The 57,671-nt window shown below is 68.5% G+C and carries 41 protein-coding genes, 1 tRNA gene, 1 pseudogene and 1 riboswitch (1 of these 44 running past the window's edge); of the genes and pseudogenes, 25 read left to right on the plus strand and 18 right to left on the minus strand.

Going from position 1 to position 57,671, the window contains the following annotated elements:
• Positions 1–199: 199 nt before the first annotated feature.
• The 4 genes from F9C41_RS18095 (at position 200) to F9C41_RS18110 (ending at position 10,480) form a co-directional block, all read left to right on the plus strand.
• The gene (locus tag F9C41_RS18095; RefSeq protein WP_407924705.1) at positions 200–7,249 is read left to right on the plus strand and encodes an RHS repeat-associated core domain-containing protein; all 7,050 of its coding nucleotides are present in this window, start codon (positions 200–202) and stop codon (positions 7,247–7,249) included.
• Complete coding sequence (locus F9C41_RS18100) at positions 7,239–7,499, plus strand: DUF6959 family protein (RefSeq protein WP_155388014.1); 261 nt, start codon at positions 7,239–7,241, stop codon at positions 7,497–7,499. Before F9C41_RS18095 ends, F9C41_RS18100 begins: the two co-directional genes overlap by 11 nt.
• Before the next feature lie 237 nt (positions 7,500–7,736).
• Positions 7,737–9,332, plus strand: coding sequence for a phytoene desaturase family protein (locus F9C41_RS18105; protein ID WP_230689714.1), 1,596 nt, complete (start codon positions 7,737–7,739; stop codon positions 9,330–9,332).
• Complete coding sequence (locus F9C41_RS18110) at positions 9,329–10,480, plus strand: aromatic ring-hydroxylating oxygenase subunit alpha (RefSeq protein ID WP_155388016.1); 1,152 nt, start codon at positions 9,329–9,331, stop codon at positions 10,478–10,480. The genes F9C41_RS18105 and F9C41_RS18110 overlap by 4 nt, the downstream gene beginning before the upstream one ends.
• Here the strand turns inward: F9C41_RS18110 and F9C41_RS18115 are convergent.
• Positions 10,469–11,086: a hypothetical protein gene (locus F9C41_RS18115; RefSeq protein ID WP_155388017.1), complete on the minus strand. Its 618-nt coding sequence runs from the start codon at positions 11,084–11,086 to the stop codon at positions 10,469–10,471. The genes F9C41_RS18110 and F9C41_RS18115 overlap by 12 nt on opposite strands.
• A gap of 311 nt (positions 11,087–11,397) precedes the next feature.
• A riboswitch (ZMP/ZTP riboswitch) is annotated at positions 11,398–11,474 on the plus strand.
• 24 nt (positions 11,475–11,498) lie between these two features.
• Between F9C41_RS18115 and F9C41_RS18120 the strand changes: the two genes are divergently transcribed.
• Entirely contained in the window at positions 11,499–12,368 is an 870-nt protein-coding gene (locus tag F9C41_RS18120) for a metallophosphoesterase family protein (RefSeq protein WP_230689715.1), read from the plus strand.
• A 179-nt stretch (positions 12,369–12,547) separates the two neighbouring features.
• Here the strand turns inward: F9C41_RS18120 and F9C41_RS18125 are convergent, their stop codons facing one another.
• From F9C41_RS18125 to F9C41_RS40720, 3 genes are all read right to left on the minus strand, one after another.
• The gene (locus F9C41_RS18125; RefSeq protein WP_155388271.1) at positions 12,548–13,099 is read right to left on the minus strand and encodes a P-loop nucleotide/nucleoside kinase family protein; all 552 of its coding nucleotides are present in this window, start codon (positions 13,097–13,099) and stop codon (positions 12,548–12,550) included.
• Between the two features lie 91 nt (positions 13,100–13,190).
• Positions 13,191–13,724: a histidine phosphatase family protein gene (locus F9C41_RS18130; protein ID WP_155388019.1), complete on the minus strand. Its 534-nt coding sequence runs from the start codon at positions 13,722–13,724 to the stop codon at positions 13,191–13,193.
• Positions 13,725–13,807: 83 nt separating this feature from the next.
• Complete coding sequence (locus tag F9C41_RS40720) at positions 13,808–13,963, minus strand: hypothetical protein (RefSeq protein WP_196279848.1); 156 nt, start codon at positions 13,961–13,963, stop codon at positions 13,808–13,810.
• Between the two features lie 105 nt (positions 13,964–14,068).
• On the opposite strand from F9C41_RS40720, the gene F9C41_RS18135 reads away from it, so the two are divergent.
• On the plus strand, positions 14,069–15,043 hold the full coding sequence (locus F9C41_RS18135; protein WP_155388020.1) for a hypothetical protein: 975 nt from the start codon (positions 14,069–14,071) through the stop codon (positions 15,041–15,043).
• Between the two features lie 14 nt (positions 15,044–15,057).
• Here the strand turns inward: F9C41_RS18135 and F9C41_RS18140 are convergent, their stop codons facing one another.
• The gene (locus tag F9C41_RS18140) at positions 15,058–15,795 is read right to left on the minus strand and encodes a DUF11 domain-containing protein (protein ID WP_155388021.1); all 738 of its coding nucleotides are present in this window, start codon (positions 15,793–15,795) and stop codon (positions 15,058–15,060) included.
• A gap of 8 nt (positions 15,796–15,803) precedes the next feature.
• Positions 15,804–16,148 (minus strand): hypothetical protein, encoded by a 345-nt coding sequence (locus tag F9C41_RS18145; RefSeq protein ID WP_155388022.1) that lies wholly within the window; start codon positions 16,146–16,148, stop codon positions 15,804–15,806.
• A 141-nt stretch (positions 16,149–16,289) separates the two neighbouring features.
• Between F9C41_RS18145 and F9C41_RS18150 the strand changes: the two genes are divergently transcribed.
• Entirely contained in the window at positions 16,290–20,639 is a 4,350-nt protein-coding gene (locus F9C41_RS18150; RefSeq protein ID WP_155388023.1) for a LamG-like jellyroll fold domain-containing protein, read from the plus strand.
• A 154-nt stretch (positions 20,640–20,793) separates the two neighbouring features.
• Here the strand turns inward: F9C41_RS18150 and F9C41_RS18155 are convergent, their stop codons facing one another.
• On the minus strand, positions 20,794–21,279 hold the full coding sequence (locus F9C41_RS18155) for a VOC family protein (protein ID WP_196279828.1): 486 nt from the start codon (positions 21,277–21,279) through the stop codon (positions 20,794–20,796).
• 177 nt (positions 21,280–21,456) lie between these two features.
• Here F9C41_RS18155 and F9C41_RS18160 point away from each other — a divergent pair, with 177 nt between their 5' ends.
• Complete coding sequence (locus F9C41_RS18160; protein WP_155388024.1) at positions 21,457–22,452, plus strand: hypothetical protein; 996 nt, start codon at positions 21,457–21,459, stop codon at positions 22,450–22,452.
• A 63-nt stretch (positions 22,453–22,515) separates the two neighbouring features.
• Here F9C41_RS18160 and F9C41_RS18165 read toward each other — a convergent pair whose 3' ends face one another.
• The 3 genes from F9C41_RS18165 to F9C41_RS18175 all read right to left on the minus strand — a co-directional run bounded on the left by F9C41_RS18165 (position 22,516) and on the right by F9C41_RS18175 (position 25,199).
• Complete coding sequence (locus F9C41_RS18165) at positions 22,516–23,217, minus strand: DUF4386 domain-containing protein (protein WP_155388025.1); 702 nt, start codon at positions 23,215–23,217, stop codon at positions 22,516–22,518.
• A 192-nt stretch (positions 23,218–23,409) separates the two neighbouring features.
• The gene (locus F9C41_RS18170; protein ID WP_155388026.1) at positions 23,410–24,678 is read right to left on the minus strand and encodes an outer membrane protein assembly factor BamB family protein; all 1,269 of its coding nucleotides are present in this window, start codon (positions 24,676–24,678) and stop codon (positions 23,410–23,412) included.
• Positions 24,675–25,199: a SigE family RNA polymerase sigma factor gene (locus tag F9C41_RS18175; RefSeq protein ID WP_155388027.1), complete on the minus strand. Its 525-nt coding sequence runs from the start codon at positions 25,197–25,199 to the stop codon at positions 24,675–24,677. Before F9C41_RS18175 ends, F9C41_RS18170 begins: the two co-directional genes overlap by 4 nt.
• A gap of 165 nt (positions 25,200–25,364) precedes the next feature.
• On the opposite strand from F9C41_RS18175, the gene F9C41_RS18180 reads away from it, so the two are divergent.
• A complete protein-coding gene (locus tag F9C41_RS18180; protein WP_230689716.1) occupies positions 25,365–28,370 on the plus strand; it encodes a glycoside hydrolase family 2 TIM barrel-domain containing protein in 3,006 nt (1,001 codons plus the stop codon).
• Between the two features lie 93 nt (positions 28,371–28,463).
• Here F9C41_RS18180 and F9C41_RS18185 read toward each other — a convergent pair whose 3' ends face one another.
• Positions 28,464–29,024, minus strand: coding sequence for a P-loop nucleotide/nucleoside kinase family protein (locus F9C41_RS18185; RefSeq protein ID WP_155388029.1), 561 nt, complete (start codon positions 29,022–29,024; stop codon positions 28,464–28,466).
• A gap of 137 nt (positions 29,025–29,161) precedes the next feature.
• Between F9C41_RS18185 and F9C41_RS18190 the strand changes: the two genes are divergently transcribed.
• Positions 29,162–29,245, plus strand: a tRNA-Leu gene (locus F9C41_RS18190).
• Positions 29,246–29,247: 2 nt separating this feature from the next.
• On the opposite strand, the gene F9C41_RS18195 is transcribed toward F9C41_RS18190, so the two are convergent.
• Positions 29,248–30,726: a recombinase family protein gene (locus F9C41_RS18195; RefSeq protein ID WP_230689717.1), complete on the minus strand. Its 1,479-nt coding sequence runs from the start codon at positions 30,724–30,726 to the stop codon at positions 29,248–29,250.
• A gap of 354 nt (positions 30,727–31,080) precedes the next feature.
• Here F9C41_RS18195 and F9C41_RS18200 point away from each other — a divergent pair, with 354 nt between their 5' ends.
• The 4 genes and pseudogenes from F9C41_RS18200 to F9C41_RS18210 all read left to right on the plus strand — a co-directional run bounded on the left by F9C41_RS18200 (position 31,081) and on the right by F9C41_RS18210 (position 34,613).
• Positions 31,081–32,655, plus strand: coding sequence for a restriction endonuclease (locus F9C41_RS18200; protein WP_155388030.1), 1,575 nt, complete (start codon positions 31,081–31,083; stop codon positions 32,653–32,655).
• Between the two features lie 182 nt (positions 32,656–32,837).
• Positions 32,838–32,921, plus strand: a pseudogene (locus tag F9C41_RS41815) (DUF2716 domain-containing protein); the annotation flags it as partial.
• Positions 32,922–32,992: 71 nt separating this feature from the next.
• Entirely contained in the window at positions 32,993–33,268 is a 276-nt protein-coding gene (locus F9C41_RS41820; protein WP_269058947.1) for a DUF2716 domain-containing protein, read from the plus strand.
• 436 nt (positions 33,269–33,704) lie between these two features.
• Positions 33,705–34,613 carry a WD40 repeat domain-containing protein gene (locus F9C41_RS18210; protein ID WP_155388031.1) on the plus strand — a complete coding sequence of 303 codons (909 nt, stop codon included), beginning with the start codon at positions 33,705–33,707 and terminating at the stop codon, positions 34,611–34,613.
• A gap of 720 nt (positions 34,614–35,333) precedes the next feature.
• Here F9C41_RS18210 and F9C41_RS18215 read toward each other — a convergent pair.
• On the minus strand, positions 35,334–35,933 hold the full coding sequence (locus F9C41_RS18215; RefSeq protein ID WP_230689718.1) for a ferredoxin: 600 nt from the start codon (positions 35,931–35,933) through the stop codon (positions 35,334–35,336).
• 122 nt (positions 35,934–36,055) lie between these two features.
• Positions 36,056–37,108, minus strand: a complete 1,053-nt coding sequence (locus F9C41_RS18220) for a hypothetical protein (protein ID WP_155388032.1) — start codon at positions 37,106–37,108, stop codon at positions 36,056–36,058.
• A 403-nt stretch (positions 37,109–37,511) separates the two neighbouring features.
• Between F9C41_RS18220 and F9C41_RS18225 the strand changes: the two genes are divergently transcribed.
• Genes F9C41_RS18225 through F9C41_RS18245 form a run of 5 tightly spaced genes read left to right on the plus strand, consistent with a single transcriptional unit; the run spans position 37,512 to position 40,331 of the window.
• A complete protein-coding gene (locus F9C41_RS18225; RefSeq protein ID WP_155388033.1) occupies positions 37,512–38,165 on the plus strand; it encodes a DUF7003 family protein in 654 nt (217 codons plus the stop codon).
• Positions 38,162–38,548, plus strand: a complete 387-nt coding sequence (locus tag F9C41_RS18230; RefSeq protein WP_155388034.1) for a hypothetical protein — start codon at positions 38,162–38,164, stop codon at positions 38,546–38,548. The genes F9C41_RS18225 and F9C41_RS18230 overlap by 4 nt, the downstream gene beginning before the upstream one ends.
• Before the next feature lie 7 nt (positions 38,549–38,555).
• On the plus strand, positions 38,556–39,092 hold the full coding sequence (locus F9C41_RS18235) for a hypothetical protein (RefSeq protein ID WP_155388035.1): 537 nt from the start codon (positions 38,556–38,558) through the stop codon (positions 39,090–39,092).
• A complete protein-coding gene (locus F9C41_RS18240) occupies positions 39,089–39,778 on the plus strand; it encodes a hypothetical protein (protein ID WP_155388036.1) in 690 nt (229 codons plus the stop codon). Before F9C41_RS18235 ends, F9C41_RS18240 begins: the two co-directional genes overlap by 4 nt.
• Entirely contained in the window at positions 39,771–40,331 is a 561-nt protein-coding gene (locus tag F9C41_RS18245; RefSeq protein ID WP_230689719.1) for a hypothetical protein, read from the plus strand. Before F9C41_RS18240 ends, F9C41_RS18245 begins: the two co-directional genes overlap by 8 nt.
• A gap of 496 nt (positions 40,332–40,827) precedes the next feature.
• On the opposite strand, the gene F9C41_RS18250 is transcribed toward F9C41_RS18245, so the two are convergent.
• The gene (locus tag F9C41_RS18250) at positions 40,828–46,590 is read right to left on the minus strand and encodes a ThuA domain-containing protein (protein WP_155388275.1); all 5,763 of its coding nucleotides are present in this window, start codon (positions 46,588–46,590) and stop codon (positions 40,828–40,830) included.
• A 950-nt stretch (positions 46,591–47,540) separates the two neighbouring features.
• Here F9C41_RS18250 and F9C41_RS18255 point away from each other — a divergent pair.
• A complete protein-coding gene (locus tag F9C41_RS18255) occupies positions 47,541–47,864 on the plus strand; it encodes a PadR family transcriptional regulator (RefSeq protein WP_230689721.1) in 324 nt (107 codons plus the stop codon).
• Positions 47,861–48,703: a hypothetical protein gene (locus F9C41_RS18260; protein WP_155388037.1), complete on the plus strand. Its 843-nt coding sequence runs from the start codon at positions 47,861–47,863 to the stop codon at positions 48,701–48,703. The genes F9C41_RS18255 and F9C41_RS18260 overlap by 4 nt, the downstream gene beginning before the upstream one ends.
• 412 nt (positions 48,704–49,115) lie before the next feature.
• Here F9C41_RS18260 and F9C41_RS18265 read toward each other — a convergent pair whose 3' ends face one another.
• Positions 49,116–49,991 carry a fumarylacetoacetate hydrolase family protein gene (locus F9C41_RS18265; RefSeq protein WP_155388038.1) on the minus strand — a complete coding sequence of 292 codons (876 nt, stop codon included), beginning with the start codon at positions 49,989–49,991 and terminating at the stop codon, positions 49,116–49,118.
• A 301-nt stretch (positions 49,992–50,292) separates the two neighbouring features.
• On the opposite strand from F9C41_RS18265, the gene F9C41_RS41335 reads away from it, so the two are divergent.
• From F9C41_RS41335 to F9C41_RS18290, 4 genes are all read left to right on the plus strand, one after another.
• Positions 50,293–50,697, plus strand: coding sequence for a hypothetical protein (locus F9C41_RS41335; protein ID WP_230689722.1), 405 nt, complete (start codon positions 50,293–50,295; stop codon positions 50,695–50,697).
• Positions 50,698–50,896: 199 nt separating this feature from the next.
• Positions 50,897–51,715, plus strand: coding sequence for an enoyl-CoA hydratase/isomerase family protein (locus F9C41_RS18280; protein WP_230689723.1), 819 nt, complete (start codon positions 50,897–50,899; stop codon positions 51,713–51,715).
• A gap of 158 nt (positions 51,716–51,873) precedes the next feature.
• Complete coding sequence (locus tag F9C41_RS18285; RefSeq protein ID WP_155388040.1) at positions 51,874–54,702, plus strand: helix-turn-helix transcriptional regulator; 2,829 nt, start codon at positions 51,874–51,876, stop codon at positions 54,700–54,702.
• Positions 54,703–54,882: 180 nt separating this feature from the next.
• Positions 54,883–56,190 (plus strand): hypothetical protein, encoded by a 1,308-nt coding sequence (locus F9C41_RS18290; protein ID WP_155388041.1) that lies wholly within the window; start codon positions 54,883–54,885, stop codon positions 56,188–56,190.
• A gap of 95 nt (positions 56,191–56,285) precedes the next feature.
• Here F9C41_RS18290 and F9C41_RS18295 read toward each other — a convergent pair whose 3' ends face one another.
• Positions 56,286–57,620, minus strand: a complete 1,335-nt coding sequence (locus F9C41_RS18295) for an ABC transporter permease (RefSeq protein ID WP_155388042.1) — start codon at positions 57,618–57,620, stop codon at positions 56,286–56,288.
• Positions 57,617–57,671, minus strand: partial view of an ABC transporter ATP-binding protein gene (locus F9C41_RS18300; RefSeq protein WP_155388043.1) — the 3' end only. Its footprint extends 662 nt past the window's final position; 55 of the gene's 717 nt are visible here — the last part of the coding sequence; its start codon lies off the right edge, out of view — the gene reads right to left on this strand; it ends in the stop codon at positions 57,617–57,619. The genes F9C41_RS18295 and F9C41_RS18300 overlap by 4 nt, the downstream gene beginning before the upstream one ends.

Below are 57,671 nucleotides of genomic sequence, written 5' to 3' on the forward strand. Positions count from 1 at the left end.
GCCCCGCCCACGACCGGCCGTGCCCCCCCCCCTCACCGCCCCCGGGGGTGCCGGGGACCACGGGTCCCCGGCACCGCCGCTTTGCCGGCCGCGTCGACGCAGCCGCGTGCCGGTGCACGTATCAACTGACACTCCACACGGGGAGGAGCTGTCCGTGCATACATGGACAGGCAGTATGCGGCGTGCGCGCCGTTTGATCGTGGGTTCGGAGGAAAGCCGGTGGTCACCCGTCGCGGTGATCGCCACGGCTTTGACGGTCTCTCTGCTGACCGCCGCACCGGCGTACGCGAAGCCGTCGGCGCCGCCGCAGGCGCCGCAGGCGGTCAAGCTCGACAAGGACGGCGGGCCGGTCACCGGCAAGGCCTGGACCCAGCAGCGGGTCAAGGACACCGCCCTGCCCAAGCCGGTGTGGCCCACGCCCGGCAAGGGGCGGGTGGACCTGCCCGCCGCCGGTGCCCGCACGGCCGCCGACGACCGCGGCGTGAAAGCCGGTGACCTGCCGGTCTGGGTGCGGCGCGGCAAGGACAAGTCCGGCGAGCGGCTGACCGGCGTCGAGGTGCAGGTTGTGGACCGCGCGGGGCTGCCCGAGGCGCTGCGCGACGGCATGGTGCTGCGCGTCAAGGCCGCCGCGGGCGCCGCGTCGGGCGCGGCGAGCGTGTCGGTCGACTACAGCGCGTTCCGGTACGCCGCCGGCGGTGACTGGGCGTCGCGGCTGCGGCTGTGGCAGGTGCCGGACTGCGCGCTGACCACGCCGCAGAGCCCGGCGTGCCGGCCGGTGCAGTTGCGCACCGACAACGACGTCGCCGCCGGTGTGGCCACCGCCGAGGTGACCGCCTCGGTCGCGCCGACTTCCGGTTCCGGGGTGACCAGGGGCCAGCTGGCCGGCGATGTTCCGATGAGCGCCGGTGCAGGGATGATGGTGGCCCTGGCCGCCGGTGCGTCCGGCGACGGCGACTACGGCGCGACCGGCCTGGCCCCGTCGTCGACGTGGTCGTCGGGCAGTTCGTCGGGTGAGTTCACCTGGAACTACCCGCTGCGTATGCCGCCGGGCGGCAGCCCCGCCCCGAGCGTGGCGCTGTCGTACTCCTCCTCGGCGGTCGACGGCCGCTCGGATGTCACGAACAACCAGCCGTCCTGGATCGGCGAGGGTTTCGAGTACGGCGCCGGCTACATCGAGCGCCGCTACGTGCCCTGCGCCGAGGACAAGAAGAACAGCCCGAATAACTCCGTGTCGACCGGTGACCAGTGCTGGCGTTCGGAGAACGCCACGATGTCGCTCAACGGCCGCGGCGGTGAGCTGATCTTCCAGACCGGCAAGGGCTGGCATGTGCGCGGCGAGGACGGCTCGAAGATCGAGAAGCTGACCGGCGCGTCCAACGGCGACGCGGGCGATCCGGCCTACGGCGACGTCGGCGAGTACTGGAAGGTCACCACGACCGACGGCACGCAGTACTTCTTCGGTCTGGACGACCTGCCCGGGCAGTCGACGGCCACGAACTCGGTGCTGACCGTGCCGGTGTACGGCAACCACACCGGTGAGCCGTGCCGCAAGTCGACCTACGCCGGGTCGGACTGTGTGCAGGCGTGGCGGTGGAACCTCGACTACGTCGTGGACGTGCGCGGCAACACGATGTCGTACTGGTACGGCAAGGAGACCAACAAGTACGCCCGCAACAACACCCCGTCGGATCCGGTGACCTACGACCGGGCCGGTTACCTCAAGCGCATCGACTACGGCACCTACGACCGCACGCTGGCCGTGCACGGGGTGACCGAGCGCAGCGTCACGCCGTACGCCCAGGTGGTCTTCGAGACCGACATGCGGTGCTTCAGCAACTGCGGCACCGAGTCGGCCCCGGTCAAGGCCTCCTGGAAGGACACGCCCTGGGACCAGGAGTGCAAGGGGTCGACCTGCACCACGCAGTACTCCCCGACGTTCTGGACCACCAAGCGCCTCAAGTCGGTGCTGACGAAGGTCTGGGACACGACGGTCACCCCGGCGAAGTGGCAGGACGTGGAGTCCTGGACGCTGACCCACACGTTCACCCCGACCGCGGACTCCACCCACACCGGCCTGTGGCTCGACAAGATCGACCACAGTGGGCTGGTGGGCACGCCGGTGGCGATGCCGCCGGTCACGTTCGAGGCGGTGTCGCTGCCCAACCGGGTGCTCACCGACCACACCTCGACCGACAACTGGCTGCGTGTCAACAGCGTCGTCACCGAGTCCGGTGCCCGGATCAAGGTCGATTACTCGCTGCCGGAGTGCACCGCGGCGATCGTGGCCACGCTGCAGCCGCACAACAACAACCGGCGCTGCTACCCGACGCTGGTGCCCGACCCCGACGACCCGAGCGGTGACTCGCTCATCCCCGAGTGGTGGCACAAGTACCGCGTCGACCACGTCGTCGAGAACGACATCCAGCTCGTCGACGGTCACCAGTCGGTGCCCAAGCACACGTGGTACGAGTACGTCGGCGACCCGGCGTGGCACTACGCCGACGACGACGGGCTGAGCAAGCCCGACCGTAAGACGTGGGCGCAGTGGCGCGGCTATGGCGAGGTCCGCACGCGGCTGGGCAGCGACCCGGCGACGCAGACCCTCGCGGTGACCAAGTTCCTGCGGGGCATGCACGGCGACCGGCTGGCGCCGTCCGGTGGCACCCGTACCGTGGTGTCGACCGCGGCGGTCGGCCCGAACGTCAACGACGAGGACCAGTTCGCGGGCCAGGTGCGTGAGCAGGTCGTGTATAACGGCACGCTGGACAAGCCGGTCAACCGGACGGTCAACGTGCCGTGGCGCTCGGACCCGACGGCGTCGCGGACCATCAACGGCGACGTGGCCGAGGCCCGTTACGTGAACACCACGACGACCTACTCGTCGACGGCGCTGGGCGTCAACGGGGCCCGCGGCTGGCGCACCTCCAGCGGCACCCGGGACCTGGACCACACCTACGGCATGGTGAACTGGGCACAGGACGACGGCGACATCGCCGTCAGCGGCGACGAGAAGTGCACCACCTACACCTACAACCGCAATACCGACAAGAACATCGTCGGGACCATCAAGAAGACCACGGTCAAGGCGCTGCCCTGCGCCACGCCGGTGACCACTGCCGACCAGATGGTCTCCGATCAGCGGCTGTACTACGACGGTGGGAACACCACCGGCAGCGTCCCGAAGTACGGCGCGGTGACCAAGGTCGAGCAGCTGCAGGACTGGGTGTCGGGCACCGGCACGGTCTTCCAGGTGACGTCGCAGAGCACCTACGACTTCGCGGGCCGGCCCAAGACCTCGACCGACATCAAGGGCAACGTCACCACCACGGACTACACCCCCGCGGTCGGCGGGCCGATCACGAAGGTGACCAGCACCGGGCCGGCGCCGACGAGCTGGACCAGCAGCGCCGAGTCGAACCCGTACTGGGGCTCGACGGTCAAGGCGACCGACCAGAACAACCGGGTCACCGCCGAGATCGAGTACGACGCGCTGGGCCGCACCACGAAGGTGTGGCAGCTGGGCTGGTCCAAGACGGATCACCCGACCCAGCCGGGGGCGGAGTTCGCCTACTCGTTCGCACCCAACCGTGACGCCTACCCGTACGTGACGTCCAAGACGCTCAACGCCGACGGCAACCAGATCGTCTCGTTCCAGATCTTCGACGGACTGCTGCGAGAACGTCAGTCGCAGTCGACGGCACTGGACGGCAGCGGCGCCCGCCTCGTCAGCGACACGATCTATGACGAGCTCGGTGCCTCCACCACGTCGTACGCCGCGCACGCCGAGCCTGGTGCGCCGTCGGGAACGCTGTGGTGGGAGCCGGAGTGGTCGGTGCCGACGGTCACCAAGACCGAGTACGACCGTGCGACGCGCCCGACCGCCAGTGTGCTGCTGGCGGGTGACGGTGTGGTGAACCTGGTCGAGAAGTGGCGCACCGTGACTTCGTACGAGGGTGACCTCGCGCAGGTCACACCACCGAACGGCGGGATCCCGACCACGACGGTCACCGACGTCGAGGGACGGACGGTCGCCGTCCGCCAGCACACCACACCGGCCGGAGTCGGCGGTGCCTACCAGGAGACCCGATACGAGTTCAACGCCAAGGGGCAGCTCGTCAAGACCATCGACCCTGCGGGCAACGAGTGGAAGTCCGAGTACGACATCCTGGGCCGGTTGTGGCGTAGCACCGATCCTGACAAGGGAGTCAACAGCAGCACGTTCGGCGTAGCCGGCGAGCTGGTGTCCACGACCGATGCCAACGGCGAGGTGCTGTGGTTCGGCTATGACGCGCTCGGGCGCAAGAAGGAGGTGCGCGACGACTCGGCGACAGGCGCGCTGCGCACCGAGTTCAAGTACGACACGTTGTATTCGGGGCAGAGCGGGTTCAAGGGCCAGCTGACCCAGTCGATCCGCTACGAACCGCCGGGCTCGGCCAACGCGTACAAGTGGCAGGTTCGCGGATTCAACGACCGATACCTGCCGACCGGCGTCAACTACGTGATTCCGGCGGTGGAAACGGGCCTGGACCAGACCTACGTCTACGCGTACGAGTACTCCGCGGCGACCGGGGCGCCGGCGTCGATGACCTACCCGTCTGCGGGCGGCCTCGTCACGGAGAAGGTGACCACCGACTTCGACGACGTCACGGGCCTGCCGAGCAAGCTGAACACGGACCTCACGGGCTTCGCCGGGACGATGGCCACGGCGAGTTACACCGCCTATGGCGAGACCTCGGGGACCATCTACAAGATGCCGGGTGGCGTGTACGCCCAGCAGCTCAATGTCCGGGACGAGGCCACCCGGCGGGTCACCCAGTCGAAGGTGCTCACCGAGACGGGGACCGGCACGGTCGCCGACCGCAGGTACACCTACGACCATGCCGGCAATGTCACGTCGATCGCAGACCTGCCCCAGGTCGGGCAGGCCGACACGCAGTGCTTCCGGTACGACGCGCTGGCCCGGCTGAAGTCCGCGTGGACACCGAAGTCGGGGGTGGACTGCCAGCCGGATCCGGTGGTAGCCGACCTCGGCGGTCCTGAGCCGTACTGGAAGGACTGGACCTTCGACGCGGCACACAACAGGCTGACCGAAACGGGTCATGCCGGTGCCGGTGACACCGTCCGCACGTACACGGTGCCGAACGGCGGTCAGAACGTGGTCCGGCCGCACGTGGCCAATGCCATGACCACGACCTCGCCGGGCGCGAGCGCAGTCGCGTCGAACTACGCCTACGACAACGCCGGCAACACCGTGTGTCGTCCGACCGGATCCGCAACCAACGACTGCGCGACCAAGGCCAACAGCCAGACTCTGGTTTGGGATGCCGAGGGTGAACTGGCGTCGGTGAAGGTCGGCACGCAGACGGTCGAGTCGAACGTGTACGACGCCGACGGAACCCGCCTGATTCGCCGTGACTCGGCTGGCACCACGCTGTACCTGCCGGGTCAGGAAATCCGCCGTGAGGGAACCGTCACGACGGGAACGCGTTACTACACGTTCGACGGCGCGATGTGCGCTTCACGCAAGAACAGCTCGGCCACAGCCGACCTGACGTGGCTGTACTCCGACCACCAGCTGACCCAGCAGGTGTCGATCAACGCGGCCACGCAGGCGGTGACGGTGCGTCGCCAGGATCCCTATGGCGGGAACCGGCCGGGCAGTTCTTCGCCGGCCTGGGCGAACGGGAAGGGTTTCGTCGGCGGCGACAAGGACCCGACCGGTTTGGTGAACATCGGCGCACGACAGTACGACCCGGTGCTGGGACGGTTCATCACGGCCGACCCGGTGATGGACATGGCCGATCCGCATCATTTCAACGCCTACTCGTACGGGTTCAACAGCCCCGTCACCAAGAGCGACCCGACCGGCATGGACCCGTGTCCTGGCGGCGGTGGTGGCTGCTATTACGACGGTACGACGACGAGCAGGGACGGTGTCACTCCCGAGCAGATGACTCGTGCGCGCCAGGCCAGTGCCGCACTGGTGCCGCTCGTGGCGGAGCAGCAACGCAAGATCCAGGAGGCCGAGCGAAAGAAGCGCGAGTGCGAGGCCAGCTTCTGGTGCCGCAACGCGGGCTGGGTCGGCGCCGCCGCAGGCATCGTGGCCGGTGTCGTGGCGGGCGCGGGTTGCGGGTTGCTGCTCGGCCCGGTCGGCGCGGCAGCGTGTGGCGGGTTCGTCGGTGGTGTCGTGGGTTCGCTGGTCACCAACAGCCTCGACGCGGACGAAGAGTCCGGCTGGCAGATGTTCGGCGAGGCGCTGGGCGCCGGTCTGGTGGGTGCGGCACTGGGTGCCGGAGCGGCAGTGATCGGTGCTGCTGCGTTCGGAGCCGGCGTTGCTCTATCGGCAGGGATGGGTCTGAAAGCGGCCGGTCAGATGGCGGTCGCCAGCGTCCGCTCCAGCGTTGCCGCAGTGGGCGGCGGTGCTGGCGGGCTGCGCAACCTGCTCAAGCCCGGTGGTGCCAAGCCGGCCGGTGGCGGTGCCAAGCCGCCGTGCCACAGCTTCGACCCGCAGACGCCGGTGCTGATGGCGGACGGCTCGACCAAGCCGATCAAGAACGTCAAGATCGGTGACGAAGTCAAAGCCACCGACCCGGAGACCGGCGAGACCGCGTCGAAGCAGGTGACCTGGCTGCACATCAACCAGGACGCCGACCTCACCGACGTCACGGTCAGGAACGAGAAGACCGGCCAGACCCAGACGCTGCACACGACGTGGCATCACCCGTTCTGGAATGTCGGCTCGAACCGCTGGGACGACGCCATGGATCTGGCTCCCGGCGTGCTGCTGCGGGACGTCGACGGCCTCGTCGCGCAACGCGTGGTCTCGGTCAAGAGCTGGGTAGGTCAGCAGGAGATGCGGGATCTGACGGTCTTCGGCATTCACACCTACTACGTCATCGCCAACGAGTCGCCGATCCTGGTCCACAACTGTGACCCGGTGGCGGCCAATGGGGCGAGCCTGGAAAATCTCTCGCTGGTCGACATCGGGAAGATTCAGGCGACGGCAGACCGGATCAACCGGGTCATCCACGTAGTGGGAAGCCGGACGACCGGTAAGCTCAAGCCGGATTCGGACTGGGATTACGTGGTCAGCAATGCCACGAGCAAGATCAAGGATAAGATCAAGTGGATGGCCCCGCGTGGCCCCCGCATCAACGGAAGCAACGGGCTCGATATCATCGAGAATCTGAACGACACACTGCCCCATATCACTTTCTTCCCGAAGGGAATGTGTGGCTGTGGAGGTTGAGGTCTTGCATCGCAGCGGCAACCTGGCTGTGATCCAATTTGCGAGCCGCAACTTTCCCGGCATTTTCGCGCAGGGCGACACCATGTCGACGATCCGGGACCTGTTGAAGCCTCTCGAAGCTCAGGATCTGGTGGGCGTGGATGAACTCACCGCGGACCGAATCCTCGAGGCTCGTGACCGGCTCAATGAACTCATGGCGTACTACGAGGAGGTCCTCGCAGCGCGAGGGATTTCCAAGCCGTACCTCTGAGTGATCATCGAGAACCGGCTCAGGCTGTGGCCTGGGCCGGTTCTCGCCGTCGAACGCGAGATGAGGGCGGTGGAAGCCGGTCGGTCCGGCACCTGCCCCACAGGCCGACTCCACCGGCGCTTCGGCCGCCGTGCCAGACAGGTCCAGCCGATCGCCGGTTCGCCGAGGCAATCCGCCCGCAAGCCGGGACCGGCGCAGGTCTTCCCAACTGAGTGATCAGTCAGTCAGACTCATCTGGTGACGCATGACGTGATCATCATCGGTGGCGGCCACAACGGCCTGGTCGCCGCCGCGTACCTCGCCCGGGCCGGCCGCCGGGTCGTGGTGCTGGAACGCCGCCACACCGTCGGCGGCGCCGCCGTCTCCGAGCGCCCGTTCGGCCCCGACTTTCTGGTGACCTCCCTGTCGTACGTGGTGAGCCTGCTCCCGCCGGACATGGTCGCAGACCTGCGCCTGACCGAGCACGGCTACCACGTGTACGAGCAAGGCCCCTACTTCGCCCCCCGCCGCGACGGCCGCCACCTGCACCTCGCGAGCGACCCGCAGCGCCGCCACGAAGAGATCAGCAAGTTCTCCAAGGCCGACGCCGACGCCTACGAGCGCTGGGAGGCGTGGCTGGGTGGGCTCGGCGCGAAGGTCGGCCCGCTGCTGGACGCCATCCCGCCGAAGCTCGGCTCCAAGCGCCCCGGCGACCTACTGGGCCAGGCGGCGCTGCTCAAGACGCTGCGCAAGGTCGACGTGCGGGCCGCGTTCGACCTGACCCGGCTGTTCACTGCCAGCGTCGCCGACCTGGTCGAGGACCGGTTCGAGTCGGACGCGATGCGGGGCCTGCTGTCGGTGTCGGGCGTCATCGGCACCTGGGGCGGCCCACGCAGCGCCGGCACCGCGTTCGTCACCCTGCACCACCACCTGGACCAGACCGGCGGCCAGTCCGCGGCGTGGGGTTTCCCGCGCGGCGGCATGGGCGGGGTCACCGCCGCGATGGCCGCGGCCGCGCGCTCGTTCGGCGCGGAGATCCGCACCGAGGCGACCGTGGCCCGCATCGACACCAAGGCCGGCCGGGTCACCGGCGTGACGCTGGAGTCGGGTGAGCAGCTCACCGCACCGACGGTGATCACCACAGCCCATCCGAAGATCTCGTTCCTGCGGCTGATGGACCGCGACGAGCTGCCGGGCGATTTCGTGGGCGACATCGAGTCGTGGCAGACCCGGTCGGGCACCGTGAAGGTCAACTTCGCGGTGGACCGGCTGCCGAGCTTCGCCAGCCACCCGGAGTTCGACCCCGCGGTGTACGGGGGCACGATCGTGCTGTCGGAGTCCCTCGACGACGTGGAGACCGCGTTCCAAGAGGCCGCGGCCGGCAGGGCGGCGACGCTGCCGTTTGCGGACGTGTGCATCCCGTCGGTGTTCGACCCGACGCTGGCGCCCGAGGGCAAGCACGTGATCAGCATGTTCACCCAGTGGGTGCCGCACACCTGGGCCGCACAGCCGCACACCGCCGAACTCGACGCCTACGCCGACCGCCTCGTGGCGCGGATGGAGGCGGTCGCGCCCGGGTTCACCGACTCGGTCATCGGGCGTCAGATCATCGGCCCGCACGAGATGGAGCACGAGTACGGCCTCGTCGGCGGCAACATCTTCCACGGCGAACTGACGCCGGGGCAGATGTTTCACTGCCGTCCCGCAGCCGGTTACGCCGATCTGCGTACCCCGATCAAAGGCCTTTACCAGGCCGGGTCCGCCACGCATGGCGGTGGCGGGGTCACCGGCATCCCGGGCCGCAACGTGGTCCGGCAGGTGCTGCACGACACCGGCCGCCGGGGTCGGCGATGACCGCCGCGCCGCTGCCCGCCGACGGTCTCGACGCCGCACTGCGGCCGTTCGGGACCTCACGGATGCTGCCCGTGCAGGCCTACACCGACCCGGCGGTCCTCGACTGGGAGCGGCGGCACCTGTTCGCCGGTTCGTGGACGTGCCTGGGCCGACGATCCCAGCTGGCCGACGGTGGCAACCAGCACGCTGTGACCGTCGGCGACGTCGCGGTCGTGCTGACCGTCTCCGACGCGGGGGTGCGCGCGTTCGCGAACGTGTGCCGCCACCGCGGGCACGAGCTGCTGCCCGACGGCGGCACGTGTGACCGGCGGGCGATCGTGTGCCCGTACCACGGCTGGTCCTACGACCTCGACGGTGCGCTCAAGACCGCGCCGCGGATGCCCGACGACTTCCCGGCCAAACAGTTCGGCCTGGTGGAGCTGCCGGCGGTGGACTGGCACGGGTGGGTGTTCGTCAACGCGACCGGCACCGCGATGCCGTTCGAGGAGCACCTGGGCACCCTGGATCGGCTGGTCGCGCCCTACGCGCCGGAAAAGCTGACGGTCAAGGCCGTGCACCGCTACGAGGTCGCCGCGAACTGGAAGGTCATCGCCGAGAACTACCACGAGTGCTACCACTGCCCGCTGATCCACCCGGAACTGTGCGCAGTCACCCCGCCGAACTCCGGCGACAACTGGCACGAGCCCGGCCACTGGCTCGGCGGGTCGATGGAACTGCGCGAACACGCCGAGACCATGTCGCTCGACGGGCGCTCGCGGGGGGTGATGCTCGACGGCGTCGACCGGCGTACCGTGCGCTACCTGGGGCTGTTCCCGAACGTGCTGCTGTCGCTGCACCCGGACTACGTGATGGCGCACCGGATGACGCCACTCGCGCCGGACCGGACGCTGGTCGAGTGCCTGTGGCTGTTCGACGACACGGTCACCGACCCGTCGTACGCGGTGGAGTTCTGGGACGTCACGAACCGGCAGGACTGGGCGGCGTGCGAGTCGGTGCAGCGCGGCCTGTCCTCGCCGCACTACACCCCGGGACCGCTCGCGCCGAACGAGACCGCGATCTACGACTGGGTCACGCTGCTGGCCCGGGCGTATCGCGACCCCGCAGGGGCGCTCGGTCGGTCGAGTCCCGTGCCGGGGCTACCGGCCTGAGGCCGTGGTGCAGGTGCTCAGGATCTGCGTGGTCGCCGGGTCGAAGGTGTACCGCCGGGGCTCGTTCGGGATGAACTCGTCCTGAACCTCGAACGTGTCCGCGCCGACGAATGCGGCGCCGACCGGAATGACCGCGCAAGGCACCGGGGATTGCCTGCTCAACGCGCCCTCGACGCTGCGGAAGAACAGGCGGTCGTTGTCTTCGTCGAGCACGATCTGGTGGTGGCCGTCGGGGGAGGCGGCCAGGACCCGCTCCTTGGGCACCGACGTGGCGGAGCTGACGGTCATCACCAGGGCGGCCGCCCCCAGCACTGAGGTGAAGCACGTCCAGAGCATCCAGCTGCGGTCACGGGGGTGGTCCGACCACCGCGGGCCGTGTCCGCGCCAGCGCAGGTGCAGCAGGTAGACGCCGAACGGCAGTGCCACCCAGAACATGGGCGCGTGGTCCAGCCAGCGGTCGACGACGACCAGCCGCCACGGATTCCAGGAGCCGACGATGCCGACCACGGCCAGCGTCGCCGCGGTGATGAACAACGTCCATGCGACCCGTCGGTGGGTGGCGCTGACGGGCACGGCGGCGGAGACGGCGGGGTCGGACGAAGTCATGCGGGAGATTATCGGCGCAGGTCGGCTCGGCTGTCTGCCCCGAAGCGGCGCCCTGACGAGAGGTACGCCACAGACCCGCCGAGGCGCCGCGGTGTCCGGCCGCCGCCCGTTGTCCAGGTCGTCAGGTGACGGGCCGGCCGACGCTGCCGCGGACCATCTGCGACCACTCGGCGTCGATGTCGGCCCGCCGGGGCTAGTGAGGAGCCGCTGCTGGCATGGGCGTATCGCGATCCTGCGGGGATGCTGGGCCGCCTGAGCGCTGTCCCAGGTGCGGAGAACACCGTTGCACGGTGGTCTGGTCGGGGTTTAGGTTCGGCGTACACGACTGGCGCGGGTGGGTGACCACCGGGGAGTGACTGTCGGGGCGTCGACCGCCTGGGTGCCCTTGTCCATGAGACGAGGAGACGCGCCCGTGACCGTCCGCAACCGCATCCTGCACCTGTCCGACACCCACTTCAACAGCCCTGACGTCGATGCCGCCGCGGCGCTGGCGCGCATGCTGCACGACGCGCGTCACGTGACGGACCTGGACCTGGTCGTCGTGAGCGGCGACATCGCCGACGACGGCTCGGCCGAAGGCTGCGCGGGCGTACGCGAACAGGTGGGCCGGTTCTGCGCCGAGCGGGGCATCCCACACGTCTACTGCACGGGCAATCACGACACCCGTGAGTCGTTCGCAGCCGTCCTAGGCTCCGGGCACCTAGCGGCCGACGGCACCGACGTGGGCACGACCATGCCGGACGCGTCCGGCATGCGCGCCGCCGTCAGCCACGTCGCCGGGCTGCGCGTCATCACCCTGGACAGTCTCGTGCCGGGCCAGGTCCACGGGCACCTCGACCGGGCACAACTGGTCTGGCTGCGGGAAGTCCTGGCCGAACCCGCCGCGGCCGGTTCGGTGCTCGTGCTGCACCATCCGCCGATCGCCGTGCCCACCTCCCTGATCATGGGCGTGGTGAACCTCCGCAACGCCGACGAGCTCGCCGACGTCGTGGCGGGCACTGACGTGCACGCCATCCTGTGCGGCCACTTCCACCTGCAGCTTTCCGGGCTGCTGCGCGGCGTGCCAGTGTGGGTGACACCCGGGGTGGTCACCCGCATCGACTTCACCGCGCCGCCGCGCTGGGAACGCGCCGTCCTGGGCGCCGGAGCCACGGTGGTCGACCTCGGCGGCCCGGCCTCCCCGATGTTCCACCTGTTGCAGGCCCGCGACCCCCGTGCCGGAGAGCAGGTCTATCTCGTCGACGCGGTGTCGGGTGGCGACGCCGAAGGGGAAGACGCGTGACGCGGCGGTGCACCACGCCCCGCGTCGACGAAACGTCGGCCGGCTGACCAGGTGCTCGAGTGAGACGCCGTGGATGTAATCCGAGCCCGCGCTGCACCGCCTGCAGCCAATTGATCACGCTGATCTGACAGCGTTCCGGACGGTCCCTGCGTGCTGAGCGACCACCGGCAGATTCGAGGTTAATTCGCTACCGTGACATCCAGGCGCGGCAGTGTCGGCCAGCGATCACTGGCCCAGTGTTGCCAACTGTCAAACCCGAACGGCGGTGCCGGTATCGCTGCGTAGCCAAGCTCTTCAGTCGTTGGTGGCTGACACAGGGCCAAGAACCGGTCATGGTCCGCGTCGGTCATCGGAAACGTCGACTCTGGGTGCTCCCGCCAACGACGACTCGCTCGCGCCCGGCGTTCCGACTCGTCGACCTGGACATACCTCATCTCGAAGACCGCGCCGACGGACTCGGCAATCGTGCGGATCGCGTACCTCTCGTCGCTTGACCAGCAACCGAAGTCAAGGATGACCGACGCTCCGCTGCGGAGTACCTCATGCGCCGTCCAGATCATTCGGCCCTCAAGGATGTCGCGGCGACCATCCGCCTCACTGTCCCCGAACAGCGGAGCCATCCACTCGTCCGGCGTCAGCTGAAGTATGCATCGCTGCTCCGCAAGCCGTTTCGCCATCGTCGTCTTCCCCGCACCCGGCAGCCCGACAGTCAGGAACAGTGTGGTTCGCATGATCACGAATTCACTGTGCCATCCGCCGCCTCGGCCAAGCAACCAATATGAATACCCGGCGGCATGCGGGCGTGCACGTCACACGGCGAATTCAGAGCCGGTATTCCCAGCCTTCACGCCACGCGAACGGGCTGCCGATCTGGTCATCCAACCGAATGCCCTTGACCCGTTCGTCAAGCGCCCATCCGGTGGCGACGTGGCCGATGACGAGAACCCGTTGGCCCGACCAGCGCGAGGGCAGGTCATCGAGGAATCCGTTGACGCGGGCGATGGCCTGCCGCCAGCTCTCACCGCCCGGATACGGCTGGTCAAGGTAGGCCTGCTTGTCTTGGTGCAACTCTGCCGCAGGCATGCCGTTGAGGCGGCCGTAATCGCATTCCCGCAATCGCCAGTCGTGCAGGATCGGCACCTCGGTACCGCCGAAGGCTATGTTCGCGGTCTCGACCGCCCTGTAGAGATCAGAGGTGAAGACCGCGGTGATTCCGTCGTTGCGGCGGCGGTCACCCAGCTCCGCGGCAAGCCCAAGGCCGCGTTCTGACAGCCTGCCCGGCAACCAACCGGTAGCCAGGCCAAGGTCGTTGTCCTCGCTCCACGAGTGTGTCTCGAACACCAGCTCGATCCCCATGGACCCGACCCTATCCGGGTGTCGTCATGGAGCCGAGGACCGTCCGCGCTCCGGGGTGATCTGGTGTTCGGCCTTGGTCCGGTTCAGGTCGGTCGTGCTGCGGCGAGGGACGGCCATGACCGGATGTCGGAGTCGTAGACCGTGACGGTGTGCTCGTCGAGGGCGACGGCGACGAGCTTGCCGCCGTGGCGGCCCGCACGTTCTGCGATCCTGCAGGGTTTTTCGGGCAAATCGGCCATATAAGTGACTCGTGCCGTTTTCAACCCGATAGCAGCTGAATCTCCTTGTACCGTGCATGGACGGGCATGAACATGCCCTCCGCGCACATGCAAGGGAGGCCCGACATGGCAGACGACGCTCATCCGCGGCTGAGGCGGTCGCTGCTGCTCGCGGCAGCCTCAGTCGCGCTGCTCGCGCCCGCGCTGACCTGCCCTGCCGCCGCGGCACCGGCGACCGGGGCCACACGGTTCACGCTGGCCGCGAAGGCCGCCAGCCCGTGCAACGCCTTGACGAAGTTCAAGCGCTCGCACTTCGCGGACTCCGCCCGGATCGACAACAAGCGCGACCCCCTGCCGCCCGGAACCCGGTTCGTCCTCGACGGACAGACCGCAGAAGGCCCCCACCGGGTCGTGCTCACCGTCACCGACCTGGTCAAACGCATCGACGGCGTATGGACGCGCGTGCTGTGGGACCAGGACCTCCAGGGCGACCCGCTCGCCCTCGTCGAATCGGAACTGGCCTTCCACGCCCAGGACAAGAACGCGAACGTCTGGGTCCTGGGCGAGTACCCGGAGGAGTTCGAAGCCGGAGTGTTCACCGGCGCCCCCAACACGTGGATCTCCGGTGCCGCCGGCGCCCGGGGCGGGGTCCTCGTTCCCGGCAAGCCCCGCAAGGGCGGACCGTTCCTGCAGGGCTTCGCGCCCGCCATCGACTTCCTCGACTGCGGGCAGGTCGTCAAGACCCGCCAGGACGACGTCTGCGCAGGCGGCGTCTGCTACGACGACGTCACGCAGATCCGCGAGTTCAGCCCGCTGGATCCCGACGGAGGCAGCCAGCTAAAGTTCTACGCGCCCGGTGTCGGCAACATCAAGATCACGGCCGAGGGGGATCCGGAAGGGGAGTTCCTCGACCTGGCCAGCAGATCCAAGCTGAGCCCGGAGGAGCGGATCCGGGCCGATCTCGCCGCGCTCAGACTCGAACGCCGCGCCTACAAGAACAGCAAGGTCTACCGCACCACCTCGCCGATGCTGCTGTGGCCCGGCGACCCGGACACGACCAAGGTACGGCAGGCGATCAAGGCCGAACTCGTCCGCAGGTAGGCGGCGTCCGAGTCCTATCGAGACCCTCGCCACAGCGCTGCTGAAGCGCCCACGATCAGCGCCAGTACCAGAGCGAACGCAGCGATCGCGGGCGTGTTCGAGGGCTGGTTCACCGGTTCGGCGCTCACCGGCACGGTGTGGACCGGCTCCGACGGTTCCGCAGACGGGACCGCGCTGCTCACGATGGCGCTCGGCGACGGCTCGGCACTCGGGGACGCCACGGCAGTCGGGGACGGCTTCGGGGCAGGGGAGGTGGCGGTGCGGCTCGGCTTGGGCTTGGGGCGCGGGCTCGTGACCTGGGTGGGCTGCGGGTCGTAGCGCTTGCCGTTGGTGCACCAGCCGCCGATGACGCAGATGTGCAGGATGTCGGCGTTGGAGGTGTTCGGGTCGGGCGTCGAGGTGCGCACCCCGTACGAGCCGCTCGGATCCTTGCCCGTGATCTTGATGTTGGCGACGGCCGACTGCGCCGCGCCTGCCTGCAGCGTGGGCAGCATGCAGCCACCGTCGTTCAGCTCACCCGGGCACGACGCGAAGCCGACGAAGGCCAGCCCGGGAGCGCCGTAGACGAACACCGTCGGATGGAACGACGGGTCCGGTCCCCGGTTGCTCACCGTGATGGTGACCTTGACGGTCTGGCCGACCGAGCCGACCGCCCGGGTGTCGGAGACCCGGATGTCGGCCGACTCGGCCGCGTACGCCGGAACCGCCCCCCACCCGGCGGCGACCAGCCCGCACAGCAGTGCGCCCAACATTCGAAGCCTCACGACACCAGCCCTCCCGCGTTGATCGACTGCGAGAGCGTAGTGGCTGCCAGGAGACGGGACGCCGCCGACCCGGTGCGGCTGCCGCCGCAGGTGAACCAGCATCGTCGACCCGTCCGGCCCGGGCATCGCAGCGAGGACGACGAACCCGACTCGTACCACCGTGTCGTGGCGGGCAGGCCGGCGGCTTCGCACGGGCGCTGGGCGCGCTGCCGTTCCTGCTGCTGGTGGCCGTCGCGGCCGGCGGGTATCCCGCGGGCGATGAGGTGTGCGCGGTCCAATATGGACCGGTTGCTCGGCGCGGTCGCCAGGTCGCGGACGTCGTCGAGCGGCGAGCTGCGCATGAGGGCAGACAGGGGATCTCGCTACCGGTTATCGTGCCGTGGCCGACAGTCAGGTCGGTGGTGAACATCGATGACGGGGACTGGGATTCAGTGAAAACATTGTCATGGCGGGCCTTGCCGGCATTACTGATGTGCGGGGTGATGGTGGCCGGCCTGGGGGCGTACGTCGACGCCTCGCCGGCCGTTGCGGCGACGGTCTGTGCCGAGCAGGCATCATCGGAGAAGGCGGCACTGGCCCTGGCGGCCTCGTGCGACTCGCCTGTCGCGGTGGACGCGACGCGGACCGAGTACACGCAGGTCCTCGCATTGCCGGGCGGCGGCCTTCGGCTGGAGGCGTCGGTCGTGCCGCAGCGGGCGCGTGCCGGCGGCGCGTGGGTCGACATCGATCTCGGCCTGCGCCGTGGCGGCGACGGGCGGTGGCGGCCCGCGGTTTCCGTGGCAGATGTTGCCTTCTCCGCCGGCGGTTCGGGTCCGCTGGTGACCCTGACCCGCGGTGGCAGGTCGATGAGCCTGACGTGGCCGGCCGGGGCGCTGCCCGTGCCGACCGTGTCCGGTGAGGCGGTCACCTACCGCAACGTGTTCGCAAACGTGGATCTCGTGGTGCGTGCCACCAGGACCGGCTTCACGCACGTACTGGTGATCAAGTCAGCGGCCGCGGCTGCCGACCCGGCGCTGCGTCGGATCCGGTTCGGGTTGGGCGGTGACGCCGAGATCGTCCGGGGCCGGGACGGTTCGTTGAGCGCGGTCGCTGACGGTGTGGTGCTGGCCGCGGCCGAACCGGCGGTGATGTGGGACTCCCGGACCGCTGCTGCGGCAGCCCGTACGGCGCAGCCGAAGACGTCGGTCGCCGGCTCGCGTTCGTCGGCGGCCGCCGCAGGCGACGCCGCCCGTGTCGCGAAGGTCGCGGCTCAGGTCTCCGGGCGGGAGCTGGTGCTGAGTCCGGACACGGCACTGCTGGACTCGCCCGACGCGGTGTTCCCGCTGTATGTCGACCCGGCGTGGTCGGCCCCGAAGTCGAAGTGGGCCTACGCCACCGACAACAACTCGTCCAACACCGACTATTCGGTGGCCCGGGTGGGCCTGAACCCCGACACCGGCGCCCTGTACCGCTCGTTCTTCGAGTTCCCGACCACGGCGAACAACGTGTCGCTGAAGGGCAAGCACATCGAGTCGGCGCGGGTGGAGATGGATCTCGACCACTCGTGGTCCTGCGGCGACACCGTGTCGTCGATGTACGCCGCTCCCGCGATCAACGCGACGATGAAGGCGACCTGGTCGAAGATGACTCTGGGCGGCTTCCTCGATGACGCTTTCGGGCATGCCAACGAGGCCGGCGGCTGCTCGGGCAACCAGCAGAACATGCTCATGAATTATGCGAGCGCGGGCGTGACCTCGCAGGTGCAGGCCGCCGCCAACGGCAGCTGGAACTCGATCACGTTCGGCTTCACCGCCCGGGCCGCGAACGGCACGGGGGAGAGCACCCAGGACCGGTGGAAGAGGTTCGACCCGGCCAAGGCGAAGCTGTTCGTCGACTTCGACACCGTCCCGGGCGCCCCGCTCGACCCGCAGGTGGCGGGTGTGAGCTGTCCCGCCTCCGGCGTGGTGACCGTCGGCACCCTGTCCCCGACCCTGTCGGTGATCTTCGCCGACGGTGACCCGACGGATTCGCTGACCGGGACGTTCGAGTGGATCGAGGTGCCCGCCGGGGGCATCTCGACGGTGACCGACACCTCGCCGGCCCGGCTGGCCGCGCCGCCGCAGAAGACCGGGGTCACCCCGAACACGCGCGCCACCAGCGCCGCAGTGACGGTCGTCAGGGACAGCACGTACGCGTTCCGGGCCAGAGCCACCGACCGGGCGCCGTACACGCTGACGGGGCCGTGGTCGGCGTGGTGCCAGTTCGTCGTGGACACGACGGTGCCGCCGGCCACCGCGCAGGTGCTCACGCTGCCGTCGGGGCCCGGCATGCCGGGCCGGTTGCGATTCGAGTCGACGGCCACCGACGTGGTGAAGTTCAAATACAGCTGGACCGGCGGGGCCCTGACGGAGGTCGCGGCGCAGGGCGGCAGCCCGCGGTGGGCCGAGGTCGAGGTGACCGCGCAGAAGTTCGGCCGCAACGTGGTGGACGTGTGGGCTGTCGACAGCACCCTGAACGAGGGCAAGGGCACGGTCGAGTTCACCGTGGGCAGGGCGTCTCCGCCGATCGCCCGGTGGGGCTTGGAGGCATACCCGGGCATCAGCCAGACCCACGCGATGGCCGACCAGCAGCCTGCCCTGGCCGCGCAACTGCTCACCCCGGCACAGTCCCAGATGACGGACATCAGCACCTTCATCACGGACAACCACGCGACGGACATGTCCATAGACACCGACCGCGGGCAGGGCGGCAGCACTGAATCGCTGCAGCTCGCGCCGCTGGCGTCGGGTGCGTCGGAGGACACCTTCGCGGCGCCCGGCGGCGACACCGGCGGCTTCCGGCTGGGCATGCAGCCAGGCCGCAGCTACCGGGCGTCAGCTTGGATCTACGTGCCCGGCGCGACGGGTCTGAACCCGGTCGACGGGCGCGGACTGCGCATCGCCGTGTACCACAAGACCGGCACCTACGGATTCGTGTCGTCGCCGAAGGCGTCGATCGTGGATTCATGGCAGCGCCTGTCGGTCGACTTCACGGTGCCCGCCAACGCGACCGAGGCGTTCATCCGCCTGTACAACGGGTTCCGCACCGGCAATCCGGGCAAGGTCGTGTACTGGGACAACCTGTCGGTCACCGAGCTGACGGACCAGCCGCTGGCATCGGTCACGGACGTCACCTGGCCCAGCGACGTCCGCGTGCTCGACGCCGAGACTGCCTCGTTCAACGGAACCTCGTCGCGGGCTTCGACGGCGACACCGGTGATCGATCCGACGAAGTCGTTCAGCGTCGCGGCATGGGTGAAGCTGGGCGAGCAGGGCCAGCCGCTGCCGACCGGCAACAGGATCGCGGTGGCTCAAGACGGCGGCCTGGCTGACAGCTTCGTGCTGGGATACAGCGGAAACCAGCGGTGGGCCATGTGGATGCACACCAGCGACACGGCCAGCGCCGTGGAGACGGGCGTGGTTTACTCGCCGGTGCCGGTGGAGACGGGCGTATGGACCCACCTGGCGGGTGTGTATGACGCGGTCACGGGCAAGACCACGTTGTATGTCAACGGCCGGTCGCCGGTGTCCGCCGGTGCGCAGGGGCTGCAGCCGTGGCCGAACCGGCAGCGGATCACGCTGGGCCGCGAGCTCTGGGACGGCGCCGCAGCGAGCTTCTGGTCCGGCCAGATCGCCGACGTGCAGGTGTTCGACCGTGTGCTGGTGCCGCAGGACTTCACCGGCCAGCTGGCCACCGACCCGGGCTCCGGCGGGTTCGACGAGCCGGGATTCCTGACCCCGGTGCAGGTCGCCGGCTGGGACTTCAGTGCGGCGGTGCCGTGCTACACCGCGGACATCATCGACACGTGCGAGGCGCCGGACTCGACGGCGTGGGGCCGGTGGCTGGCGCTGACGCGGGGCTCCGCGGTGGGCGCGGGGCACTCGGCCGGCGGGCACGGCCTGTGGCTGGACAGCGAGTACTTCCCCGAGGAGGGTTACAGCGAGGCCACCCAGGAGCGCGGTCGCAGCGCGGTGAAGACGGGCACCTCCGGGGACCTGACCGTCTGGCAGGACAGGGCAGTCCTGCGTACGGACCAGTCGTTCACCATCTCGGCCTGGGTCGACCTGGCCGACAGCGACGGCTACCACACCGCCGTCACCCAGCAGGGAAGCACCACCAGCGGGTTCTTCCTCTACTACGACGTCAACGTCAACCGGTGGGCGTTCGCGATGCACACCTGCGACGGCTGCCCCACGTCCAACTGGGTCGGGGCGACGTCGGCGGCACCGCCCGAGCTCGGCCGGTGGACCCACCTGACGGGCGTGTACGACAAGGCGGCGGGGCAGCTGCGGCTGTACGTCGACGGCAAGCTCCAAGGGTCGGCCGCCTGGGCGGGAGCATGGAACGCCACCGGACCGCTCACCGTCGGCGGCGGCAAGGGCGGCGGGCGGTGGAACGGCGGCATCGACGAGGTGCGCGCATTCCAGGGCGCGATGACCGACATGCAGGTGCGCGGCATGTACAACTCGTTCGTGGAGACGCCACCGGGCACGAACACGCTCACCAAGGGCCACGACATGGTCGCCGGTGACTACCTGCGTTCGGACACCGGCGGCTACGAGCTGGTCATGCAGTCCGACGGCAACCTCGTGCTCGGACAGGCCGGCCAGCCGCTGTGGGACAGCTCGACCTGGGGCAACCCCGGTTCGTGGCTGAGCTTGCAAACCGACGGGAACCTGGTCATCTACAACAGCGGCGACGTCCCGATCTGGGACACCGCGACCTGGGGCTCGACCGGCGACAGGCTCGTGCTGCGCGACGACGGTGATCTGGTGCTGCTCGATGCGGACGGCCAGATCGTCTGGCGGCGGTAGCGGATCGAGCGGCCGCCTTCGGCCTGCTCGGCGTGTGATCACGTCGAGCGGGCCGAAGGCGGCCTTTGCGTACCGTGGGGCCGGCCCTGTCGAAGGGCGTGGCCCACGGAGCCCGTGCGGACCGACCGTCGCCCGCCGACTGTGGGTCACCGCCTCAGGGGGCGACGGTGCGCCCGACGCTGGTGCGGACCATTGCCGACCATGCGGCGTCGGCGTCGATGTCGCGCCTGCGGGGCTCGGTGAGGACCACGACGTTGCCGTCGGGGTCGGTGAGGACCAGGTCGTCGCTGTACCAGGGGGTCGGCGTGGGTCCCTGCACGGTGCCGCCACCGGCCGCGGCCACCTCCTGGGCACGCCGGACGAGGTCGTCGCCGCCGGCGGCCATGGTGATCCGGCCGCCGCCGGTCGGGGCGCCGCCGGCGGGCACGACCAGGATGTCCTGGTATCGCTGGCGGCGCAGGTGGACCAGCATCGTCGTCCCGTCCGGGCCGGGCATGGCGGCGAGGACGACGAACCCGGCGGTCTCGTACCACGCTGCGGTGGCCCCCAGGTCAGTCGCCTCGAATTTCACGAACGCGGGCATCGGGTAGATGCCGCGGTCGATGCCCGGCGCGGTCCGGGCGATGGGCTTGGTGGTCATGGGTACTCCTCGGTGCTGGAAGAACTGTTCGGGCTCGACGGTGCCGCCTGCCGCCACGTCAGGGTCAAACCGGCGGCGCAGACGGGTGACCTCGATAGGAGATTCCCGGTGAATGCCCCTAATCTCCGAACATGGGGCATAAGCACCCATCGGTTCACGGCCGAGGAGGGCGGGACCATGCACACCCACGACGCTCTTCCACGACGGACAACACACAGCACCCTCTCCGCCGTCGCGCTCGCCGTCACACTCACCCTGACCCCCGCGGCCGCACAGGCCACACCGGACCCGGCCGACGATCCCGGCCCCGCCGCGACCGTGCTACCCCCGGCCGCGACCGCCGACCCCGGCCCCTGCCCGCCACTGACCAGGTTCCGCGCTCGCGACTTCGACGACTCCGCCGACCTCGACAACTTCCACCAGCCGCTGCGACCCGGCACCGAGCTCACCCTGCAGGCCGTCGCCAACGACGACGGCGCGCTGCTGCCCCACGTCGTCGTCATCACCGCGACCGACCTCGTCAAGAACGTCGACGGCGTATGGACACGGGTGCTGTGGCAGCGCGACTGGCGCGACGGCACCGCCGCCGAGTCCGCCCTCGTCTTCCAAGCCCAGGACGACGACGGCAACGTCTGGCAGCTGGGGCAGTACCCCGAGCTGATCTCCGACGAGCTCCCCGCGGGAGCACCCGGCGCCTGGATCGCGGGCATCGCGGGAGCACGGGCCGGTGTCGTCGTGCCCGGCGACCCCGACCGCGACGAGCCGCCGTATCTGCGCGCCGAAGCACCCGCCATCGGCCTGCTGCAATGCGGACTGGTCATCCGGACCTCCGCCGACGAGGTCTGCGCACCCGCCATCTGCTACGACGACGTCCTGATCGTCGAGGAGTTCAGCCCGCTACTCGCTCCACCGGTGCGCCACGCCTACGCACCCGGGATCGGGCTGATCGCGGCGGCTCAGGCGAACTCCGACGGCGAGACGCTGTTCCTGTCCGGCAAGCGGGGCCTCACCATCGCCGAGCGGCTCGCCGCGGACTGGGAGGCGGTGCAGTTGGAGGACCGGGCGTACGAGACCAGCGAGGTCTACGCGGACACGTCGCCGATGCGGTTCCATGCCGATGACGGCGACGCCGAGGCGGTCCGGCAGCTGATGGCAGACCGCTTGCGATCCTGAGCATTGCTCCAGCAGCGGCGCCGCGCCCCGGGCGGCGCCGCTGCGCATCGTGTCCGGCCCCGGTCAGACCGTCGCGACCTGCGCGGGCATCGCGGGGCCGGCGGCGGCGGCCCGGTCCGACACCCCCTTGACTAGCAGGTACCCGACCATCCAGAACTCGCCGATGGTGGCGGGCACGACGAGGGCGGAGACGGCGCCGGTGGCCTCGGGCAGAGTCACGGCCACGATGAGGCTCAACACGTATCCGACGCCTCCGGCCTGCAGCATCCAGCCGAGCGGGCGCGGCATGAACCCGGAGCGGATGGCCAGCCATCCCATCGGCATCAGCCACAAGCCGAAGAACAGCGCGCCGAGGGTGAACGCCGCGCCGTTGAGCTCGTAGAGCAGCAGTGCCTGGTCGGCCGAGGGGGTGTCGGCGCGCAGGGCCACGTCGAGGGCGGTGGCCGAGAACATGGTGCCGACGAGGATCGTCACCGAGTTGACCAGGCCGAACACTGCCAGGGACCCGGCGGCGACGGGGTCGGTGGGCCGGAACAGTTTCCAGAACCAGGCGGCGGTGACGGCCTGGGTCAGCACCATGCCGAGGTCGGCGAGGACGCCGAGGCGGGCCAGGGACTCGTGGGCGATCAGGTTCGCGGCGGTGCGGGCGGCGTCGTCGGGTACGTAGAGCTGCTCGCGGATGAACAGGAAGCCGAGGAATCCGGTGATGGCGAGGCCGAGGTAGGCCAGGCCGGTGATGCGGGCGGTGCGTTTCGTGTTCGTCATGGCACTGCTCCAGGGTGGGTGGGGGTGGTGCAGGGCGCGCTTGTTCGGCGGACCATCGGCCCGCGTGTTAAAAATATTTGACATGTTAGACGGTACGTCCTGACGGCGCGTCGCGTCAAACTTTCTTTACATCGCAGGCCTCGCGCCGCGGCAACACCGCCCCAGTCCGGCGCCGTCGGGTCACGCCGGCCGTCAAACGCCGCGCAGCCAGTCGCGTACGACGTGCCGTGGCCGGCGCCGCGACAGCAGGGCGATCACCGCCACCGCGACCAACGCCACCGCCCACCCCGGGAGCCGGAAAGGCGGCGGCGGGCCAGGATCGGCCACCCCTGGCACACGCGGCTGCGCGCCGACATGGAGCGTGGCGACGTCGAGCTCGTAGACGGTGTCGGGGGCGGTCAGCAGCACGCGGGGCGGCTCGCTCAGCTCGTACAGCCGCTGGTTGCCGATGACAGCCAGGGCTGTTTCCCCACGCCAGCCGACCACGTCGACCAGCGGCGTCATCTCGCGGCCTACCCGCTGGACTCCTTCGGCGCCGGGCAGCACGGCCATGGCTGCGCCCGAGGCCGCGTCCAGCGGCAGCAGCCGGCCCCGCGCGTCGGACAGCAACAGCCGCCGACCGTCCGGGGTCCACGCGGCCCGGCCCGCGAGCTGCCCGGCGACCCGCGCACGCCAGGCGACGGTCCCGTCGCGGTGGTACGCGGTGACCTGGTCACGCTGCTGGACCGCGAGCATCAACCCGTCGGGTGACAGTGCCGCGCGCAGTTCGCGGAACACGCCCGGCAGTGGGGTGAGCGGGACTTGCCATAGTTTTCGCCCGGCGGGCATGGATACGACGGTGATCTGGCCGCCGACGGGGTCGTCGCTGGTCCCGTCGCCGTTGTAGTGGACGAGCGCCGCGAGGGCGCCGTCCGGTGACCAGGTCAGCGGTGCCCCGGCGTCGAGGGTGCGGACGTCGCCGGTGGCGACGTCCAGCAGCCGGCTGCGAAGGCGGTCCCCGGATCCCCACTGGGCCATGAGCACGTACCGGCCGTCGGGGGAGAGCAGGATCGTATTCGTCCAGCCCGAGGCGAAGGTCCATTCGGGCCGGTCGTATTCGCGGTACCGGTCGTCGCTGCCGACGACGGTCAGCGGGGAGTTCTCGCCGGGCAGGAACTGGTCGGCGGTGGCGTACAGGGCCAGCGCGCGGGACAGCGGGGCGTCGCGGAGTGCGGCCGTGCCCGCCGGTGGCGATACGAGCACGGTGGGCAGCTGGTCGATGCCCGGCTCGGCCGGCGCCGGTGGGCTCGGCCGCCACCCGGGAAAGGCGATTGCACCGGCGATCAGCAGGGTCGTCACCGCGGCTAGCGCGGCCAGCCGCCGTCGCCGTGCGCGGCGCGCCCGGGCGTACAGCCCGGACGGGACTCGCATCCCGGCGTTGTCGGCGACGTCGTGCATGATCCGGCCCAGTTCGGTCGTCACCGGGTCACCACCGATCTGGGCTGGTCCCCGACCAGGGTGGCCAGGTGCGGATTGAGTTCTCGCAGCCGCGCCAGGGCGTGGCGGGTCTGGCTCTTGACCGTGCCGACAGCGCAGGCGAGCTGCTCGGCGGTCTGTGATTCGCTGAGGTCCTCGTAGAAGCGCAGCACCAGTACCGCGCGCTGTTTCGGGGTGAGCCGGCGCAGCGCGTCGTCGAGGACCAGGCGCAGGTCCTGGTCGGTGGGTGCGACGGGCAGGGTGGGTGGTTCGTCGGTGAGGGTCTCCGGTGGGCGTCGTTTGCGGGTGCGCCACCACGACACCGACTGGGTGAACAGGATGCGGCGCACGTACGCCTCGGGGTCGTCGATCGTCGCCCATCGCACGGCGGCCCGGCACAGCGCCGCCTGCAGCAGGTCCTCGGCGTCCTCGCGGTGTCCGGTGAGCAGGTATGCGATCTTGGCCAGTGCGGCTGAGCGCCCCGCTACGAACTCCTCGAAGGACGCCTGTGCCTGCTGCGTGTCCATCAACACCCCCTGCCTACTCAGACGCCTGCCGCGGTGGGCGTGGAGGGAAGGAAACCTACCGTGGTGATCACCGGCGGGCGGCCGTAGGAAGACGTTTTCCGGTAGGCGCAGGTCGCGCCCGCGGCGTGTGTTGACATCTGGTGGGTCCTGTTGGAACCTGTCGGCGTGGGATACCTGGAGACGATCTCGACGGGGTACGGGGCGCTGCCGCCCCGCGCCTACCCGGCCACCGACGCCGCCCGCCTGAGCCTCAACGGCACCTGGCGCTTCCGGCTGACGCCCACCGCCGACACCCCCGCCGACTTCGCCGATCCGGCCTTCTCTGACAGCGGCTGGGACGAGATCGCCGTACCGTCACACTGGCCGCTGCAGCGCCGCGACGGAAGCTGGGGCAACCCCATCTACACCAACGTGCGCTACCCCATCCCCGTCGACCCGCCACACGTGCCCACCGACAACCCGACCGGCGACCACCGGCTCACCTTCGACCTGCCCGGCGGCTGGCCCGGCGGCGACACCGTGCTCCGCTTCGACGGCATCGACTCGTGCGGGCGGATCTGGCTCAACGGCACCGAACTCGGCGTCACGTTCGGCAGCCGCCTGCCCAGCGAGTACGCCGTCGGGCACCTGCTGCGCCCGACCGGCAACACCCTGGCCGTACGCGTGCACCAGTGGTCGGCCGGCACCTACGTCGAAGACCAGGACATGTGGTGGCTGCCCGGCATCTTCCGCGACGTCACCCTGCTCGCCCGCCCCGCCGGCGGCCTGACCGACGTACACGTGCACGCCGGCTACGACCACCGCACCGGCCTGGGCAGCCTGCGCGTCGACACCACCGCCGACGCAGTGCTGACCTGCCCCGAACTCGGCCTGTCCGCCGCACCCGCGGGCTTCGCGGTCGAGGTGCCGGTGACGCCGTGGACCGCCGAGACGCCGCACCTGTACCGCGTCGAAGTCGCCACCGCCACCGAACGGGCCGTGCTCGCGGTCGGGTTCCGCACCGTCGCGATCGAGGACGGGCGGTTCACGGTCAACGGCCGCCCGATCCTGTTCCGGGGCGTCAACCGGCACGAATTCGACCCCGACCACGGCCGCGTCGTCACCGAAGAACTGATGCGCACCGACCTGCTGCTCATGAAGCAGCACAACATCAACGCGGTACGCACCAGTCACTACCCGCCGCACCCCAGGTTCCTCGACCTGTGCGACGAGCTCGGCATGTGGGTCATCGACGAATGCGACCTGGAGACCCACGGCTTCGGTGAGAACGACTGGCGGGCCAACCCCACCGCCGACCCGGCCTGGCGTGACGCCCTCGTCGACCGAGCCCAGCGCATGGTCGCCCGCGACCGCAACCACCCGTCGATCGTCATGTGGTCGCTGGGCAACGAAGCCGGTGAGGGCGACAACCTCGGCCACATGGCCGCCGCGATCCGGGCCCTGGACGAGACCCGTCCTCTGCACTACGAAGGCGACCACATCTGCCGGTACACCGACGTGTACAGCCGCATGTACGCCGACCACGCCGAAGTCGACCTCATCGGACGCCGCGAAGAACCGCCGCTCGACGATCCTTTGCTCGACGTGCGGCGTCGCGTCATGCCGTTCATTCAGTGCGAGTACGGCCACGCCATGGGCAACGGCCCCGGCGGCCTGCACGAATACCAGCAGCTGTTCGAAAAGTACGACCGGCTGCACGGCGGGTTCATCTGGGAGTGGATCGACCACGGCATCCGCAGCCGCACCCCTGACGGGCGCGAGTTCCACGCCTACGGCGGCGACTTCGGCGAGGAGCTGCACGACGGCAACTTCATCTGCGACGGCCTCGTGTTCCCCGACCGGACACCGTCGCCGGGGCTGCTCGAATACAAGAAGGTCATCGAACCGATCCGCATCACCGACGCCGGCTCCGGCACGTTCACGATCGAGAACCGCCACGACTTCACCGACCTGTCCGGCCTGACCCTGCGCTGGGTGTACGAGGTCGACGGAGTCGCGCAGGGGAGGGGGGACCTGGCCTGCCCGAAGCTCGCCGCAGGCAGCTCGGGGGTCCTGGCCTTGCCCGCCCTCAACGTCGCCGACCAGCCCGGCGAGGCCTGGTGGACGGTCAGCGCGGTGCTCGCCGAGGACACCGCCTGGGCCCCTGCCGGACACGAGATCGCCTGGGGCCAGTGGCCCGCCGCTGACTCGGCAGTGACGCGACCGCACCCGGCGTTGACGGCCCTGGAATCGGCGCTCGTGGCCTCGCACACGGCGGAGGTAACCGCAAACACGGTGGCGACAACCGTGGCAATCAACGGGGCCGGTGCGACGGGCCTGGCCCTGGACAGCCTCGCACCGGTCCGGACCACGACCACCGACGCACCCGCCGGTTCGGCAGGCTTCGCCGTGCCGCGCGCCGCGCGGTTCGACGAACGCGGCCGGCTCGTCGAGTTCGCCGGGACGGCACTGGACCCGCCGCGGATCGACCTGTGGCGGGCGCCGACCGACAACGAGGCGCACGCCCTGGCCGCGCAGTGGCGCTGGGCAGGCCTGCACCGCGTACACGAACGGACCATCGACGTCACCGTCGACACCGAGGCCCTCACGGTCCGTACCCGCGTCGCCGCGGCGGCCGTCGACGCCGGGCTGCTGGTCACCTACCGGTGGAGCGAGGCTGGGGACGCCCTGCGGCTGGAGCTCGACGTCACTCCCGACGGGGTGTGGACCGTCCCGCTGCCCCGGCTCGGGCTGCGTCTCGGCCTTCCCGCCACCTGCGACCAGGTCACCTGGTTCGGGCGCGGGCCCGGCGAGGCGTACGCCGACACCCGGCTCGCCGCCCGGGTGGGCCGGTTCGCCGCCACCGTCGACACCATGCAGACCCCGTACGTGTTCCCGCAGGAGAACGGCGCCCGCATGGACGTGCGGTGGGCGACGATCAGCGACACCTCAGGTACCGGGCTGAGGATCGAAGCCGACCCGCTGTTCCAGCTCACCGCCCGCCGGTGGACGTCTGAGCAGATCGACGCCGCCCGGCACCAGACCGATCTGGTCCCCGGCGAACACGTGTGGGTCAACGTCGACCTGGCCCAGCACGGCATCGGCAGCAACTCCTGCGGCCCCGGCGTACTAGCCCGGCACGCCCTGACCGCCCGCCCGGCGTCCATGACGCTGCTACTGCGGCCCTGCTGAACGAACGCCCGGGATGCGGCCAGTGGCCCGGGGACGTCCGCCGGGACGTTCATGCTCGACGGCGTGCCTTCCTGCTCTGCGGCCGGCGCGGCTTCAGGGCAGGAGGGCTTCTAGCTGCTCGCGCAGGTCAGGGGCGCCCAGGCGGTTGTCAATGGCCAGGTGGGGGACGGGTGGTTCGACGCCTGCGCGGATGGCCGTGAGGTAGGTGTCGAAGGCGGCGAGTTTCTGGCCGTCGCGGGCCAGGGCGCGGGCGGTCAGGCGGGCGTGCAGGGTGACGGCGTCGGTGCGGATCCAGACCAGGTGGACCGGGTTGCCGCCGAGCTCCGCGACCCACGTCGCCCACCGGTCTGGATCATGGATCTGGCCGGTGAACGGGGCGTCGAGGAGGACCGGGCAGCCGTGAGAGCGGATCAGGTGGGCCGCGGCCGTCATACCGCGGTACTCGTGGATCTTGATGTGCTCGTCGTACCAGGGTCCCTCGCGCTCGCCGTGCGGGCGGCCGGCGGCCTGCAGGGTTGCGGCGACGAAGCCGCCGTAGAGGACGTCCTTGTCGAGCAGGGCCGGGACCGGGTCGAGGGCGGCCAGGAGTAGTCGGGAGACGGTGCTCTTGCCGGCTCCTGGCGGACCGGCAACGACCCATACCGCAGCGTTCACGCTCGGAGACTACCGACAGCGGTAACCCGATGTGCGTGATCAACGGGGAGCGTGTATCGTTGTGGCTCGTGCGGCTGATGCCGGACACCAGCGGAGATATGCCTCCGAAGGTGGCCGGGGAAGGTCGGACACCACCGGTCCGGGTGGCGGAATGGCAGACGCGCTAGCTTGAGGTGCTAGTGCCCGTATAGGGCGTGGGGGTTCAAGTCCCCCCTCGGACACGTTAACCCCCACGCGAGCCTGCCTCGGTGGGGGTTTTTGCTGGTCGGCGCTGGTGTGGGACGCTCGCAGCGGTCGGGGCGACTGGGGGATTCGCGCCTTCGACCGTGACGACCCCGCCGAGTCCGCACATGATCACAAACTGGTACGCCCGCAGGTAGGCGGATACGGTGTTGGGATCGTCGGGCAGGCCGAGTTGGGCTGCCACCTCCGTGACGGCTTTGCGCTCGTGCACGTAGACATTGCGTGGCAGGCCCGAGTCGGCTTGGCTGCTGCTGCGTCGACCGTGCCGGCACCGGTACGCGGCCCGGCCATGCACCCAGTGCCCGTCCAGGACCCGGCCACACAGGTGGCATCTGATCAGCCCGGTCAGCGAGTAGCGAGTCTGTGGGCTGTTTGCGCCCTTCGGAACTGCGTTGATCTGCTGGGCGGCGACGAAGTCCTGTTCGCTGACCAGCGGTGGATGCGCGACGTCTTCGGAGATCACCCACTGCTGGATCGCGTTCCAGCGACGGGCCTCTGACCGGCCGAGCACATCATCGGCTCCCGACAGCGGAGCATAGTCGGTGCGCTGCCGGTTCCATGCCTGCCGACCGGTATAGCGCGGGTTGGCCAGGATCGCCGCCACGGTCCGTAGGGTCCAGGCCGCGCCACCGCGGTGCGGGTTACGGACCGGGTCGACACCAGACGGACACCGAACACCCAGCTCATTGAGTTCCCGGGCGATGCCGGCGACACTACGGCCCGATAAGCGCTGCACGAAGATCCACTGCACATGCGGCGCGGTGACCGGATCCGGCTCCAGCCGGTGCGCACGGCGGCCCCATCGGGCATGCCTCGCGTTCGGGTGGGGGCCGGCATCCACGAGCTGATACCCGTAAGGTGGGCGGCCTCCCACATGTCGGCCCTGCAACGCGACCTGCGCCTGCATGGCCGCCTTGGCCCGGAAGCGGGAGCGCAGCACCTCCCGCCGCGAGTGCACGCCCAGCAGCATCAGCAACGACAGGTGCAGCTCGTTGTCGACGTCGACCGGCCCGTCGAGCTCCGGTAGCCACACCTGCACTCCGTAGCAATCGAACAACGGCGCCAGGCGTAGGAACTGGTCACCATAGAAGGCTCGCTCAAACTCGCCGACCACGATGGCGTCGAACGGCCGTTGCGGGTCAGCAATGGCTTCCAGCAGCAGCGCAGCTTGCGGCCGTTCGCTCCATTCCAGGCGGCGCGAGCAGCCGACGTCGAAGAACTCAGCCACGATCGTGCCGCGCCCCTCGATCAGATCCGCGGCGAAGTCGCGCTGCCACCGGGCGGACGATATCCAGTCCTGGAAGCCAGTGGTGGAGATCCGGCCGTAGAACACGAACCGGAGTTCGCCGGCCGAAGGTGACGAGCGACGGTTCATGCGCGGCGCCCGGGCTGCACCGTGCGCTTGACGGATCCACCAGCCCAGCAGATCTGGTCCACCGTGCTGAACCGAGTCAGCCATGCGGCGGCTCCCTTCGGGAGAGCTTCGCGCTACATTGAGCAAATAATCATCAATTGGCTCGATTAGAGGCAATCCCCCAGAAGGGTCGCGCTGATCGAGTTCCTGTCGATGTCGGTTGGTGTCGCGCTCACATGTCAGCGACACCGAGGATTCACCGTCACCGCTGACCTGCTGGATCGGTGCGCCACGTGAGCCGGGGACGACGTTCCCGTGGCTGGTGGAGCGAGATTGGACGGGTTCATCCCATAGTCACTCATCGTCATGTCTCCGTTACGGATCTCTCGACTGAGGCCCTCGCATTCAGTAGCATGATTGGGCCCGTCCATTTGCCTGGTGGTCCGTCTGGGGGAGTAGATGGCGAAGCGATCGCCAAGTGCCGCCGAGTACCACCGCCGGCAACAGGCTCAAGCCAAGGAGGCCGCCCGGCAGCAGCGAGCGGCAGAGAACGCGGTCAAGGCGACGCAGCGCGCGGAGCGGGAGAATTACCTTGCGAGCAGAGGCCGCGAGGCGGATAACAAAACCCATGAGGTCCAGCAGCGGATGCTTTCCTTGCAGAGTCTGCTGGAAGTCGGTCTGCGGCGTTCAGCGCGCATCGATCTCGTCTCTCTGAAGAAGGCTCCAGAGAGCCCGCCGTTCGCGTCGGGCGCAGTCGGTGTGCCGGCGCAGCGTCCGTCATGGGAGATGTTTGCACCTTCGCGTCCGGGAGTGATCAAGTCAGTTCTCGAAGGCCGTACGAGGCAGGAACAGCGGGAGCTCGCTGCAAGGCAGCAGTACGAGGCAGCCCAGCGGGCGTGGGAGCAGAGCGAGCACGTCCGGCTCGAACGGCTCGCGGCGCTGAGGCGGGAGCACCTCGGTCTGCTGGCCGCCAAGCAACAGGCGGCAGATGCTCACAACAGGGCGATCGATGAATTGGCGTCGGGCGTTCGGAGTAGGCGCAAGGACGCGGTGGAAAAGTACCTGCAGACCGTGCTGCGCCGCATGCCCCTGCCAGCCGTGTTCGCACGCCGCAGCGACGTGATCTACAGCCCGCACGCCGAGCAGGTGGTCGTCAGGCTACAGCTGCCTAGTCGTGACGTCGTTCCCGTAGTCAAGGGCTACAGCTACATCCAGTCGAAGGATGAGCTCAGACCGGCACCGCGGCCCGCGAAGGAAGTTGCTGAGCTCTACCGTGCCACGATCGCACAGGTAGCGTTGTTGGTGACCCGAGACCTGTTCGACGCCGACCCGATGCTGCGGGAGGTCGGCTTCAACGGACACGTGGACACCGTGGATCCCGCCACGGGGCAGAGCGTTTATCCCTGCCTCATCAGCCTGACCGTGGACAGGGACAGATTCAGCTCGTTGAACCTGCGCCAGGTCAACCCGGAGGACTGCCTGCGGCACTTGAACGCGCTGGTCTCGCAGCACCCATACGAGCTCAAGGGGATCACCCCGGTCCTGGACTTTGACCGCACAAAGTATGCGTTTGTCGAGGGCATGGACGCCGTAGCGATGCTCGACTCGCGACCCGACCTGATGCAACTGAGTGCCGGTGAATTCGAGCACCTCGTGCGCCAGGTTTTCGAGGCCATGGGCATGCAGGGTTGGACGACGACGCCGAGCAAGGACGACGGCGTTGATGGCGTGGTCTTCAATCCAACGCCGTTCGTCGGCGGTCTCACCATCGTTCAAGCGAAGCGGTACAAGGATGTCGTTGGCGTGAACCACATCCGCGAGCTGGCCGGCGCGATGGAGGAGAAAAAGGCCGGACACGGCGTCCTGGTGACCACATCGTGGTTCACCACTGGCGGTTGGCAGAAGGCTCGTGACCACGGACGCATCGAACTGGTCGACGGTCCGCGGCTGGTGCACCTCATCAAAGAACACCTAGGCAAAGATGTGCTGATCGGCATAAAGCGGCCGAAGACGGCCAGCACAGGGCCATCATGAGCCGCCGGCTTCTCGGCCTGCGGACGTACGCTCGTGGTTGCCACCAGCGGCGTTATCACGCTGTGTCACCGACAGTTGGTCGAGTAGTGTGCGGCGGTGGCGCCGAGGGCGTACCAGGAGCTGGGCATCGAGCAAGTGGCGGTGTGGGACCGTTTTATGCGCAGTTCGACTTCAGGCCCAGCATGCACCGCTTTCCGGCGATCACCGAGCCCACCCCGTCGGTTACCTGGAGCCTGAGCAGCCTCGGCGATGATGTCGGCTATACACGGCTGGACCACCTGGTCGAGGCCGTGCACGCTGGGCTCACCGGGCTGGTCGGTGACGGGCGCTCCTGTGCCTGGACTGGCAGCACCTCGACTACCGCGTTTGGCCCAGCCTTGTCGGGCCGGACAACATCGACCCACCGGGCGGACCAGGCTGGCCCCTGTCGCCATATCCTGACGGCGACTACTTCATCTACCTTGCGGAAGACTTCCGATTCGGCACTTTTGGCCATCCGTGGGAGCCGTCGCTGTGCGCCTTCGGCGGCGACCTGCTGGACCTGGTCGAAGCCAAGTTGCACGACGCTCTCGGCCAGGTCATACACCGCGACGGCCAGCAGGTGACGGTGTGAACGAGGACCGCCAACGTGAGACCGTACGGCCAGATTAGCCGGGCGACGATCTGACGTCGTCCGCCGCCGACCGGCCATGGCGATCTTGGAAGCCGCAGCGGTGCCTGGATTGGCTCCAAGGTGGAAGGTACGGCAGAGCCCGCCAACGGAAGAGGCCTCCCCATGCGGGCTACTATTACGGTGAGAAACCCCGAGAAGGTCGGTGACGCAGTGCTGGGCTATGTGCTTTCGCATCGAACGGGAAAGCCTCAGCTGACCTGGTACGACCCGACAGGCACGAAGCGCGAATCGAATACGGCAGCGCGTTCGATCTCCGCGGAAGCAGAAAATAAAAATGGTTCTGACTACTACGCGTCGTCGCCTCTGCACCTCCGTCCTCCTGGTGACGCTCGCTCTGATCGCGGGGTGTAGCGGTCGCGGCCCAGACAACGAGGTCGTGAGCGACCCCCATGGCACGGACACGGTGGATCTGGTCGCCGCCATGGACGACGGATCGGTGTACTACGTCACCGCCCCTGCCTGGGAAGGTCCCGTGCGTCTGTGGTTCAAGCAATCCGAGAGCCACCAGCCGGTCGAAGTTCCCTACACCGACAGCCGCTGTACTCCCTTCTCGCCGATATCGATCAGCGCCATCGGAGAACAAGCCATCGGCTTGGTGCTGGACTGCGGTGATGGATCAGCAGCCTTCGACGCGGTGATGTCGCAAGGAAGGTTCGAAAGACTCGAAGCTCGTCCTGTCGTACCATCCGCGAACCTCGCCGTGTGGCGGCCGGGAGCTGACGTTGCCTACTTCCAAGTCCTCCGACGCTGTGAGGGCTTGATCCGCTTGACGAAAGGTGGTGCGGTTGCGGTTCTGACGGGTAAGCCGCATGGCAGTTATTCATGGAGTGAGATGTCACTCGAACAGAGTTGTGGTGGCCCTGCTGTCGGCACTGCCCTTGCACTGGATTCCGCGGGCGACCTACTCGCCTTCTCCGAGGGCATCAGCTCGTCGACGCGCCAGGTAGAGTTCAGGGATCCGGGCGTCGACCTGGTGGTTGTCGCCTCGGCATCCGGCTCGGTTCGCTATGTTCTGGACGAGGTCAGGGCACTCGACGGATCGGGATACCTGGCCGGATTCGCTTTTGTGCCGGGGACCTCGCAGCTTGCTCTGTCGGGAACTGTCGAGGACCATCCCGGCATCTGGCTGATCGACGTGCCCTCTGGGAACCGCCGGCGAATCCTTGACGGTGAATTCGGTGCACTCTCGCTTTCACCGGAGGGACGATTTCTGGCAGCCGTGTGCCGTCATTGCGACGGAGGCCTCACTCTGCTAGACCTTCGTTCACATGGTGTGGTTTCGTAGCGGAGCCAAGCGACTGAAGATCGGTGACGTTTCGCGGCCCCTGCGAAATCATCATTGAGACCGCCCACCCCGAAACCCTCATCCCGCCCGCATCGGCAGCCAGCCACCGAACCCGACATCGGGGGAGTACCGATACTGCTCCAACTCCATATGCCGAACTGCAGATCGAGGCCCGCCCCACTGGCAAGGGACGGGCCCGCCGCGTCGACCGCTATGGACGGTGGTCCACGAAGCCGGGTTGGACCTGGAAGTCGTACAGGCCGCCGATCTCAGCCGAGCCCCCTCACCCAGTTGGCCGCCGTGACGGTCTCCGGGGCGTTGTCCGTGCGGTGCGCGGCGGCGACCGGCCAGCGGGCGGCCAGTGGCGGGCGGCGGAGCTGCTACCGGCTCGCGCAACTTTAGCCTGGCGGCCCGGCGATTTCCGCCGCCCGGTATCGCGATCATGGAATTCGCAGGTCAGCCAACATCGTGATCATGTACTTAGGGTTCATATAGCCCCGGAGACTCCAGACTTTATCTCAGGTGCTGTTTTCCCTGCTCAAATGACGTTCGCGGGCCGCGTTTCGGGGTGCGTTTCGGGCGGCTCGCTCAACAGGTGGAAAGGAGCGACGCTCCTTCGATCTGAGGTGATGTTGCGAGGCTTATGGCGGGGATCGCCGCCTGGGTGAGGCACGCATGTAGCACCCTTGCTTCAGTACGGCGTCATCCGGGACGGCGCACCTAAAGGTGGGGGAGAGCTTCGCCGGGCCGGGGCTGGCGCTGCTGTTCGAGCCAGAATAGATAGCCGCGTAGGTATGCCTCCAGGCCGTCGTCGAGGTAGGCGACGAAGTCCCAGTGGCCTTGGGCGGCGTCGTGATAATGGCCCAGATATCTGGGGTGGGCGTTGTAGCCCCAATGCGGGTGTGTGTCGGCTCCCCAGTCGGCGGCGATGGCGACAGCCCATTGCCGTACCCGGCTTCGGTCCCGCCACCACCCACGTACGGTCTCCGCGGTCCAGTGGTCGTTGCCGTCCCAGTTATAGCCCCGGTAGAGCTCTAACCGGCAGCCGTTGACCACGGCCTCGGTCTCGCGCTCGTTCACCGGCTGGCGGTATATGAACTCGGATCCGAACCCGCCACCGAGATCGTCGTCGTAGCAGATGTGGTCTGGTGCATCCAGCCGCCCGATGGCCAGGCTGTCGGTCTCACCGGCGTAGAAGGGGCCCGGGACGTTGCGCCAGTTCCGCTGTTCCCAGCGTCCGGTGAACAGCTCCTCGGCGGGCTCATTGAAGCTCTCCACCAACCGCCGGGCCGTGGGCAGCGGGTCCCAGTAGCCGATCATCGCCCTATCTTGCCCGACGTGGGCGTCATGTTCCGGCGGACCTGGGGCGCCCACCGGAGACCTCGCAGGCACTTCCGCGCAGGCGCGCGGTGCCTGCCCAGGCTGGCCGCGCTCGTCGCGGGTTAGTTCCAGTTCGTGGCGGTGCATGTCGTGATCTGGCACCGCTCGCACAGGTAGAGGGTGCGCCAGCCGTGCCCGTACTCGCGGATGTAGTTCTGCACGGTGACGACGTGGAACATCAGGCGGTCGCAGCTGCGGCAGTGTGGGTTCGGGTAGAGACCTATCGGTGGGCCGCCTGCCGTCCCGACCACGCCCGGTGTCGACAGGACGTGTCCGTTGCTGTAGACGAGGTCGCTGTCGTACGGCCGGAGCACGGCGACGCCGATGCCGCGCGGGTCGCTGTTGTCGACCTCGGTTTCGTCTTCGCGAGGCGGCTCGTCGAAGGTCACGGTCTCGTCGTGCCAGAGGCCGTCCGGACCCGCCGCCGTGGTCAGCGTCCAGCCGACCGATCCTTTCGGGCTGGCCAGGTGCACCCGGTCGGCGGGCAAGTCCGGCATACCCGGCACTTGGTCGAGGCGCAGCGAAAGGTAATGCCATACCGCCGGGGTGGCCTCCGGTCGGCGAACGACCTGATCCAGTGGCAGTCCGACGGGATGATCCGCGGTTAGCAGCTCCGCGGGGTCGGACACGGTCCGGAGTTCGACCACCTGCCGGTGCGGAGTGAACCGGCATCGTGCCGGCCCGGTGGCAGGGGTCCAGATGCCCGAGTCCTCGAACTCCTTGCCCGGGTCCGCGCCGTCGCGGACGAGGCCGGCGATCGCGGTGAGCGCGGCCTCGGTTCCGATCGCCGCGAGCATCCACGCTTGCTGGTACGTCCAGCGGCTTCGTAGCCGCCGCTCCAGGTGCTCCACACGGCGATCGGGTGCGCCGTGGAACAGCACGCACAGGTTGTCGAAGGTCACGTCGAAACCGTCAATGAACTCGGTGACGACCGCGTCCTGATGCGGCCGGAACCACTCCGGACGGGTACCCGCCACGAACGCGAAGTGGTCGCCGAGGTCGTTGCGCAGCCGCTCGTCAATGGCGGCCCGTCCAAGAAGCTCCACCAGGGCTGTGACGTCGTCCGCGGTGTCGACCGGGAACGCGGCAGCACCGGTGTAGGTCTTGATCGGCATTCGCGGACTGTATCAACGCAGCCGGATCGAGCCGGTCGTTCAGGGAATGAGTTCGGGGTGTACTCGACCCAGATGCGGGCGGTACGCAGGTCCGGCTCGCCTGCCGGGGTGTGACAACCGATGGCCCACAGCGCCATGAGCACCTGTGCCGGGAATCGGTGTGCCGCGTCCGCCGCTGCGGTGAACAGCTCGAGGTCGGCGCTGATGACGCCGTGTACCGCCTCCCACCTGCACCAGCCGCACCAGGCGGCCTACACATGGCCAGGGCCGCGTAGGAGACGACGGCGTGCGTGTGGCTGCTATCGGTTGGGCCTGTTCCGGCACTACGGTCTGCGCCTGATTCACCCCTCGATGGACTACGCCCCGATGCCCACACGGCCGGCTTGTGCAATACGCTGCCGCGATGGAAGCAGCCGAGGAGGTTCTCGCTCAACTCGACGGTGCTGCGCGCGGCTCTGGGTTCGCCGATCCCGAGCATCCGTACTACTCGGCCATCGACGCGCGGATGCACGTGTTCCGTGATGATCACCGTTGGGCGTTGTTGATCGAACTTGTCGGCTACAACCCCCGTGCCGGAAACGTCGTCGATGTCTTGCACACGTACGGCAACTGCCTCACCCGAGGCCGACCCGGTTTCGAGGTCGAGGACTTCCACTCCCGGATAGACAACATGGACGAGATCGAGGATCGCGACAACCCGGAGTACCTGTGCGTCGAGGGCGGGCCGATCGAGGTCCGCGGGCAGCGGGTGCCGGTGCCTGCACGCGTCGGCGACCTGCTCGAAGATGTGTTTCGCCTGCTCGTGCCGGAGCATCGCGATCTGCTGCTGGCCGACGATGCTGAGCTGCGTCGACGTATCCCGGCGGAGCTGCCTCGGATCCTGGTGCTCGAAGAGTGGCGGCATCGCGAGCCGGACCACTACGACCAGCTGCCCAGTGAGACGGAGACGTTCCGGCAGCTCGCCGAGGTCCTGGCGACCGGTGATCCCACCAGATACCGGCCGTCCGCAGCGCCGAATACGCACTGGTCGAACTGGCCGGAATCGGGGTCGCTGTGAGCAAGGAGATCGCTGAGGGCGAGGAGACCGGCCTTCGGCAGTTGGTCGGTTTAGAGGTCAGTGCCGTCTGCTTCGTCAGAGACTATGTCGAGTTGCACTTTGACGGACCGGTCCTGCGGGCGGTGAGCGATCCGTTCGGCCACTGCGGCTGTCAGGGCTGGCGGTTTCCCGAAGGAAACTCGCCCATCCTCATGCGCTCCTACATCGGCACGACCGTCGACGGGTTCGAGCTGATCCCGGATCGGTTTCTTGCCCTCGACTTCGGCGAGCATCGTTTCGTTATCCCGCTGGATGAAGCCTCGCGGAGCGGTCCGGAGGCAGCGCACCTACAAATTCCTGATCCCGGCGGTTCGTCTGGCCGCCACCATTTGTGGATCTGGTGATGTCGTCATGAACCAAGGGACGAACAGATACCTTGTCGCGCACGATTACGACATGGGCGCCTTTTGGTGGTGGGTGTGGGCCGGGTCGGCGGCGGAGATCGTCGAGAAGTGCGCCGAGGTCGAAGTCGTCACCGATCCGGACGTGCTGCGTCGCACCGAGGCGTGGGATCTTCCAGTTGTCTACCTTGGCGCCGACGACCTGGGACCGTTGGAGAGTTTCCGTGCCAAGCGGGATGCTCAGTGTGATCAGCCAGGGTTCGGCGTTCTCGTCGGTCGTGGGGTGGTGCACGTGCGGTACGAGGACCCGGACGTTGAAGAGACGTTCGACGGGGCGTATCTGCTGGAGTTGGGTTCGGACGGGCGGCGCCTGCGGCAGGTCGTGATCGAATCCGATGGGTCCGTTACTGCGGAGGGGCCCGACGAATGGCCGTTCAACCCGCCCTTCGACCTGTACGACCCGAAGCTGGCCGCGATGCAGATCGCCGGCAGCGAGTTCGAAGCCGCCTTGTCGAACGCCCGGACCGTGAACGGAGCCAAGGCATGAGTCCCGCCACCGTCACCACGGTGTACGACATCGCGTCAGCGCTGCCGGACATCGAGACTTTGCGCCACCGCTGCCGTGCTTTGGCGATCCTTGAGGTGATCATCAGCCCCGAGTGGGAGTCGCGCTACTACTCCTTCGACGCAGCCTGGAACACCGGTGAGCAGATGGCATCGATGCGTAATGGCAGCGGGGACGAGTACTCGATCGTGTTCACTGCCGCCGGCGCGTTCATCCGCGGCTTTGACCACGAGTCACCGATGAGCCGGTTTGGCAACGGCGGCGAGCTGTGGCCAGGTCTGCTCGACGGCGTGCCGGACGTGTTCGCTTCGCAGGTCGCCGAGCCTGCATTCAGCTACGCCGGGAAGCTGAGCGCGACCTTCTGCCTCTGGCGCCAGAGCGAAGACGCCGGTTGGCGCACCGGTCGCCTCGACTTTCCCGCAGTCCGCGGATACCGCGACGACCCGGACGGCTCCGGTCTGCTGAAGATCCTCTGCGATGGCAGCGGTGACGCATATCGGGCATTCGCGACCGACTACTACGAGGTCGAAATCGACCAGGCTGCGGTGACGCACATCTATGCCCGGCTGCCGTTGGACGACCACATCGTGCGGCTGTTGAATCCAGACCTGGTCCTCGCCGACGTCGCGGACGAGGTCACCGCCATGGAGGAGACGCGTCGTGCCTGAAGGACCACCCATCGCCGGTCTGCAACGATATGAGTACGTGGGATCGCCGGAGATCCGCGACGCTGTCGCGTCCGCAGGCAGCGGTCGTGCGATCCTGGCGGCAATCGACGTGGCCGAGTGGCTTGGCGGCCTGCCGGCCCGGGACCGATCGCAGCCGCACACGTTCGTCGTCGATGTGACGGGCGTTCTGCGTGTAGCGGCCCGGCGCAGCGAACACGTCGCGTGCGCCGGTGGTGAGCCGGTGCTCAGTGCTGGAGAAATCACCTTCACTCGCCACGATCAGGGTTGGTTGGTCAGTGAGGTCACCAACCAGTCGACCGGCTACTGCCCGCGCGTTTCCTCCTGGACCGCTGTGGCCGCGGCGTGCGAACGCGCCGGTCTGGACGATCCGGGCGGGTTCACCACCGCGTTCGAATTTCGCCACTGCCCCGAGTGTCAGCAGATCAACATCGTGAAGGACGAAGACTTCACCTGCCTGGCGTGTGGTGTCGGCCTGCCTGCGGAGTGGAACTTCACGGGCAGGCCGGATTTTCCGGCGCCGCGCGGCACATGAGCGATTCCCTGAAAGCGTGGCCCCGAGGCCGAGCTGATCTTCCCTCCCACCCCTTCCTCTGGGCCATCGCTAGTTCAGAGAAACCTGAATCCGGCTGATCGATGCTGCACGGCCGAGATACTCGCCGCGTGCGGAGGCGTTTCGTCGCTGGATCAATCGCTTGCTGCATGGTCATCGACAGGTTCCGCCCCTGGCGATCAGCATAATTGCAGGTCAGCGGCCATTGTGATCATGTACTTAGGGTTCATGTAGCCCCTCGGACACGCAAATCCAGCGAGGCATCAGTCATTGACTATGCCTCGCTTATGTTTCTGCTGCTGAGCTCGTTGTCGGGGGATTCCCGACCCTCGTCTTGAGCCGTTGGCAAGCGGTCTAACGGTGATCGGCTTCTCCTGATCGGGTTCGAGCGAGATGCTCGTCGCGCGGCATCATGGTGTACGAAGTCGCGCCGCCACGGAGTCCGTGACGGCGCGACCTCGTACCAGATGGTGCTTGTCTACCTCAGACGGCCGTTCTTGCCGATGCGGACAACGTCACCGTCCAACCGGCCGACGCCGGCCAGTGACGTGCCGCCGTTGGTCTTGACCCCGGCGTTGGTCGGTGGTGTGCCGCCCAGCCTGATGATCATGGCATCGGTGTCGCGGACGAGTACCGCCCGGACTTCGGCCTCGGGCACCAGCGAGGTGTTCAACGCGAGCGCGCGGAACTCCTTGAGCTGGTTGATGGCCTTGGCGTCGTTGCCGTTCGCCTCGGACTGGCGAGCCGCTGTCAGCTTGGTCGTCAACTTCTTGTGCGCGTTGGCCGAAAGCCGGCTGGTCGCCTTGAACCGGTCCAGCAGGTTCTGCATGTCCCGGAACGAGGTCGTCACGTAGAACCGCACTGTCGAGACCGTCTTGTTGCCGGCCTTGTCTGTGGCGGTGACCGTCAACTCGTGCAGGCCGAGCCGCAGCTCGTACATGGCCTGCAGGGTGCCGGTCGCGTACGACGCGCCGTTGAGCGTCCCGACGACCGACGCGATACCAGAGGTCGGATCTACGGCCTGGAAGGTGACCCGGACGTCCTGGCTGTCGCCGTAGAGCTGGCCGTCGGCCAACCCTGCCACGATGACGGTCGGCTGGTTGCCGTCGACCTTCAGGTTGGCGGACTTCAGCGTCTCCACGTTGCCGGCCCCGTCGGTGGCCCGGTAGAGCAGCTCGTGCTGCCCGTCGCCGCCGATGTTGACAGGCTCGGTGTAGGGCGTCCACGACCCGCCGTCCAGTGACCACTCCAGCTTGGCCACGCCGGCACCGGCGTCGGTGGCGGCGAGCACCACCGGCACCTGCCCGGCGTGCCAGCCGTCGTCGTTGGCCGGTGCGAACGTCGCCGTGGTGATCGGCGCCGTGACGTCGACCTTCACCTCGACGGTCTTGGCCTGCTCGATGTTGCCCGCGGTGTCGGTGGAGCGGTAGCGCAGCTGGTGCATTCCGGTCCCGCTGATCAGCACCGGCTCGGTGTAGGTGGTCCACGTCGTGGCGTCGTCGAGCTGGTACTGAGTGGTCGCGACGCCGCTGCCGGCTGCCTCGTCGGCGGCGGTCAGGGTGACCGTCGGCGACTCGGTGTACCAGCCGGCGGTGGCCGTGCCGGTTACTGCTGCCGTGGTGACCGGCGCTGTGGTGTCGCCGGTGCCCGGCGTGGTCAACCGGAAGTAGTCGAAGCTTGCCGGCTTCGACGCCGTCTGGTTGGCGCCGAGCGTGAACAGCCCGACCTTGGCAGTGTCACCGACGGCCGTGTTGGTCAGCGGCTCCAGCGCCGTCCAGGTGGTGCCGTCCGCCGAGTAGGACGCCGTGTAGACGCTGCCCACCCGGGCCAGTCGCAGGTGCCATACCGCGCCAATGAGGTTGGTGATTCCGGGTTGCGGGTTCTGTACCACGCTCGCGATCTCGCTGCGGAACTCGATCCGCCGGCTGACCGGCGAGCCGGCCGTGTTGTCGACGATGTAGTCCAGCTTGAGGTAGTTGTCGTCGTCGAGGTAGACCAGCAGGCCTGCCTGCTGGTACTGCTCGTTGAGCTGGCTGCCGTCGACCTTCGTCTCCAGCGTCCAGTCACCGGACGGCGCGTTCTGCAGGATGAAGTTGGTAGGCCCGGTGTTGGCACCTGTGTAGATGTCCCCGTTGGGCACGTCGATCTCCAGCTTGCCGCCGGCGACCCGGTATTTGCTGGTGTCCTCGCGGACTACTGCGTTCCACTTGCACCGGTCCAGGGTCGACCCGTTGAACTCGTCGGACGGGTCAATGGGCCCGGTCGGAGCGTCCGGGGTGACCTGGAACCAGTCGAACGCCGCGTCGACGACCGGCGCGGTGGTGCCGCCGTTGAGGGCGAACATGCCCACCTTCGGGTTGACGATGCCGGCCAGCGCGGCCGACTGCCCGACCGGCGCGAACGTCACGCCATCAGCTGACCAGGCCGCCGTCAGGTTCACGCCGTCACTGGTCAACCGCAGGTAGGCCGTGCTGCCGAGCTCTGCCGGGGCGCTGACCGCGTCGGCGGCGCCGTTGCGCGGCGACCCGGCGGTCTCCCGGATGAACTCGAACTTCCTGGAGCCTGCGTACAGCAGGTCGAGCTTGGCGTAGTTCTCGTCGTCGCCGTACACGATCAAGCCGGCCTGCTGGTAGTCGGCCGCCACGGCGACGGACACCTTGGTGGTCGCCTGCCAGGCGCCGTCCGGCGCCGGCTGCAGGATCAGGTTGGTCGCGTCGTTGCGGGTGCCGTAGAGGTCGCCGACCGCGGTGGGCAGCAGCAGCGTGCCACCGGCCACCGAGTAGAGCTGGTTCTCCCGGACCACTGTCGACCAGCGGCCCTTGTCCAGTGCCGTGCCGTCGAAGTTGTCCGACCGGGCGCCGAGGCAGGCGTTGTTCGGCGCTTCGACCCTGACGACCACATTGGCGTACGACTTCGCGCCGCGCGCATCGGACACGGTCAGCGTCGCGGTGAACGTGCCGGGGGTGGCGTAGGTGTGCGTGGCGTTGGCGGTGCCGGCTGTGGCGCCGTCTCCGAACTCCCACAGGTAGGTCAGCGGGTTGTCGCCCTCGGCGTCGGTCGCCGAGCCGGTGAAGGTGACCAGCACCGGCGCGGTGCCGGTGGTGGGCGTCGCTGACGCGGTGACCACCGGTGGCGCGTTGTCGGTCACGCCGCGTCCAAGGAAGTCGACCCAGTTGACGTTGAACAACGAACCCGTGCCGGTGTCGCCTACCGGGTTCTTCGCTACCAGGAACAGCGGCCCTGTCACCGTGCTCGGGTTGCTCAGCGTCGCCGTGACATCGGTGAAGCTCTGCCAGCCGCCGGTGCCCGGCACTGTCGCGGTGGCGAGCACCGGCCCGTCCGCCGCGCCGGCCCGTACCTCGATGCGTCCGCCAGCGGCGTTCGACGCCACCCGGAACCGCAGCGCGTCGATACCGGTCAGGTTCACCGGGGCGTACGACCAGAAGTCGCCGTCCTCGATGAAGCCGATGTTCTGGAAGCCGCCGGCGGTGTCCGTCGTCGTCTCCAGTTGCACGCCCTGGTCGCCGCCGCCGACGCCGTCCGGAGCCCGTCCGGTGGCGGTGAAGTACTCGGCCTGCTTGCGCTTGGGCTGCAGCTGTTCGATCGCCCTGCCGGTCAACGGGTTGGAGCCGCCGGCTCCGCCGGCATCGGTGTAGGTGGCCTCGAACACGGCGAACACGTTGGCGTCAGCGCCGTGACCGGAGGCCAGCGACGTCTGCACGGTGCCGGTGCACCCGGTGTACGACTGCAGGGGGTGGGCGTGCTGGTCGTGACCCAGGTAGTACTGCAGGGTCACCCGCGAGCAGTCGATCGTCCCGTCCTCCGGGTCGGTCACCGCGACGGTGTACTGGACCTGGTCACCCCATTCGAAGAAGCCGCCGTCGGGCGGGAATGAGATGGTGACTGTGGGCGCCGTGTTGCCGACCGTGATCGTCACGTTCGCGACGGCCGTACGGTTGGCGGTGTTGGTGACCGTCAGCTGCGCCGTGTAGTCACCGGCAGCCGGGTAGGTGTGCGAGGGGTTTGCCGCGGTGGAGGTGCCACCGTCACCGAACGTCCACGCGTAGCTCAGCGCCCCGCCGTTGGGGTCACGTGACCCGGCGCTGGAGAACTGCACCGTAAGCGGCGCCGGTCCGGAGTCCGGCGTGCCGGTCGCGACCGCGATCGGGGCCCGCTCGCCCGCTATGTAGTCGATGCGGTAGATCCCGGAGTCGCCGTTGTTGCCGCCGAATCCGGTACCCCACTCGATCAGGTAGAGCGCGCCGTCGGGACCGAACTCGAAGTCCATCGGCCGCAGGAAGGTCATGCCGCTGAGCATGTTGTTGATGTCGACCAGCGACTTGCCGTCGGCGGCGACCTGGAACGCGTACATCTTGTTCTGGTTCCACTCGCCGAACATCGCCTTGCCGTCGTAGTACGCCGGCCACTTGCGCTCGGAGACGAGGTTGGGGTCGTAGCGGTAGACGGGCCCGCCCATCGGCGCGCCGCCGCCGCCGATCTCCGGGAACAGCGCGTTGCCGCTGTAGTCGTAGTCGACGGTGGCGCTGATCGCCGGGGGGAGGTTGGTCAGACCCGTGTTGTTGGGCGAGTTGTTGACCGGCGCCGCGCAGTCGAACTTCGCGCCGGACGGTCCGCTCGGGAAGGTGTAGTCGTTGTAGGCGTAGTTAGCCCCGTGGCAGTACGGCCAGCCGTAGTTGCCGGCCTGGGCGATGTTCCATTCAACTGTGCCTTCCGGGCCGCGGTTGGGGTTCGTCGCGCCCGCGTCCGGGCCGTAGTCGGCCACGTACAGCGTGTTTGTCTTCGCGTCGATGCCGATCCGGAACGGATTGCGGAAGCCCATCGCGAAGATCTCCGGCCGGGTCAACGCCGTACCCTGCGGGAAGAGGTTCCCACTCGGGATGGTGTACGTGCCGTCCGCCTCCGGGTGGATGCGCAGCACCTTGCCGCGCAGGTCGTTGGTGTTGCCGGAGGTGCGCTGGGCGTCATAATTCTGGCGCCCGGCCCGCTCGTCGATCGGGGTGAATGAGTCGGACTCGAACGGGTTGGTGTTGTCGCCGGTGGCCAGGTACAGGTTGCCGGCGCTGTCGAACACCATCGAACCGCCGGCGTGGCAGCAGGTGGTGCGCTGCGTTGTCACTTCCAGCACGACCTTCTCGCTGGCCAGGTCGATGCTGTCGCCGCTGACCGTGAACCGGGAGATCCGGTTTCGCGTCATACCATCGTTGGGCGCCCAGTACAGGTAGACCCAGTGGGTGGTGGCGAAGTCCGGGTCCAACCGGATGCCGATCAGGCCGTCCTCGTTGCCGGTGAAGACATCGAGATCAACCGCGGTCACCGTGGTGCCGGTGGCGGGCTTGATGATCTGCACCCGGCCGTCGCGCTCGATGTAGAAGACCCGGCCGTCCGGCGCGATGTCCAGCTCCATCGGATTCTGCGTGTTGCCGTCCAGCGTCACCTTCTCGTACCCGCTGGTCAGCGACGCGCTGCAGTCGGAGTCGAGCGCGCCGGCCGCCGTCTGGATGCCGCCGAGCAGATGAGCCAGGAATGAAGGCTCGGTGTACGACGCGATGGTGTGACCGATACCGGTGTACCAGGACCGGCCGCCGTCGTAATCCTGGCACCACGCGATCGGGTGGTCGGCGCCCATCGCACCGGTGCCCGGCGAGTAGGTCCGCTCGTCCAGACTGGCCAGCACGTGCACCTTGCTGCGCGGGTTTGCCTGGTAATTGTACCACTCGTCGAGCCGCGACCACTGCGCCGGCAGAGAAGCCGTGGACGGGTGCGACGGGTCCTCGACCTTGATGGTCGCCTGCTGGTTGTTCGGGTGCGCCGAGAAGTAGGCGCCGACCAGGCTGCCGTACCACGCCCAGCCGTACTCGGTGTCCGATGCGGAATGCACGCCGGCAAAACCGCCACCGGCACGGATGTAGCGCTCGAAGGCCCCCTGCTGAGCGGCGTCGAGCACATCACCGGTGGTCGACAGCCAGATCACCGCCGCGTACTGCGCGAGGTTGGCGTCGGTGAACGCGCCAGCGTCCTCCGTCGCGGCAACCGTGAACCCGTTGTCGACGCCGAGCTGCTGGATCGCTGCGATACCAGCGGGAATGGAATCATGCCGGAACCCGACGGTCTTCGAGAAGACCAGCACCGAGAACGGAGCAAGCGCCGCATTGGCTTGATTGGTGGTTGCCGGCGTGGCCTGCGCGGGCGACTGCCCGACGGCAAGCGAGATCACGGTCATGGCGAGCGCGAGCACCGAACCGAGGAGAGATCGCGCTCTGATATTCGGATGGGTGCGGCTACGACGTTGTACGGACACGAAGAATCTCCAATGCCTGGACGGGACTTCAGAGCCCGCCGCGGCTCGCCGAAGACCAGTGGGGGGGGTAATAGTTCACGCCCCAAACAAACTAGCGGCGCTACCGAAGTTGTGGTCAGAATGATGCCGGTCAATTTGGTAACGCTTCGATAACGCCCGACACCGACAGAGTCCTGGCTGGGTAATCCATTAGGGACCCTAGTAAACCGGGCACGACCACTCACCATCGAGCCGCCCGACGGTCACGACTCCGAAAGCGATCTCGCTACCAGTACGGCTTCGGCCTGCGCGAGTTTGCGCTCGGCGGCGTTACGGGCCCGTTGTGCGGTGGTTCGGGTCAGGCGAAGGCCCGTTAGTTCCTGTCGGGCGTCGTCGCGTCGCCACCGAAGTTCGGTGTGTTCCTTCTCCAGCTCGGCCAGCTCGCGGGTGGCCGGCTGCTTGGCCTCGGCCGCCTCGTCCAGCGCCGAGCCTCCTCCTCGCGCGCCGCGTCAACGTCGGCGCGCAGCCAATCGATCTCCGCCGCCCGCTGCGAGCCGGCGCACGGAGGTCGGTGCAAACAAGGAACTCAGAGGCGGATCGACTCGGGCCGGGATTTCTGATGAAGCCCTCGCCGGTTCTTCATGGCTGGTGCGGTTTGATGGGACGGAAGGAGGCGTCGATGAGCGCTTGCGTTCGACGGCTATCCCTGCGCCGTCCGTGAGGTCTCCAGAACGGTGATGTCCTGGACGAGCCGTAGATCCTGACAGGCTTGCCAGCGGCATGGTCGACGACACCGGGTTCGGGCACAGCGGCACGCGCTGCTCCACCTCTTGCTTGAGCTCACACGGTTATGGGGCTATGCAGAACAAAGACTAGCTATATAGAGTACGCACATGGCTGAGCTACGCATGACCACACCTCGGCTGCTGGTGCTCCATGCCTTCCTGGATGATCCGACACAGGAGCGGTACGGGCTCGAACTGGCTACGGCTGCGGGTCTGGAGCCCGGCACCATCTACCCCATCCTGGTGGCCTTCGAGAACGCCGGTTGGCTGAGCAGTCGGGAGGAGCAGGTCGACCCGCACCTGGAGGGCCGGCCCCGCCGCCGGTACTACACGCTGACCGCGGACGGCGTCGGCGCCGTCCGCGACGTGTTGGCCGAGAACGCTCGGCGACGCGGCCGCCGGGCCACCTCGACCCGTAAGTTGGCGTGGTGAGCGCCCACCAGGAGGCGGGCCGCCGCACCGGCGCTCTGACCCGCATCGACCGGGTGCTCGTGGCCGCGCTCGGCTCGGCTCTGCCGTCGCAATTCCGCGCCCGCCAACAAGCGGAGTGGGCCGCGGACCTGGCCGACCTAGCCCGCGAACGCCAGCCGGCCGCCCGCTGGCGGTACCTGCTCGCCGCCGCCTGGACGTTGCCCACCCTGATCGCCCTCGCCCGCCACGCCCAGGTCGACGGTCCCCGCAGCGTGTCGCCACCGGCTGTGCTCACGGCAAGGATGCTGGCCTGGATCGTCGCGATCAGTCTCGGCTGGACGTTGCTGAGCTGGTCGGTCGTGATCGCCGGCCCGTACCTGGCCTTCGACGTTCCGGCACGCCAAGCCGCCGGCATCGACCACGGCCCGGAAATGATGTGGCCCATCGACGAGCGATCGCTGCCGTCGCTGCTGCGGGCCGCACTGGAACTCGGCGGCTACGCCGCCATCGGCATGGACCTGGTTCTGGTGGCTGTAGCAGCTGGGGTCACCGTCGGTTTCCTGCTGCTGCCATTCCGCCAGACTTGGCAGGACCGGCTGTACACGCTGGCTGGAGGCGCGGTCATTGGGACGGTCGCGCTGACGTTGACCGCGGTCAACATGTCCGTATCGCTCGGCACCTCGGTCACCGGTCTGACGCTACTGGGCACCGGGATCGCCGCGGCCGGGTTGGCAGTGGGCCGGTTCGGACTGCCCAGGCGCTGGCGAATCGTGCTAGGTCTGCTGGCGGCGGCCAGCTTCGCTGTGGTCATCACCGACAACACCTTCGGCTCGGCAATGATCGTCTGGTTCCGCGACTAGCGGTACGAGAGAAAGCGAGTCCCCGCAGCCGGAATGCCGGATAGCAGGGCATTTCCGGCCTGCCAACGTCCTGAGACGTCGGCAGGCCGGTCAAGTTTGATGTCAACCATGGGTGTCGTGCGCTACGTCCCTAGATCAACGGGATGGGTACCGACAGCATAGGACCCGGTTGGGTTTTGGTTTGTGTCTTTCCTCGGACACTTTTTGTGCTGATTTAGTCCGATTCATCGCGAATTATTTTCGGGGTGATCGGACTTTTTGTTTACGTCAGGCGGTCCGTTTTGGGTCGGCGACGAGGGGTTCGGCGGCGCTGGTGCGACGCACTGTTGGCCCTTGCGGAGTTGACTTCGTGGCCAGACTTAGACGCCGTTCGACATGGAATCCATCAAGCGCAGGCTCGCCGACCCGGCCGCTATGCCTCGCTGGCCTGGGCGAGCATCGGGTTGCGAAGGGTTCCGATGCCTTCGATCCAGGTGACCAGCACGTCACCCGGAGCGAGAAACTTCGGGGGAGTGCGGCCGACGCCGACGCCGGCCGGGGTGCCGGTGAACACCACGTCGCCCGGCAGCAGGGGGCACACGGCCGACACATACGTGATGATCTCCGGTACGTCGAAGACCATCCTGGAGGTGCGGCTCTTCTGCAGGACCTCGCCGCCTTCGAGCCTGCAGCCCAGTTCGAGGTCGTCGGGGTCGGCGAACTCGTCAGCGCTGACCAGCTCCGGGCCGAGCGGAGCAAAGCCAGGGTAGGACTTGGCCAGGCCGTACTGCGGTGCCGGTCCGGCCAGTTGCATCCGGCGTTCGGAGAGGTCCTGGCCCACGGTCAGCCCGGCCACGTATGACCACGCTGTCTCCCGAGTCGCGCGGTAGCAGTAGCGGCCGATGACGACGACGAGCTCGGCCTCCCAGTCGACCAGCCCTTCGGGGAGGGTGACGGCGCTCTCGTGGCCGGTCAGGGACGCGCGGAACTTGGCGAAGATGGCCGGTTCGGTCGGCACTTCCAGCTTCGCCTCGGCGATGTGGTCGCGGTAGTTCAGGCCGACCGCGAAGATCTGGGTCGGCCGGGGCACGGGAGGACCCCACTTCGTGCTGTCGTCGGTGCCGACCAGGGGTGCTGTCGCCGCGTCCGGCGACGCCAGGAACTCCCGGGTCCAGGATGAGAACGCCTCCCAGTCGTCGAACGCGGACTGCGGGTCGGGACCGAACCGCTGACCGCTGGCCTCTGCGGCGTCGAGATAGCCCCGCCGGGCCTTGATGACGAGTCGCCCGTCGATGTGTGCCGAGCGCATAAGGCCTCCATACGTGCCCGATGTCCGCCGAACAGTCTTTGCGCGGACGTTCGGCGACATCTCCCATGCCATGCCGCAAGAGCAGAGCATGCTCTCCCGTGAATTACACGAAGCACTGCTCGTTGACTTCAGCACATACCCGGCGCTGACATCCATAGGAGCATCCCAGGGATACCCGGATCCCCGTCTCACCAGGTGGTTTGGTCAAAGTATATGGACTTGTGGCCGGGTTGGTAGGTGAGAGCCCGAAGTGATCGGGTGCCCGGGTGCTGCAGGTGGGCGACAGGCGACGTAGGCGGCCGTGGGCCGCACGGCCACCCCGGCGACGCTCACCGAGCTCCCACGTCTGGTCGACCAGCTGGCGGCCGCTTCGGAGCTGCGTGTCGTCGTGTTCGAATCAGCGAACCCGGACAACTTTCACGACCAGCCCTGCGGCTTCAAGGCCATGACGGGCCTGCGTGCGTCCACACCGGCACCAACCGGCAGCCCGCCCGTCTTCTACCGCTGGCGGAAGCGGGAGGGCACGCACCTGCCGACCATGATCGACGTCCTGCGCGTCACCGGCGGGGCGATCACCGAGATCGTCACGTGCCACGACGACCGATTTCCAGGGCGACCAGCTCTGCGGAATCTCGGGACAAGGGCGGCACGGGTGTGCTGCGCGCAGCGGCCGGCGACGGGGCGGTTGGCACCGTGCCGCCGGTAGGACATCTCCCAGGCCATGCCCTAAGAGCGAGATCGGCGAGTGTCACGGATGCCAGAATTATTGTGTTTCAAGATGGTCTGGTGGAAGTTACTCGCGTCGGGCCGCGATGATGGACGAGTGCCGGTAGTGAACGGTTTCCGGGCCGGGCGGCGTCGGACAAGGAGACGAACTTGTGAAACCGTGGACCCACTTTTCCGTAGTGGCCGAGACCAGGAGACTGTGGCGGATCACGTTCGACAACCCTCCGATCAACCTGGTCTCCCCGGAGACGCTCACCGAGCTCCCGCGTCTGGTCGACCAGCTGGCGGCCGATTCGGAGCTGCGTGTCATCGTGTTCGAATCGGCGAACCCGGACTACTTCCTCAACCACTACGACACCTCCCGGGTCGCCGAGACGCCCAAGGAGCTCGGGGCGAGCGGCTACCCGCTGCTGATCGACGCCAGCACGCGCCTGTCGCGCCTGCCCGTCGTCTCGATCGCGAAGATCCGTGGACGGGTCAGAGGCGTGGGCAGCGAACTGACCCAGGCGATGGACATGCGCTTCGCCAGCGAAAGGGCACTGTTCGGCCAGCCTGAGACCGCCAACGGCAACCTGCCCGGCGGCGGCGGTCTGGAGCACCTGCCGCTGCTGCTCGGCCGCGCACGGGCCTTGGAGGTCGCCCTGTCCAGCGACGACTACCCGGGCGAGCTGGCCGAACGGTACGGATGGGTCAACCGTACGGTCCCCGACGGGGAGCTCGACTCGCTGGTCGACGACCTCGCCCGGCGGATCTCCTCGTTCGACAAGGAATCGATCACCGCGGTGAAACAGCAGGTCAACAGGTATACCCTTCCGTCCGCGGACGATCTGAAGTCCTCCTATGACATCTACCTCTCGTCCTTCGGCTGGCCGGGATCCAAGCGCAGGCTGCCCGCCGCCAGCGCTGCCGGACGCAACCAGCCGGGCGACTACGAACTGCGCCTGGGATATCACCTCGGGCGCCAGCCGGACGTCGATTCTCCTGGAAACATCTCGTAGAGGCGTGGTCTTTGCGGAGACCGAACGCAGTTCCCGCTCGACGGCCCGGTCGCCAGTACTACGCTGGTGGCGGCGGAGAAATCGAAGGTCAGGGCTGCCGGGCCGGTGCTCGCCGGCAAAGGGTCCCGGTCGGTCGCTCCGCATAGGAGACATTCGACATGACTGCGGGCCGAGCGCTGTATGGTCGTCGCGCCGAGTGCGAGGTGCTCGACCGGCTCTTGAGTGAGGTGAAGCAGGACAGGGGCGCTACTGTCGTGCTGCGCGGCGAGTCCGGCGTGGGCAAGACCGCGCTGCTGGACTATCTGGCAGAAGAAGCTTCGGCCCTGCGGACATACCGCGTATCGGGCGTAGAGTCGGAAATCGAGCTGGCGTACGCGAGCCTGCAGCAACTCTGCGCGCCGATGCTGGATCACCTGGACCGCCTGCCCGAACCGCAGCGTGATGCGCTCCGTGGAGCGTTCGGACTCGAGGAGAGGGCTCCTCCCGACCGGCTACTGGTCGGTCTGGCGACGCTGACCCTGCTGTCCGAAGTAGCCGCCGATCGACCGCTGCTCTGTCTCGTCGACGACTTCCAGTGGCTCGATCGGGCATCAGCGCAGGCCCTGGCCTTCGCCGCGCGGCGGCTGATGGCCGACCCGATCGGCCTGGTCTTCGCGGTACGCGTGCACGACGACGGCTACCAGCAGAACGACAGCGAGTACCGGCCCGGCGAGCTCGAGCTGGCGGGGCTGCCGGAACTGGTGGTCGGGGGTCTCGGCGACCGGGACGCGCGCTCACTGTTGGCATCGGTGGTGCCCGGACCGCTCGATGAGCGGGTGCGTGAGCGGATCCTCGCCGAAGCCCGCGGCAACCCGCTGGCCTTGCTGGAACTGCCAGGCGAGCCGACTCCGCCGGAACTGGCCGGAGGATACGACCTGCCCGGTGGCCGGCCGCCGATCAGCCGGGCCAGCCGGATCGAGCGGGGCTACCTGCGGCGCTTCGACGGCCTTGCCCCACAGACCCGACGGCTGCTGCTGGTGGCAGCCGCCGAACCCCTCGGCGATCCAGCGCTGCTGCGCCGTGCCGCATCCCGGCTGGGCCTGCCTGCCGACGCCGCGGCGCCCGCGGAAGCAGCCGGGTTGATCACGGTGGGCGCCTGGGTGCGCTTCGCCCACCCCCTGGTGCGCTCCGCCGTGTATCGCTCCGCCGCACCGGCCGAACGCCGACAGGTGCACCTGGCGCTGGCCGAGGCGACCGACCGTCTGACCGACCCCGACCGGCGTGCCTGGCACCTCGCGGCGGCGACGGCGGTGCCGGAGGAGTCGGTCGCCCAGGACCTGGAGCACTCGGCGCAGCGCGCCAAGTCCCGTGGTGGCGCCGCGGCCGCCGCCGCCTTCCTGCAACGGGCCGCCGAGCTCACCCCCGACCTGCGCCGTCGAGGAGAACGCGCCCTGGCCGCCGCGCAGGCCGCGGGCGAGGCAGGCGCTCCGGCCGCGGCCAAGGACCTGCTGGCCATGGCGCAGCTGAGTCCGCTTGACCGGCTGCAGCAGGCCCGGTGCGAACGCCTGGGTGCGCAGTTGGTGTTCTACCGCAGTCGTGGCAGCGACGCGCCGGACCTGCTGCTGCAGGCCGCGCAGCGACTCGCTCCACTGGACGCGGCGATGGCCCGGGAGACGTACCTTGAGGCGTTGCTGGCCGCGATGTGCGCCGGTGCCGGTCAGCCGCAACCCGAGGAAGGCGTGCGCGCCGTCGCCGCCGCAGCCCGGACGGTGCCGGTCGAACCGGGCTCGCAACAGGCCGCCGATCTTCTACTCGACGGGCTTTCGACGCAGTTCACGCAGGGATTCCCGCAGGCGGTGCCCACCCTGCGGCGGGCGTTGGAGGTCTCCGGCGCCGGCCCCACCGGCCTCACCCTGGTCTGCCTCGCCTGTTCGCTGGTGGCGATGGAGCTGTGGGAGGACACGGCGTGGCTGAACCTCCTGGAACGCGAAGTGCGGGTGGCCCGGCAAACGGGCACGCTGAGCATGCTCCCCGTGGCGCTGGACTATCTAGCCAGTTATCACATCCAGGCCGGGGACTTCACCGCCGCGGCCGCGTTCAACGACGAGTCCGTCGCGCTCGACGCCGCCATCCGAGTGTCACCCCCGCCGTACTCCCCGCTGATGCTGGCCGCCTGGCGGGGGGACCAGCAGGCCACTGCCCAGCTGACCCGGTTCGGCATCCAGGACGCGTCCCCCCGCGGCGAGGGCAGCGCTCTGGTGCTGACGGAATACGCCGCCGCGGTGCTGGACAACGGGCTGGGCCGTTACTCGTCGGCACTGGCGGCCGCCGAGCGCGCTATCACCGGGGACGTTCTCGTGGCCAGGTCGTGGACGCTGACGGAACTGGTGGAGGCCGCCGCGCGGGAAGGGCGGCGCGATGTCGGCGAACAAGCGCTGGAGCAGCTCGCGGAGCGAACGCAGGCAAGCGGCACGCAGTGGGCGTTGGGCAGCGAGGCCCGCTCGCGGGCGCTGCTGGGCGAAGGTCCGGCAGCCGAGGACCTCTACCGCGAGGCGATCGACCGGTTCGGGGACTGCCGCATGAACGCGCACCTGGCGCGGGCACATCTGGTGTACGGCGAATGGCTGCGCCGCGAGAACCGCCGACAGGACGCCCGCGAACACCTCCACCGCGCCCACGACATGCTCACGGCCATGGGCGCCGAAGCGTTCGGGGAACGCGCCCGAAACGAACTGCTCGCCACCGGCGAGACGGTCCGTAAGCGCTCGGCGGACACGGTTTCAGACCTCACGCCCCAGGAGGCCCTGATCGCCTCCCGCGCCCGCGACGGGCGCACCAACCATGAGATCGGAGCCGAGCTGTTCATCAGCCCCCGCACCGTCGAGTGGCACCTGCGCAAGGTCTTCACCAAGCTTGCCATCAGCTCCCGCAGGGACCTGCGCGCGGCCGCCCTCGACGCCAAGCTCGATGGCGCGTGGACACCTCCCCGATCCAGGCCATCTAGTTGATGGCTGGCTGGAACGGTGTGACCACACTGGGCGGGGAGGGTCGGATTTGCTGACCAGGGCCGGATGCATGGGTGTCGCCGAGACAGCCCACTGGCTGACGGGGTTCCAGCCGCGCTTGGACTTCAGCCCGTCGGCGGTCATCTCCCGCTCCGTACGCTGCAATGACGCAAAGGAACGGGGGTGGCCGGGAAAGTGGCCGCACACCATCTTCTTCCGTGGGCCGTGCGCGAACTGCCTTCGCCGTGGAACGACCTGACCCCGGAGCGGAAGCGGAGGCTGGAAGAACTCCCGCACACCGAAGCCAACGAGCGGGCAGCCCTGGACGCGCTGGCCGCTGCGCTGTCAGACATGCCGCCGGCGTCGCCCGGCGGCTGGAGCGACGAATCGTGGGAACTCTACTACCGGTTCCGCGCGGAATGCGGGCACCGGCTCGCGCAGGCAATGCCGGCAGCCGACCTGCTCACCCGGGAGGGCGTCACCGGCGTACTTCGCGAGTGGGCGGAGAACGCAGCCGGGTCCGTGCCGGACTGGTGGATCGAGGAGCAGACGGACAGGATCCCCGGGACATGGGCCCGCTTCGTCTTGTCGGGCTGGGCCTATGACGTGCTGTGGTGGTTGAGGCGGGAGCCGCAAGACGGGCGGCGCATCGCGGCGGTGGCCGAGCGCTGCATCCGAGCCGACCTGTCGGCTCAGGACGCGGTGAACCTGCTCCATGACCTCGGCGCGCCCCATGGCGAGAAGGCTCTGCTGCGCGTGGTGCGCGACGCCGGGGTTAGCGAACACCATCGCGCGTGGGCACGGGAGTGGCTCATCGCCATACGGCGGCCTGGCTACGACAGCCGCGGGCGGGACCAGGCGTACGGCGAGGAACCTCTGCTGCCTGCCGGTGTACGGGAGCTGCCCTACGCGTGGGGGTCCGGCTTCCAGTGGCCGTCGGGCCTGCCGGAGACCGAAGAGAACATCGCTCGCGCACGGGCGGTTCTGGAAGCATGCGTGCCCGCCGGACCGGTCGCGGAACCCGCCCCCGCCCCCTCATGGGACGGAGACGAGGACGAGGAGCCGCCCGCGTGGCTTGAAGTCCGTTCGGTCATGTCCGATCTGATGCCGTACGCGCGGCAGGTGACCCGCGAGCGCATGACCGAGGCGATGCGGGAGTGCGCGCTGCTAGGCATACCCGGCACTCCGCGGGACCCGGAGGGTGAGCAGGCGCAGCGGTTCGTCCGGCGGTGGGTGACGTGGATCAGCGCCTGGATCGCGGGTGAGGTCTTCACCTGGCTCGGCATGTACGTCGACTGCCACGTCGGTATCACCCCGTGGGCGATGGAACTCGCCGAGCGGTACGCGCGCCACGGCGTGGCCGTCGGGCAGGCCGTGGCGATGCTGCGCTGGCACGGCACCGTTGCCCGCAGCAGTGAGGCCCTCTCCCGTATCGCGGCCGACGATTCATTGCCACCACAGGTGCGGGAGTCAGCCCGAATAACCCTCTAACGCGGGGCGTCGCGGATGAAGACCAGGAGGCCGGTGGAGAACGCACGCAGTTCTCCACCGGCCGACAAACGCCGCACGGCGCAGAAAGCGCGTCACTAGGCGCGCATCACCGTGGCAATGGGAATGCGCGCCGCCCGGATCGCCGGAATCAGCCCGCCGAGCAGCCCGGCCACCAATCCGGCGACGATCCCCGCAACACCGGCCTGCCACGGAAACTCCATGTCCAGCGGGATCGGCGTACGTCCGCTGAGGATCGACCCGACGACCTTCAAGGCGAGAGAGGCGACCCCGATCGCCGCGGCGGCCGTGAACAAACCGGTCAGCAGCGTCTCCGCCAGGACGATCCCGGCCAGCAACGTCCGCGGGGTGCCCACCGCGCGCCGCAATGCGAACTCCTCGACCCGCTCGCCGACCGTCGCGAGGCCGACGTTGAGGATGCCGGCGACCCCGATGAGCAGTACCAGCCCGGCGATCCCGAGGAACACCAGCCGCACCAGCCGCAGCTGCTCCTCGATCGCCTTGCGGGCGTTGACCGGATCGGCGCGTAGCTGTTCGGCGGGCACACCCAGGCCGACCAGGCGGGCGCGCAACGTTTGCTCGACGGCGTACGCGTCCGGCGCGAGCAGCGTCTCCACCCCGCCCATCATGTCCAGCGACGAGGCCGGCACCCAGTTCAGCAGTTCATCGACCCGGGTGTACGCCGTCGGCATCGGCACGCCGTCGTCGACGACCCCGATGATCCGGGGCGTCGCGTTGGTGCTCACGCCGTAGATGCGCATTTCGGCCGGCACCTGATAGCGGGCGAAACCCTTGGCGGCCTCCAGGTTGACCACGATGCCCGGCGACAGTGACGGCACCTTCGTGAAGTCGAGCCACCGCCCGGACTTCATCCGGTAGGGCCGGAACGGCAGCACGTCTCCGGTCAGCGCGGAGAGCCGCAGCTCGATGGCCTGGCCGTTCGGCGTCTGCTCCGCCTGCTGCGCCTTGTCTACCGGCCTGCACCCCCGTTCGTCGCAGATCATTTCCGCGCCAGGCCCGCCGCCGTAGTAGTAGTCAGGTCCGCCGGCCTGCCGATCGAACGGAGCGCCGCCGGGGTTGACCGGGTTCACGCCCGGCTCGCCGATGGTCGCGCTGGTGCCGATGACGCCGACAGCATCGCTGCGGCCCTTCAGTGTCTCCAGCGCCGCCGCCATCGCGCCGGCCTTCTCTGGCGAGACATACATCATCCGGGTGCCGTCCTTGCCGACCTGCAGCTCGATGTCCGCGAGCGCCGCCTGGTTCGCGGCCTCCGCGCCTGCCTGCACGACCACCACCGCCAGCACGCCGAGGAACAAGCTCACGATCGACAGGAGGGTACGCGTCTTGCGTGCCCGGATGCCCTGGCCTCCGATGATCAGAGCCGACCGCAGCCGGCCGGACAGGCGGATCATGCGGCCACCTCCGCGGGCGCGTGTTCGTATTCGTCGACGTCGTGCAACGTG

This window comes from Catellatospora paridis, from assembly GCF_009720365.1.
GTDB classification, from domain to species: domain Bacteria; phylum Actinomycetota; class Actinomycetes; order Mycobacteriales; family Micromonosporaceae; genus Catellatospora; species Catellatospora paridis.

Excerpts from the sequence above, each read along its gene's own strand:
- F9C41_RS18110 (WP_155388016.1), top strand. The coding sequence starts at position 9,329 with ATGACCGCCGCGCCGCTGCCCGCCGACGGTCTCGACGCCGCACTGCGG.
- F9C41_RS18115 (WP_155388017.1), bottom strand. The coding sequence starts at position 11,086 with ATGACTTCGTCCGACCCCGCCGTCTCCGCCGCCGTGCCCGTCAGCGCC.
- F9C41_RS18125 (WP_155388271.1), bottom strand. The coding sequence starts at position 13,099 with ATGCGAACCACACTGTTCCTGACTGTCGGGCTGCCGGGTGCGGGGAAG.
- F9C41_RS18130 (WP_155388019.1), bottom strand. The coding sequence starts at position 13,724 with ATGGGGATCGAGCTGGTGTTCGAGACACACTCGTGGAGCGAGGACAAC.
- F9C41_RS40720 (WP_196279848.1), bottom strand. The coding sequence starts at position 13,963 with ATGGCCGATTTGCCCGAAAAACCCTGCAGGATCGCAGAACGTGCGGGC.
- F9C41_RS18135 (WP_155388020.1), top strand. The coding sequence starts at position 14,069 with ATGGCAGACGACGCTCATCCGCGGCTGAGGCGGTCGCTGCTGCTCGCG.
- F9C41_RS18140 (WP_155388021.1), bottom strand. The coding sequence starts at position 15,795 with ATGTTGGGCGCACTGCTGTGCGGGCTGGTCGCCGCCGGGTGGGGGGCG.
- F9C41_RS18145 (WP_155388022.1), bottom strand. The coding sequence starts at position 16,148 with ATGCGCAGCTCGCCGCTCGACGACGTCCGCGACCTGGCGACCGCGCCG.
- F9C41_RS18150 (WP_155388023.1), top strand. The coding sequence starts at position 16,290 with ATGGTGGCCGGCCTGGGGGCGTACGTCGACGCCTCGCCGGCCGTTGCG.
- F9C41_RS18155 (WP_196279828.1), bottom strand. The coding sequence starts at position 21,279 with ATGACCACCAAGCCCATCGCCCGGACCGCGCCGGGCATCGACCGCGGC.
- F9C41_RS18160 (WP_155388024.1), top strand. The coding sequence starts at position 21,457 with ATGCACACCCACGACGCTCTTCCACGACGGACAACACACAGCACCCTC.
- F9C41_RS18165 (WP_155388025.1), bottom strand. The coding sequence starts at position 23,217 with ATGACGAACACGAAACGCACCGCCCGCATCACCGGCCTGGCCTACCTC.
- F9C41_RS18175 (WP_155388027.1), bottom strand. The coding sequence starts at position 25,199 with ATGGACACGCAGCAGGCACAGGCGTCCTTCGAGGAGTTCGTAGCGGGG.
- F9C41_RS18195 (WP_230689717.1), bottom strand. The coding sequence starts at position 30,726 with ATGGCTGACTCGGTTCAGCACGGTGGACCAGATCTGCTGGGCTGGTGG.
- F9C41_RS18200 (WP_155388030.1), top strand. The coding sequence starts at position 31,081 with ATGGCGAAGCGATCGCCAAGTGCCGCCGAGTACCACCGCCGGCAACAG.
- F9C41_RS18215 (WP_230689718.1), bottom strand. The coding sequence starts at position 35,933 with ATGATCGGCTACTGGGACCCGCTGCCCACGGCCCGGCGGTTGGTGGAG.
- F9C41_RS18220 (WP_155388032.1), bottom strand. The coding sequence starts at position 37,108 with ATGCCGATCAAGACCTACACCGGTGCTGCCGCGTTCCCGGTCGACACC.
- F9C41_RS18225 (WP_155388033.1), top strand. The coding sequence starts at position 37,512 with ATGGAAGCAGCCGAGGAGGTTCTCGCTCAACTCGACGGTGCTGCGCGC.
- F9C41_RS18235 (WP_155388035.1), top strand. The coding sequence starts at position 38,556 with ATGAACCAAGGGACGAACAGATACCTTGTCGCGCACGATTACGACATG.
- F9C41_RS18240 (WP_155388036.1), top strand. The coding sequence starts at position 39,089 with ATGAGTCCCGCCACCGTCACCACGGTGTACGACATCGCGTCAGCGCTG.
- F9C41_RS18250 (WP_155388275.1), bottom strand. The coding sequence starts at position 46,590 with ATGACCGTGATCTCGCTTGCCGTCGGGCAGTCGCCCGCGCAGGCCACG.
- F9C41_RS18255 (WP_230689721.1), top strand. The coding sequence starts at position 47,541 with ATGGCTGAGCTACGCATGACCACACCTCGGCTGCTGGTGCTCCATGCC.
- F9C41_RS18265 (WP_155388038.1), bottom strand. The coding sequence starts at position 49,991 with ATGCGCTCGGCACACATCGACGGGCGACTCGTCATCAAGGCCCGGCGG.
- F9C41_RS18285 (WP_155388040.1), top strand. The coding sequence starts at position 51,874 with ATGACTGCGGGCCGAGCGCTGTATGGTCGTCGCGCCGAGTGCGAGGTG.
- F9C41_RS18295 (WP_155388042.1), bottom strand. The coding sequence starts at position 57,620 with ATGATCCGCCTGTCCGGCCGGCTGCGGTCGGCTCTGATCATCGGAGGC.